Here is a 56,681-nt window from a genome sequence, read left to right as displayed (position 1 = left end):
ACAAGGGCGGCTTTTCCGAACTCGCCGAAGCGCTCAAGCGCAAGCTCGAGGCGATGGGCGTCGAGGTGCGGACCAACTCGGCGGTGACCGGCCTGACAATCGAGGACGGGGCGGTGGCCGCCGTGCGGACCGACGGCGACGCGATCCCCGCGCGCGCGGTGCTGCTGACCCAGGCCCTGCCGCTGATCGCCGACCTGCTCGAGGGCCATGCGCCGCCACCCTATGTCGCGAGCTTGCGGCGGATCGATTATCTCGCCAACATCTGCCTGGTGCTGGAGCTCGACCGCAGCCTCTCCGAAACCTATTGGCTCAACGTCAACGATCCGAGCTTTCCGTTCGTCGGCGTGATCGAGCATACCAATTTCGAGCCGCCCGAGAATTACGGCGGACGGCACATCGTCTTCCTTTCGAAATATCTGCCGGAGAGCGACACGCTGTACCGGATGAGCGATCCGGACGTGCTCGATTTCGCGATACCTCATCTTCAGCGCATGTTTCCCAACTTCGAGCGCGCGTGGGTGACCGGCTATCATGTCTGGCGCGCCCGCTTTTCGCAGCCGATCGCCGAACCCGGCTATTCAAGCCTGATCCCGCCGCAGCAGACTCCGCTCGCCAACGTCCAGGTCGCGACCATGGCGCAGATCTATCCCGAGGACAGGGGGACCAATTATGCGATCCGCGAAGGCCGGCGCGTCGCCAAGGAATTGATCGCGGACTCTGCGAAATTCCCGTCCGCGCCAGAACCGGCAAGCGCGGCGGGGAGTGCCGCGACGCGACCGTGATCAGTGGTTCAGCCGGGAAGGTCCGCGAATGAGGGACGGTCGTTGAAGCGGTTCGTGCCTGATGGACCCGCGACGAACGGGGGCCCGTCGCCCGGCGCGGCAAGCGCATACGGCGAACCTCGGTCGCGCTCGTTCGGGATGCTCCTGCTGATCGTCGTGCTCGCCGCGGCGGTCGCCTTTCGCCTCTATTTGCTCGCAGCCACCGATTTTCCGATCAACGACGGCGGCCTGTTCTTCGCTTTCGTCGAGGGCATCACGCGGACATTTCCCGCGCTCCCGGAAAGCGTGTCGTACAATGGGCTGACGATCCCCTTCGCTTACCCGCCGCTCGCCTTCTGGACCGGTGCCCTTCTGACCGAGCTCGGGCTCGCCCCGCTCGAAGTGGTTCGCGCGACGCCGATCGTGATGAACATCGTCTACATCATGTTGTTCGCGCTCCTCCTGCTGCGAAGCGGGCGATCGGCGCTGTTCACCGGCCTTGCCCTGCTGTTTCTCTGCACGATGCTGCGCTCGTTCGGGTGGCTCATCATGGGTGGGGGGCTTAGCCGCGGCCTGGGTGCGATCTTCCTCCTCCTGACCTTGTTCGCTGTTGGCATTCCAGGCCGCGAGCGCGGCCCGCCACTCCCCTCGTGGCGCCTTGCGCTGGCCGGCGCCTGCGTTGGCGGCGCGGTCCTTTCCCATTTCGAATGGGGCGTGGACGCCGCCGGCTGCGTCATTGTCAGCCGCGCGCTCGGCAGCCCGAGCGTGAAGGACTTCGTGCGCAGCAACCTCGTTGCCGGAAGCGTGGCGGCGATGGTGGTCGCGCCCTGGCTCCTCCTCGTCATCCAGGTCCACGGCCTGGCGCCGCTGCTTGCGGCCGGAGGATCAAGCTCGTGGGGCCTGCTCACTCCGATCGGGCATCTCATTTCCTTCCTGCTCTCGTCGCTCACCAACCCGCTCATCCTGATCGGCGGCGTGATCGCTCTGCGCCGCCGGGAATATTTCTGGCCGGCATTTTTCCTGCTCTGCCTGGTGCTGACACCGAGGCACGCCTTCACTCCGGCCACGCTCGCCCTGGCGGTCTTCTGCGCCCAGGCGATCATCAGCCTTTATGATCTGATGGCCCGCCGTGGCTCCTCGCCGAAGCGGGCTGCCGCGATTGCCGCCGTGGCGGCAGCGGCCGCGCTCTTGTTCCAATCCTATCGGGGCATCACCGTCGGCAGCGCCTCCTATCGGCCGCTTGACCGCGAGGTGCGGACGGCAATGGCCTGGGTCGCAGCCACCCACTCGCGTTCCGCATTCCTGGTCGTCACCGACCAGCCGTGGCCGCTGGACGCGAGCGCCGAATGGTTCCCGATACTCGCGCACGCCAGGAGCGTGAATACTGTCCAAGGGCGCGAATGGCTGCCGGACCGCGCCTTTGCGCGGTGGAACGAGATGGACTTGGCGTTGAAACAGAGCCGCTCCTGCGAGGAGGCCCTGGCCGTTCTGGCACGACACGAGCGCCCGCAATTCGTGTGGGCCGAAGCCAGGAAGGATTGTTTCGCGGCGCCCGCATTCCAGCCGGTCTATCGCAATGCGAAGGTCACGATCTTTCGGGTTGCTGCGGCGGCGCGGTCGATGCCGACGCCGGTCAGCGCGCGCCGAACCCAGTGAAGACGGTGCGGATCGTGCGGGCGACGATCAGCACGTCGACCCAGAACGAGAAATTCTTGATATAATAGAAATCGTAGTGGAGCTTCCAAAGCACGTCATCGACCTCCGCGACATGGCCTTGGCTGACCTGGGCCCAGCCGGTGATGCCGGGCCGGACGATGTGCCGATAGCGATAGAAGGGAAGTTCCTTCTCATACCATAAGGAGAGCGGCACCGCTTCCGGCCGCGGACCGATCCAGCTCATCTCGCCGCGGAGCACGTTGATGATCTGCGGCAGCTCGTCGATCCGGTAGCGGCGCAGAAATTTGCCGACCCGGGTGACGCGATGATCGTCGTCCTGGGTGACCGCTGAGAGCCGCGGATCGTGATCCGGCCCGGTTCGGTTGCGCATCGAGCGGAATTTGAACATCGTGAACGTCCTGCCGCGATAACCCATGCGCTGCTGGCGGAACAGCACCGCGCCCGATGAATCGGCGCGGATCGCGAGTGCGACGAGCAGCAGGAACGGTGCGAGCACCGGCAGGAGGATCGCCGCCGCGACCACGTCGACCACCCGTTTGACCTTGGCGTAGATGATCCCCGGGATCAGCGAGCCGAGATTGTTCTCGGACAGATGCTCGATCGCGACGCGGCCGGTGAGCGATTCCTGCATCTGCTTGACGTGCATGATCAAGGTGCCGGCCAAAGCGGAATCGGCGAGGAAGCGTTCCCATTCGTCGGGGATGTCGGCGCGCAGATCGGCAACGACGGCATCGAGACCGCGCGTGTCGGCATTAGCGTCGGACAAGGGGACCCACGTGACTTCGCGGACATCGCGCAGCGACCAGACGTCGCCGAACGGCACGACCCCGATCCGCAGGCGATGCTGCCGCTGGATCTGGAAATAGACGACATAATACCACAGGATCGAGAGCAGGAAGCTGGCGAGGAACTGGAGGCGGCTGTAGTCCAGGCGGAGGAAGAAGAAGATCGCCAGCACGATCGCGTAGGACGCCGCGAAGCTCGGCAGGATATGATAAGCGGCGCGCACGCCGGGCAAGCGCGAGAGACGTCTGAAGCTGACATAGCCGATGATCAGCGCAATCGTCGTGCCGACCACCGATATCTGCAGGCCGACGAGATCCTGCGGGCGCTGGGCGAGCTGGACCCGCACCACCCACGGCGCGATCACCGCCACGAGCAGCCCGACGCCGAGCTGCAAGCGCAAGCGGTTCCATAGCGACGAGCGCGCGGAGAGGAATTTACCGGATTCTAGCACGATAAGGCCGAACAGCTCAGGGCGGGGGCAGCACGAAAGCGCGCGTTTATCGGCAATTTCGGGCACAAGTCCAAGCAAATTACCCGGCGCGAGGCCGGTGCGAGGCGCGGACCCTGATCGCGTCAGGCTGAATCAGCCTGACGCGTGAATCAAGGTCGAACTATTTGAATAGAGCCTGCTTCACGCTCTCGGTGGAAGCGCGAAGCGCTTCCACCTCAAACGATCAGGCTCTAGTACGCAGAACGGTGCGCAGCGGCGTGCCGCCTCGAAAGGTTGATCTGCCGGGGTCGGTGAGGCAAGGCCGGGCCGTCTTTCCACAACAAGCGACGCTTCATGACGACCTTGGTGACCGGCGCCGCCGGCTTTATCGGCTTCCATGTCAGCCAAAGGCTGCTCGCGCGCGGCGAGCCGGTCATCGGCCTCGATAATTTCAACGATTATTACAGCGTGCAACTCAAGCGCGACCGGATCGCGAAGCTGGGCAAGGAGCATGGCAACGGCTTCCACATGGTCGAGGCGGATTTCGCCGACGAGGGCGTGATTCGGCAGGCCCTGGAGCGACTCGATTTCGACCGCATCGTCCACCTCGGCGCGCAGGCCGGCGTGCGCTACTCGATCGAAAACCCTTTTGCCTACGCGCGGTCCAACCTGCTCGGCCATCTCAACCTGCTCGAAATCGCGCGGGCGCGGCGTTCATCGCACCTCGTCTATGCCTCGTCCTCATCGGTCTATGGCGGCAACGAGACCTTGCCGTTCCGGGTCGAGGACAGGGTCGATCACCCGCTGTCGCTCTACGCCGCGACCAAGAAGTCGGACGAGCTGATGAGCGAGACCTACGCCCATCTCTACCGGCTTCCGCAGACCGGGCTGCGCTTCTTCACCGTCTATGGTCCGTGGGGACGGCCGGACATGGCGATGTGGCTGTTCGTCAAGGCCATCTATGCCGGCGAGCCGATCAACGTGTTCGGCGAGGGCAACATGCGGCGCGATTTCACCTATATCGACGACATCGTCACCGGCGTCGTGGCAGCGCTCGACAACCCGCCGCCCGACGACGGCGGCGCAAAGGCCGGCGGCAGCAAGGCACCGCACCGGCTGTACAATATCGGCAATCACAAGTCCGAGGAGCTCAGCCGGATGATCGAGCTGATCGAGGAGGCGTGCGGCCGCAAGGCGCAGAAGAGGCTGATGCCGATGCAGCCGGGGGACGTGCGCGAGACCTACGCCGACATCAGCGCGATCGAGCGCGACCTCGGCTTCGCGCCCGAGACCACGATCGACGTCGGCATTCCGCGGTTCGTGGACTGGTACCGCAGCTACCACGGCGTGTGATTTTTCGGCCCTCGCTCCGCTGAGAGAGGTCCGGCGCGGCGGGGCGCGCGGGATCAGTGGAGCCGGCGGTAGACGCTACAGCGTCCAGCGCTCGAATGTACCGCTGAGCTGGCGGCTGCCATAGAGGTTCTTGAGGTCGGCGAGCAGGCCGCCTTCGGCGATCATGCCGGTCACCTGCGCGTCGCCAAGTTCGCCGTAAGCGGCATGAGGCACGGCGACGAGGACGATGTCGTAACGCTGCGCGAGCGCATCCGCGGAGAGGGCGACGCCATATTCGTGCTCGGCTTGCGCGGGATCGGCCAGGGCATCGTGGACGGTGACCTCGTGGCCAAGCTCCTCGAGCCGCTCGATGACGTCGATCACCCGGCTGTTGCGCAGGTCAGGGACGTTTTCCTTGAAGGTCAGCCCCATCACCAGCACCGATCCGGGCCTGCCTCGGCGCGCGTGGAGCTGGTCGGCGACCCAGCGTCCCATCCGGTCGTTGATCGAGCGGCCGGCGAGGATGACATCCGGCTCCTGCCCGAGCTGCTGGGCGCGATAGCTCAGATAATAAGGGTCGACCCCGATGCAATGTCCGCCGACCAGCCCCGGCTGGAAGCGCAGGAAGTTCCATTTGGTGCCGGCAGCTTCGAGCACGTCCCAGATCGAAATGTCGAGCTTGGCGAAGATCTGGGTGATCTCGTTCATGAACGCGATGTTGATGTCGCGCTGGGCATTCTCGATCACCTTTGCCGCCTCGGCCGCCTTGATCGAGGCGGCGCGAAACACGCCGGCGCTGGTGACCGCGCCGTAAACCGCGGCCAGCCGCTCGGTCACGTCCGGGTTTTCGCCGGCGACGACCTTGACGATGCGATCGACCGTATGCTCGCGATCACCGGGATTGATGCGTTCGGGCGAATAGCCGAGGAAGAAATCGCGGCCCCGGGTGAGGCCCGAGACTTTCTCGATCAGCGGGCCGCATATCGTCTCGGTGACGCCGGGATAGACGGTGCTCTCGTAGACGATGACCGGGCGCCTGGCCGGATCGAGCAGGCGCGCGACGGTTTCGGTAGCCGCGACGACGGGGCCGAGATCGGGCTGGTTCGCCTCATCGACCGGTGTCGGCACCGTGACGATGTAGATGTCGGCGCCGCCGCACTGCGCGGGATCGTCGCTCAGCTTGAGCGAAGAGGCCGCGAGCAGCTCTGGTTCGACCTCGCGGGTGCGGTCCTTGCCCGCCCTGAGCTCGCCGATCCGCCCGGCGTCGATGTCGAACCCCGTCACGTCGAAGCTGCGCGCCAGTGCGACCGCCAGCGGCAGCCCGACATAGCCAAGGCCAATAACGACGATTCGGTCCTTGTCGAACAATGTCATCGAATCTCACGAGCGGGGAGGTTGCGCGGCGGGATGCCGCATGGCTGCCGACAGCCACCAAGGTTCCTATGTCAAGCGGGCTGCGCCGCGCAAGCCGGTGTTCACTCGACGATCGAGGCACCGCGTTTTTCGAGCCATCCCCGGTTCGCGCGCAACAGCGACTGAGCGTAGGCTTTCGGTTTTTTCATCAATTCCTTGGGTGTATCGGCTTTCATGCCCAGCACGGCCGCCACCTCCGCTATGAAATGCACGCAGTTGCGGCGGTTGAGGCTGTATGAAGGCTGTTCGAATTTCCGCCATTTGTCCACCGTGCCGAGCAGAATCGCATATTCCCGATCGCTGAGCACGAACGAGAAATGACGATCGCTCTTTTCAACGTAGGAGGGCGGCGCGACGAGGATCTCGCCGGCGACCGAGCCCATTAGGACGGCGGGGCTAAGCTTCTTGGCGGTAAAGCCGAAATTCGTGTCGACCGCCTCGCCGGTTGCATCGACCGTGCCCTGGAGCCGAATGAAAGCGTGCGGAAAGCTCGATCCAAAATCCTTCGTGTAGAAGGAGGCGAGCACCGCGGCGTGAGCCGGTGCGGAAGCGAGAAGGAAAAAGAGCGCCGCCAGCAGCAGTGAAACGCGCGCGCGAACCCCCCCGTCCATTCTCATGCCTGCACCGTTGATGCGTCCTCGGCGCCCTATGTCCGCAATCGTGCGGCGCTGTCCATGGCGCCAAAAAGCCACAGTGGCTGGACATATTTCGCGCCGGCGGCCGGCGCGTGAACTTTTGCACCTTGACCTCGTTCCGTTTCCGGTTTCTTAGCATCTTGGAAGCTAGTGCCGTCCATAAGGTTCGGAATAAGAGGCGAATTCGGTAGACATTCGAATCTGGCCGATTAGGATGGGGCCGAACCAAAGACTCAGTATTGAGTACGAAGGGAGAAGAAACGTGGTGTTTAAGGGAATAATTGCTGCCACTGCCTCCGTTGCCTTGATGGCAACGCCGGCGATGGCTGCCGCTTCAGCGTCGTCTCAGGCGGCGCAGGCCAGCATTCAGGCTGAAACCGTCGAGGGCATGCAGCTTGAAGGCGGCAACATGATCGTCGTCATCTTGGCGCTGATCGCTGCCGGGCTCGGCCTCTGGGTATTGCTCGACGACGGCAGCGACAAACCGGTCAGCCCGTAATTAAGCGCCCGTAGGGGAACGGAATTTGGCCGGGTGTGGATTCCACATCCGGCCGTTTCCGGTTGTGCCCTGTATAACGTGCGTTTAGCGATTTCCGTCCTGCTCGACGTACGAAAAACCTGCTCACATGCCCGCAAGCCTTTCCGGCCGGATCTCGTCGGCTGGCGCTTGCATGCGCCAAGCTGGGGATTGGCAGGGCGGCGACAAGAGCCACCTCCCAAGAATAGCCCGCCGATGAGCCTCCCGGCTGCAATTCGGCACGCAGCCTTGATCATGCTCGCGGCCTCCACATGGGGGTCCGCGAGGGCCGCGCCGCCTGCACTGGCACCGGCACCGGCCCCAGCGATCGCCCCCGCCACGACGCTGCGCGAGGCAGACCTCAGAATCGCGACTGTCGCCTATCGGCTCGGCTCAGGCGGTGCACGTTTCTGCTCCGATCGCTTTCCGCTCACCGGGCTGCTCCTTCACCATCTTCCCGAATATGACGAAGACGGCCGCCGCGCCCAGATCGCGCTTCACGCGCTGGACCGCGGCCCGGGCGTGCTTGCGACGGTCGCCGACAGTCCCGCCGCCCGCTCCGGGCTGCTCGCGGGCGACGTGCTGCTCGCGGTCAACGGGGAAAGCTTTGCCGATCCTCGCGCGATGGCCGCGGCGAGGGACGGCAAGAAAAGGCGCCGGATGATCGAGGCAAGCGAGGCTCAGCTCGAAGCTCAGCTTCGCCGCGGGCCGGCGAGGCTGCGCGTGCTGCGCGTGGGACAGGAGCATCAGGTGACACTGATCCCGGCGGCCGGTTGCCCGGTGCGGGTCCGGCTCGCCCGCTCGACGCAGTTCAACGCCTTTGCGAACGGCGCTTACGTCATTCCAACCACCCGCCTGCTCGATTTCGTGCAAAGCGACGACGAATTGGCGATCATCCTCGGCCACGAGCTCTCGCACAACTTCCTCGGCCACAAGCGCAGGCTCGAGGACGAGGGGGTTTCAGGCGGCTTGCTGCGCAGCCTCGGCAAGGGCGCGTCGCGAATCAAGGCGACCGAGGAGGAAGCCGACCGGCTTGGGCTCAAGCTCGCCTGGGCAGCCGGCTATGACATCACCGCAGCCGTCCCGTTCTGGCGGCGCTTCTACGCCGCGCAGGGCATCCAGCTGCAGTTGTTCCGCACCCATCCCGGCCTGAAGGCGCGCCAGCGTTTCGTCGAGGAAGCGGTTGCCGAACTCACTCGGCAGCCCCCGGCGCCCGCCGCTCCCGCGGATGAGCTGAACGGCGCGATGGAGGAGGCGCGGTGAAAACGTGGCGTCTGACACCGCATCGCTGTTTGCGAGAAGCCAGCACCGACCTTCTCTAGACTCAATCCCGGTTTAATTGAACCGGGGCTGCGTCAAGTTATCTTTTGTTTTCCGTGATTTCCGAGTCGTCAGGTGCTTCCACCTGACTTGAAATCACTTTAGAGCGGAATGCGCGATATCTGGATCACGCATCCCGCCTCTAATCGTTTGTTACCGCATCGTTTCTGCGCAAAACCGGTTCCCACTTTTGCGCACGATGCTCTAAACCCGCTCGGCGCTCGACACTGCATCGCTCGCCCGCAGCGCCGCGAGAATCCGCATCAGATGCTGGACGTCGTGCACCTCGATATCGAGGTGAAAGGTGTGGAAGCTGCCGTCGCGGCTGGTCTGGTCGAGGCTCACGATATTGGCGCCGTGGCTGCCCATCACCCCCGCGATGCGGGCGAGTGAGCCCGGCTCGTGCTTGATCACCACGCACAGCCGCGCGGTTCCGCCGTCCGACTCGTCGCCCCAGGCGAGGTCGACCCAGTCGGCGTCGACCCCGTCCGCGAGCCGCTCGCAGCCGATCGTGTGGACCTCGATGCCGGTGCCCTCGCGGCGCAGGCCCACGATCCGATCCCCGGGGATGGGATGGCAGCATTCGGCGAGGTCGAACGCCACGCCCGGCGTAAGCCCCTTGATCGAGATCGCCTGTCGTTGGGGAAGAGCCTTGACGCCGTCCTTGCCGGTCGAGCCGGGCAGCAGCGCCTCCATCACGGCGACATCGTCGACCCGCTTCAGCGCGATCGCTTCCATCAGCGCGTCGTCGTCGTGGAGGTTGAGCCGCTTGAGCGCTTCGGCCATCGCTTCCCAGCCGAGCGCGTTGGGCAGGCGCTGGACGATCTCGTCGAAGATCTTGCGGCCGAGCGCCACCGTCTCCTCGCGCTCCTTCGATTTGACGAAGCGGCGGATCTTGGCGCGCGCCTTGCCGGTGACGACGAAGCTCAGCCAGGCCGGCTGCGGGTGCTGCGCCTTGGAGACGAGGATCTCGACCTGGTCGCCATTCTCGAGAGGCGTGCGCAGCGGCATCACGCGGCCGTTGATCTTCGCGCCGACGGTCTGATCGCCAAGATCGGTGTGCACGGCATAAGCGAAATCGACCGGGGTCGCGCCCTTGGGTAGCTGGATCAGCTCGCCCTTGGGGGTGAAAGCGAAGATCCGGTCCTGGTACATTGCCATCCGGGTGTGCTCGAGCAGCTCCTCGGCGCTGCCGGCGTGGTCGAGGATCTCGATCAGGTCGGTGATCCACGGATGCTGGGCGGTGGCGGCGACCTCGCCCTCCTTATAGGCCCAATGGGCGGCGAGGCCGTGCTCGGCGCGGGCATGCATCTCGCGCGTGCGGATCTGAATCTCGATCCGCACCTGCTCGTCGTGGATGATCGAGGTGTGGAGCGACTGATAGCCGTTGCGCTTCGGCGTCGAGATGAAATCCTTGAAGCGGCCTGGGACCATCGGCCAGCGTTGGTGGATGAGCCCGAGCGTGCGGTAGCAATCGTCGACGCTGTCGACGACCGCGCGGAACGCCATGATGTCCGACAATTGCTCGAAGCTGACGTGCCGCTCGGCCATCTTGCGCCAGATCGAATACGGATGCTTCTCGCGGCCCTGGACCTGAGCGTCGACGCCGTTCGCCTCGAGATGGGCCTTGAGGCCCTTGCCGATCCGCTCGATCAGATCCTCGCCGCCGCTGTGGAGCTGCTCGAGCCGGCGTGAGATCGACGCATAAGCGTCGGGCTCCAGCTCGCGGAACGCCAGGGTCTGCATCTCGGTCATGAACTCGTACATGCCGATCCGCTCGGCAAGCGGCGCGTAGATATCCATCGTCTCGCGCGCGATGCGGCGGCGCTTTTCCTCCGAGCGGATAAAATGGAGCGTGCGCATATTGTGCAGCCGGTCGGCGAGCTTGACGAGCAGCACCCGGATGTCGCCGGACATGGCGAGCAGGAACTTGCGAAGATTCTCCGCTGCCCTCTGATTCTCGCTTTCAGCCTCGATCTTCGAAAGCTTGGTCACGCCGTCGACCAACCGGGCAACATTCTTGCCGAACAGCCGCTCGATCTCCTCCGGGGTGGCCACGGTATCCTCGATCGTGTCGTGCAGGATCGCGGTCGCGATCGTCTCGTCGTCGAGATGGAGGTCGGTGAGGATGCCGGCGACCTCGATGGGATGACTGTAATAGGGATCGCCCGAGGCGCGCTTCTGGCTGCCGTGCGCCTTCATCGAGAACACATAGGCGCGGTTGATCATCGCCTCGTCCGCATCCGGATCGTAGGCCTTCACCTTGTCGAGAAGCTCATATTGCCGCAGCATGTTATCAACATGGGGTGCGGCAGCGCCACGTTGCAACGCAAAAAGGCGCCAGGAGCCGCGCGGCCGCGCATTTTCCCCGCCCGAGCCGTCGCATTGTGCTGCGATGCGGCCGTCTTGCCGCGCCGCTGTCGGCACCAAAATGCTGAAGTCGATTACTTTCCGCCGAAAATGGGGTAGATTTGCGCGGCATGGCGAAGGAATGTCAGAAAGCCTGGTTGACCGAGTGCGCGCTTCCAGCCGCACTCGAAGCCGTCGGCGAGCGCTGGTCGTTCCTGATCCTGCGCGGTGTCTTCCACGGTCTTCACCATTTCGAGGAATTCCAGGCGACGCTCGGCATCGCCCGCAACATCCTCTCGAACCGGTTGGCGCGGCTGGTCGAACATGGTGTGCTCGAGCGGCAGCCCGACCCCTATGACCGGCGCAAGATCGCCTATCACTTGACCGAGAAGGGGCGCGAGCTGCTGCCGGTGCTGGTCGCGCTCCGGCAATGGGGCGAGCGCTGGGTTTCGGGCGTGCCGAGCAACCCGGTGCTGGTGGACAAGAAGAGCGGCCGCCCGGTCGCGCGCATGGCTGTGTCGACCTGCGACGGCCGGCCTCTGTCGCTCACCGAGCTCGGCTGGCTCGACCGCTCGCAGATTGCGGCGCCGGATGCGGCCCCGGCTGGTGGGAGCGCCATCGAGCAGACGCCGACGCGCCGTATCGGCTCGCGCTAGATCACGGTGGTATCGGCTGAATCAGCCTGAAGCGTGACTCAAGATCTCGATTATTTGAATAGAGCCTGTTTCACGCTTTGGTGGAGGCGCGAAGCGCTTCCACCTCAACGATCAGGCTTTAGTCGTAATCGCCGGCGAGATTGGTGTTGCGCGGCGGCGCTGCCGCGGTCAGGCGCAGTGCTTCGGCCGAGGCGCTCAGCGAGCCGACCTCGTCGGGGGCGTCGTCGTCGTCGACCTGAACCTTCTGGAGATTGGAGATCGATGCTTCCTCGAGGTGCTTCGGCTTGACGGTTTCCTCGGCGATCTCGCGCAGCGCGACCACCGGATTCTTGTCGCGGTCGCGGTCGATGGTCAGCTCGGCGCCGCCCGAGATCTGGCGCGCGCGTTGCGCGGCGAGAAGGACCAGGTCGAAACGGTTCGGAATCTTGTCGACGCAATCTTCGACGGTAACGCGCGCCATGAGAGCAGCTCCGCTGACAATAGGGCTGATGGGGAAGCGGCGCCGCTAGCAGCCGAGCTGAGAAATGTCAATGTTCTCGCGCCTTGCGCACCGCTGTCGCGGGCTCCAAATGGGAGGCCATGGCCGACGCACGACCCGCGCATCCGACGCCGCCCGCCCTCGAGGTCGAAGGCAATAGGCTGACCGTGCTCAGCGGCGGCGAAGACCGGCTTGCGGCGCTGCTCGGCCTGATCGCCGGCGCGCGCGAGCAGCTGCGCATCCTTTACTATATCTTCGAGGATGACGCGTCCGGCCGCGCTGTTCGCGATGCCTTGCTCGAGGCCTGCGGCCGCGGCGTCCAGGTCTCGATTCTCGTCGACGGCTTCGGGAGCGATGCCGCCAGCGATGCCTTGTTCCAGCCGCTGATCGACGCCGGCTGCCGCTTCTGCCGCTTCGCGCCGCGCTGGGGCCGGCGCTACTTGCTGCGCAACCATCAAAAGCTCGCGCTCGCGGACCAGGACAATGTTCTGGTCGGCGGCTTCAACGTCTCCGATGAATATTTCGCGAGCCCCGAAAGCGGCGCCTGGCGCGACCTTGGGCTTTGCGTCAGCGGGCCTGGTGTCGCGTGCCTTGCCGCTTATTTCGACGATTTGTTCGCCTGGACATCGCGGAACGGCCGAATCCGCGAGCTGCGGCGGATGCTGACCCGGCACAGCGGCGATTCCGGCCCGCTGCGCTGGCTTTTCGGCGGTCCCACACGGCGGCTCAATCCCTGGGCGCGGGCGCTGAAGAACGATATGCTGCGTGCACGCTCGCTCGACATGATTGCCGCCTATTTCGCACCAAGCCGGGCGATGCTGCGCCGCATCACCGGCATCGCCAGGCGCGGCCGGTCGCGGGTCGTGACCGCCTCGAAGTCCGACAATGGCGCGACGGTCGGTGCGGCGCGCCACACCTATAACCGGCTGCTCCGGCGCGGCGTGGAAGTCTATGAATATCAGCGCACCAAGCTCCACACCAAGCTGATCGTCGTCGATGACGTCGTCCATATCGGCTCGGCGAATTTCGACATGCGCAGCCTCTATCTCAATCTCGAGATGATGCTGCGCGTTGAGGATCCTGCCTTTGCGGCGAGGATGCGCGCCTATGTCGATGGGGAGATCGAGGACAGCCGGCGGATCACGACCGCGCTGCACCGGCGGCAGAGGAGCCTGTTCAACCGCCTCAAATGGGGACTCTGCTACTTCATCGTGGCGACGATGGACTATAATGTGTCGCGGCGGCTCAACTTCGGGGTCGATGGGAGCTGACGATCCACCCCCGGACGAGAGGGGCCCGAGCGAGGGAAGCCCTCAGCATTCCTTCCAGGCCCAGAACAAGGTAGCGGGCGGGATGTTGATCCACTCGAAGCCCTTGTCGATGCGATCGAAGTGCGGCGCGATGAACTCGCGCACCTTGGGCGAGAATTGATAGACCAGGAACGCGCCGCCGGGACGCAGCGCCGCAGCCGTCTCGGCCGCGATCTTCGGCCCGACCCCGGGCGGCAAGGTCGAGAAGGGTAGGCCCGACACGACATAGTCCGCCGATTCGAAGCCGCAGTCCGCCATGATGCTGCGCACGTCGGCGGCCGATCCGGTGACCGCCCGCAGCCGGTTGTCGGTGAACTTGCGGTCGAGATAATGGGTGAAGTCGTCGTTGGTGTCGATTGCGAGCAAAGTCGCGTCGGGCGCGATGCGATCGAGGATGTGCTGGGTGAAGGTGCCGACGCCGGGGCCGTATTCGACGAACAATTTGCACTTCTGCCAATCGACGGGAGCGAGCATCTTTTCGATCAGCACCTTCGACGAGGGGATGACCGATCCGACCATCACCGGGTGCTTCACGAAGCCGCGCAGGAACTGCCAGAGCGGGCCGCCGCCGGCGGTTCGGGCGAAACGGCGTTCGCGTTGGATATTCTCTGCGGATAAGGTCATTCTAGGCCCCGTGGCTGGTAAGCGGCTTCGTGCGTTCGCAAATCAACGCGGCAATGGCAAGGGTGAGGCGAGCCGCAACGGCGACAATCGACGTTTCGCGACAGGCCGCTTGTTTTGCGGGATGGTGGACGGATGAACATCGAAAAGGGCAGCATCGCCGTCATCTTCGTCTCGCGGCGCACCGGCGCCGATGCCGAAGGCTATGCGCGCGCCGCCGCCGAGATGGAGGCGGCGGTGGCCAGCGCGCCGGGTTATCTCGGCCACGACAGCGTCAGCAGCGCCGAGGGCGGCGGCATCACGGTCAGCTATTGGCGCGACGAGGCGTCGGTCGCGCAGTGGCGCGCGCACACGAGGCACAGCGAGGTGCGGCAGGCGGGACGCGATCATTGGTACCATCACTACCGGCTGGTTGTCGCCAGCGTGCTGCGCAGCGATGAATGGCATGGCTGAAATCGGCACCGCGGCGGCGTTCAGCCCTTCGGCCCGCGCGGCGTGAGCATGCCCGGGGTGATGAAGCCGATGCCCCCCGATCCGAACGCCTCCTGCTTGAGCCGGCCTTCGATTTCCGAATAATCGCGCTCCATCTCCTCGGTGACGGAGGCGCGGGTCTCGCCGAGCGCGCGTTCGAAATGGGCCATCGTGACCTCCTGCGCATCCATCGAATCGCGGAGCGCGAACAGTCCGGCGCGGCGCACCAGATCCTCGAGATCGGCACCGGTGAAGCGGTCGGTCCGCTCGGCAATGCGATCGAGATCGACATCCTCGGCGAGCGGCATGCGCTCGACGTGGATCGCGAGGATACGCCGCCGGCCCGCCGCGTCCGGCACCGGAACATAGATGAGCTCGTCGAACCGCCCCGGCCGCAGCAACGCCGGGTCGATCAGATTGGGGCGGTTGGTCGCGCCGATCACCACCACCGACTGCAGCTCCTCGAGGCCGTCCATCTCGGCCAGGATCGTGTTGACCACACGCTCGGTCACTTGCGGCTCGCCCAGGCCGCCGCCGCGCGCCGGAACCAGGCTGTCGAGCTCGTCGATGAAGATCACGGTCGGTGCCACCTGGCGCGCGCGCGCGAATAGCCGGGCGATCTGCTGCTCCGACTCGCCGTACCATTTCGAGAGCAGGTCCGAGGATTTGGTCGCGATGAAATTGGCCTGCGCCTCGCGGGCGGTTGCCTTGGCGAGCAGGGTCTTGCCGGTGCCCGGCGGGCCGTAGAGCAGGAAGCCCTTCGCCGGCCGGATCCCCAATCGGCGGAACGCCTCGGGGTCCTTGAGCGGCAGCTCGACGCCTTCGCGCAGCCGCTCGCGGGCGTCGTCGAGGCCGCCGATATCCTCCCAGCGTACGTTCGGCACCTGCACCATGACTTCGCGCATCGCCGACGGCTGGACCCGCTTGAGCGCCTGCTCGAAATCGTTGCGCGTGACCGACAGGCTGTCGAGCACCTCGGGCGGGATCGTCCCTTCCTCGAGGTTGATCCGGGGCATGATGCGCCGCACCGCTTCGATCGCCGCCTCGCGAGTCAGCGCGGCGATGTCGGCGCCGACGAAGCCATAGGTCTGGCGGGCGAGCTCCTGCAGATCGACCTCGCTGTCGAGCGGCATGCCGCGCGTGTGGATGCCGAGGATCTCGCGCCGTCCGGTTTCGTCCGGAACGCCAACGACGATCTCCCGGTCGAAGCGCCCGGGGCGACGAAGCGCCTCGTCGAGCGCCTCCGGCCGGTTGGTCGCGGCGATCACGACGACGTTCTGGCGGGGCTCGAGCCCGTCGAGCAAGGTCAGCAATTGCGCGACCAATCTCTTTTCGGCCTCGCCGCTCACCTGGTCGCGCTTCGGCGCGATCGAATCGATCTCGTCGATGAACAGGATCGAAGGGCCGGACTTGGCGGCCTCCTCGAACACTTGGCGCAGCCGTTTCTCGCTCTCGCCATAAGCTGAGCCCATGATCTCGGGTCCGGCGATGTGGAAGAAGGTCGCGTCGCTTTCATTGGCGACCGCGCGCGCCAGCCGCGTCTTGCCCGTGCCCGGGGGGCCGTGGAGCAGAACGCCCTTGGGCGGATCGACGCCGAGCCGCTCGAAGATCTCCGGGTAGCGCAACGGCAGCTCGACCATCTCGCGCAGCTGGTCGATGGTCGAGCCGAGGCCGCCGAGATCGTCGTACGTGACGTCGGCGCGGCGGGCATCTTTCGCTTCGGTATATTCGGGACGAAGCTCGACCTCGGTGTTGCGATCGATGTGGACGATGCCCTTCGGCATCGTCGAGACCACCGCGAGCCGGATCTCCTGCAGCGCGTAGGCCGGGGCATAGAGCATCTTGCGCAGCTCGGGAGGAATGTCGGAGCGGTCGACCTGCTGCTGGCCGGTGGTCGAGACGATGTCGCCCGCGGTCACCGGCTTCATGTCGAAGCTGCGCTTGAGCGCATTGGCGGAACCCTGGAGCCGCAGATTCTTCTGCGCCGGCGCGAACACGACCCGCTGGGCGGGCTTCGATTCGGCCTTGCCGATCGCGACGTAATCGCCCGAGCCGATCTCGGCGTTGGCGCGCTGAAGGCCGTCGAGGCGGATGATGTCGAGGCCCTCGTCCTCGGGATAGGACAAGACCGCGCGCGCCGGCGTCGATCTCTTGCCGATGATCTCGATGACGTCGCCTTCGCTGAGACCCATCTCGTTCATCAGCGCCCGCGGCAGCCGTGCAAGCCCGCGGCCGCTGTCCTCCGGACGCATCGTCGCCACCTGCAACCGCTTGGGCTTTTGTTCAACGTCCGCCATAGGATCTCCCAACTGTCCCCGGAGGGTAGATAAGAAAGCAGAACGGCGGTTACAGGCCAGGGGTCCAAAAAAAGCAAATCGAGAGGCTGCGCCGCCGGACGGCAGGCAAAAAAAAGGGCCGGTCCCGAAGGGCCGACCCTGAAAGTTGTTAGGAGAGGATGCCTGAAAGGCGACACCTTATTCGCACTTGCAACATAATTGTGCAAGTGCGAAGAGAGACGGTATGGTTGCAAAGTTTGCATCTGCCCTCTCTCGGGCATATGCTTTCATGGAACCAAGGTGCCGTTCGTGCACTGCAAAAAAATGATAAGAGTGACCGATGCGTAGATTACCCCCGCTGACGGCGATCGAGGCGTTCGTGCAAGTCGCCCGCCAAGGGTCGATAAAGGCCGCCGCCGAAGCGCTGGCATTGTCGTCGCCCGCTTTGACGCGGCGGATCCAGGCGCTCGAGCGCTTCGTCGGCCGGCCTTTGTTCGAGCGTCGCCACCAGGCCATTGCCCTCAATCCGGACGGCGAGCGGCTGCTGGCCGAGATCGGCCCCTCGCTCGACGCTCTCGCCTTGGCGATGGAGCGCGCGACCGGCGAAGCCGCGCTGATCCGGCTCCGCCTCGCTGTGCTGCCGTTGTTCGCGTCGCAGCGGCTGATGCCGCACCTCGGCGAGCTGCGCGCGCTCCATCCCGAGCTGCACATCGACATCGACACCGGCGCGCACAGCCTGGCGCGGCTCGACGAGGGGCTCGACGCGGTGATCGTTCTCGCCACCGACATCGACCCGACCCTTTATTCGCGCCGGATCGACAGCAACAAGATCCTCGCGATCGGCGCCCGCGACCTGCAGGACGGGGCGGCGCGGATGACCGATCCGGCCCAGCTTGCCGACGCGACCGTATTGCTGCACCGCGACATGGCCGAGACGTTCGACTATTGGCGTGAGGCGATCGGAATGAGCGACCTCCAGCCCGCTGCGATCGACCTGTTCGATTCGGGCCAGCTGATCCTCGACGCCGCCGCGCAGGGTCTCGGCGTCGCGTTCATGCACGAAAGCCACCTCACCGATGCGCACGACGAACGGCTGGTCCAGCTGTTCGATGTCGCGGTCGAGAGTCCCTACAGCTATTGGTTCGCCTGTCGGCGCTCGGCGCTCACGCGCCGCCCGGTGCGCCTTTTCCACGATTGGCTGTTCGACAAGCTGCTCGTCGACCCGCCGGCAGCGGTCGAGCCGGTCCGCGCCGGCGTCTGAAACCCTTCCCGAGAGGGCCGTACCAGCGCTGGCGCGGCCGTCGGGACCTCTCGCCGCGGGTGCAGGTCAGGCGCGCAGGCTGGCCTTGACGATCTTGCCGGGCTTCTGGGGCGGCTCGCCCTTGGGCAGCGCATCGACATGCTCCATGCCTTCGACGACCTGACCCCAGACGGTATATTGGCCGTCGAGAAAACGGGCGTCGTCGAAGCACAGGAAGAACTGGCTGTTGGCGCTGTTGGGGTTCTGCGCGCGCGCCATCGACGCGGTTCCGCGAACGTGCGGCTCGCGGCTGAACTCCGCCTTCAGATCGGGCTTCTTCGAGCCGCCGGTGCCGGTGCCGGTCGGATCGCCGCCCTGCGCCATGAAGCCGGGGATGACGCGGTGGAAGACGACACCGTCATAAAAGCCCTCCTCGACCAGTTCCTTGATGCGGTCGACGTGGCCGGGCGCGAGATCGGGCCGCAGGCGGATGACGACGTCGCCGCCGCTGTCGAGATTGAGAACGAGGGTGTTGAGTTCGTCGGCCATGCAAAGTCTCCTGTTGCTCGGCAGCGACTTAAGCGGGGAGGGCCGACTGCGCCACCCCCGCAGCCGGAGAAATGTCGACAGGCGCGGCGACTTTTCTATAGGAGGACCGGAAATCCTGGTCTGGTCGGTGCGAGCCGCGGCCGGGGTTGGTTCACTGACGCTGCCGGCGCAAATTGGAGAGGGCGATGAGCGAGAGCGATTCCGAAGCGCCCGACAGCGAACGCGACCGTCACGCGGACGGCGAAGCGCAGGGCACCGGCTCTCCCTACGGCCAGGCAAAAACCGGCGACGATCGGCTCGACGAGGACGATCGGCTGAAGCCCGAATTCGTCCGCGCGGTGGTCGAGAAGGTCGAAGCGGGGGACAATGAAGCCGCGCGCGCCTTGGTCGCGCCGCTCCACCCGGCGGACATCGCCGACCTGTTCGAGCTGGTCGACCGCGACGAGCGGCGCGCGCTGGCCGCCTCGCTCGCCGAGCTGCTCGACGCCGACGTCATCGCGGAGATGAACGACTGGGTCCGCGAGGAGCTGATCGACACGCTCGAGCCGCACCAGGTCGCCGACATCGCCGGCCGGTTGGAGACCGACGACGCCGTCGCGATCATCGAGGACATGGAGGAGGACGATCAGCGCGCGGTGCTGCGCGCGCTCGACCCCGACGACCGCGCGGCGATCGAGCAGGCGCTGACCTATCCCGAGGAATCGGCCGGCCGCCTGATGCAGCGCGACCTGATCGCGGTGCCCGAGCATTGGACGATCGGCCAGGTGATCGACTATCTCCGCGCCGGCAAGGAGCTGGCGACCGATTTCTGGGAAATCTACGTCGTCGATCCGCAGCATCGTCCGGTCGGCACCTGCATGCTCTCGTGGGTGCTGCGCACGCAGCGCAAGGTCCCGGTCGCCGACGTGATGAAGCGCGAGCAGACGTTGATCCCGGTCGACATGGACCAGGAGGAGGTCGCGCTCCGCTTCCAGAAATATGCCTTGATCTCGGCCGCGGTCGTCGATCAGTCCGGCCGCCTGGTCGGGATGATCACGGTCGACGACATCGTCCACATCATCCAGGAGGAAGCCGGCGAAGACGTGCTGCTGCTCTCGGGCGCGGGCGAGGGCGACATCAACGAGCCGGTCGCGGACAGCTACAAGAGCCGGGTTCGCTGGCTGATCGCCAATCTGCTCACCGCCTTGGTCGCCTCCTCGATCATCCGCATGTTCGAAGGCAGCATCGCCCGTATGGCGGTGCTCGCGGTGCTGATGCCGATCGTCGCCGGCGTCGGCGGCAATGCCGGAACCCAGACCTTGGCGGTGACGGTGCGCGCGCTGGCGACCAACCAGCTCACCAAGTCGAACACGATGCGCGCGATCGGCCGCGAGATCCGGGTTGCCCTGCTCAACGGCATCACGATCGCGGTGCTGATCGGCGTCGCGGTCTCGCTGGTTCTGCAGAGCCCGCCGCTCGGCGCCGTGATCGCGGCGGCGATGCTCGCCAACATCGTCATCGCCGGCCTCGCCGGCGTGCTCGTGCCGCTGGCGATCGAGCGCGCCAAGGCCGATCCGGCGGTCGCGTCATCGGTGTTCGTGACGATGGTGACCGATTCGATGGGCTTCCTGGTCTTCCTCGGGCTCGCGAGCGCGACCGGGATCGTTCCCTAGAGCGGAATGCGCGATATCTGGATCACGCATCCCGCTCTAATCGTTTGTTACCGCATCGTTTTCTGCGCAAAACCGGTTCCCACTTTTGCGCACGATGCTTCAGAAACGCCATCGCCGGCGCAATCACGGTCTTGCTGACTCGTGCCCGGGTGCGGCATTGACGACGCATGTCCCTCCCCGTCAGCCGCATTCATCTGAGCAAGGTCGCGGTCGGCTGCGCCAGTTATGAGGCGCTGCGGCAGCGCATCGCATCCCGCGCCGGCGACGGCATCGTGGCGATCACGACGCGCTTCCGGCCCAAGCGTGCCGATGAGTTGGTCGGCGGGTCGATCTACTGGATCGTCAAGCACCGCATCATCGCGCGCCAGACGATCCTCGGCTTTGCCGACGGCGAGGACCGCAGGACATTGATCAGGCTCGATGCGAGGCTGGTGCCGGTCAGGGCCTATCCCAAGCGCGCCCACCAGGGTTGGCGCTATCTCGATGCCGCCGACGTGCCGCAGGATTTCGACAGCGGCGATGCGGATCTCGGGGCGCTTCCGCCTGCGTTGGTCGGGGAGCTGTCGGCGCTGGCGCTGATCTGAGCCGATCCGCCTGTTGGAGCATAAAGCGAAAGGTGGGTACCGGATTTTCGCAACAAGCAATGCGGCATCAAGCCCTATCGCCCGCACTTCACCTGGCCGGCGCCGACCGCCTTGACCGTGCAGGCCGGGGTGCCGAGGATTTCAACGTCGCCCGAGCCGGTGGCGGTGATCTTCGCGGCGCGGGTCACCCGAAGCGTGATCACTCCGGCGGTGTCGGCGGCGATTTGCGCATCATCGACCGTGAGGCCCTCCGCCTCGACGCTGCCGGCGCCGTGGATTTCGGCGCGCAGTGTTTTGGCACTGCCGCCGAGCCGGATCGTGCCGGCGCCCATCTGGGTCAGAAGCAACGTATCGGCCTGGACCCGCGCGACATTGAGCCGGCCGCTGCCGGCGACGATCAGATCGAGGCGCATCGCCTTGGCACTGTCGATGTCCAGCAGGCCGGCACCGTCGACGCTCGCGGCACGCAGATCCTGGGTGGTCAGGACGATGGTCAGCGATCCGTTCTGCTCGCCGGGATAGCCGCCCCAGGCGGATTGGTTTGGCCGGACCCGCAGGGTGCGCCCCTGGACGTCGATCGAAACGCGGTCGAGCGCGCCGCGCGGGCCGCTGGCGATCGCCGAAGCCGAGCGTCCGGTGCCGAGGCGGACCTGATAGGCGCCGCTGATCTGGACCCGGTCGAAATCCGTGACGGTGAAGCGCCGCTCGGCGGCGCCGGCTGAAGCGGGGAGGGCGGCGAAGGCGGCGGCGAGGGCGAGCAGGTTCCTGTGCATCAGCGCCTTATGGTGCGATATGGTTAACGACCAATCACCGGACGGGCGGGGCGGAAGATGTTCCGGTCCTTTAGGACAAAAAAAGGCGGCCCGCATCGGGGCCGCCTTCTTCGTCGGGAACAGGCGCTTGGCCTATTTCTCCTGGACCTTGTCCTTGTTGTAGACCGCCGCCGCGACATTGAGGATGTCGAGGATCTTGTCGAGCGCCTTGGGCTCGTCGACCTGCTCCATCGCCGCAAGCTCGCGCGCGAGGCGGCTCGAAGCGGCCTCGAAGATCTGCCGCTCGGAATAGCTCTGCTCGGGCTGGTCGTCGGCGCGGAACAAGTCGCGGGTCACCTCGGCGATCGAGACGAGGTCGCCGGAATTGATCTTGGCTTCATATTCCTGCGCGCGGCGCGACCACATTGTGCGTTTGACCTTGGGCTTGCCCTTGAGCGTTGCGAGCGCTTCCTGCATCGTCTTGTCGGACGACAATTTGCGCATCCCGACGCTCTCCGCCTTGTTGGTCGGCACGCGGAGCGTCATTTTCTCCTTTTCGAAGCGCAGCACATACAGTTCGAGCTGCATGCCCGCGATGTCGGTGCTCTGCAGTTCGATGACACGCCCAACCCCGTGCTTGGGGTAAACCACGTAATCGCCAACGTCGAAGCTCAACGCCTTCGCTGCCATTTATTAGACCTTCCCATGGAAACAGCCGCAAACCGCATGATATGCCGCATCCGTCCCTGACCGATGCAGTTCAAAACCGGGTTTTGCAGCGATTCTAGATCGCCAAAATGCGGACGCAAACGCCCGCTCGGTGGCGATTATCTAACATAAACTAGGCGTAAAAGCTAGCCTTGCGGCGCGCGCGCAATATCGCCGCCTAAATATGGCCGGCTGTTTTGGCCCTGCGCCCGGGGGCGCCGCCGCTTCACCGCTCGTGGCGCCGACCGTTCGGTCGAGAGCCTGATCGTTTGAGGTGGAAGCGCTTCGCGCTTCCACCGAGAGCGTGACTCAGGCTCTATTCATATGGTCGAGGCGCGGACCCCAGGGTCAATCGCCCTGGCCAGGCTCCGGCGAGAAGTATTTCTCGAACTTGCCGGTCTCGCCCTTGTGCTCGTCGGCATCGGCGGGCGATTCCCGCTTGCGGGTGATGTTCGGCCATTCGGCCGAATATTGCGCGTTGATCTCGAGCCACTTTTCCTGGCCGAGCTCGGTATCGGGCAAGATCGCCTCGGCCGGGCATTCGGGCTCGCACACGCCGCAGTCGATGCACTCGCTCGGATTGATCACGAGCATGTTGTCGCCCTCGTAGAAGCAGTCGACCGGACACACCTCCACACAGTCCATATATTTGCAGCGGATGCAATTGTCGGTCACGACATAGGTCATTGGGCTTCTCCTGGCGCGCCCACCCCCTAATCGCCCAGCGCTTCGCTCGTCAACGTCCGTTCGGCGATCTCGCTATAAAGCGTGCGTGCCTCGGCCGGCGGGCCGCGCCGCGCCGGCAGCGCTTCGATGCGGATCACCCGCACGGTTCCGCGCGTCGCAAAGCTCAGCACGTCGCCGACGCGGACCGGCGCATGCGCGCGATCGACGACGCGGCCGGCGAGGCGGATCCGTCCTTCCTCGGCCATCGCCTGGGCAAGCGCACGCGTCTTGACGATGCGCGCGAACCACAGAAATTTATCGAGCCTGAGGCTGGCGCCCTCAGCCATTGCGGCGCAGCCCGGCAAGCGCAGCGAAAGCGTGCGACGGAGCCACCTCGCGTTCCTGCCGCCGCGGCGCGCGGCCTTTCCAAATCCAGCCGATATCATTCGCGGCGGGCCTGAAGCCGATGTCCCGCATCAAGCGCGCGATCGCCTGCGGGTGAAGCCCGAGCGATGTGACGAGCGCCGTGTTGACGACCTCCGTCTGCTTGCCCGCGCGCGCCTGATGCGCGTGGCGCGCGAGGCGCTCGACGAGATCGACCCGCAGCATTTGCGGACCGAGCATCCTGAAGCCGAGCTTGGTGAGGAAGTCGCGCTCGTCGCCTTGGGGTGCCGCAAGCACGACGCTCGCCGGCGGCGGCAGCGCCGGCATCAGCGCGCCGGCCGCGGCCGCGCGAAGCGCCGTGCGCCAGCGCAGCGCCTCGGGTTTGAGCGCGTCGGGCAGGAAGAGGTCGAGCGCACCAATCCGGACGCGCAGGCTGGTGAGCATCTTGCGCTGCCGCGGATCGAGCCCCGCGAGCGGCGCCGCGACCTCCGAACGCGCGATCACGCCGCCTTCGTCGACGATCATCGCCAGAATCGAGCGAACGCCCGCGGGCATCGCCGGATCGCGCGCCGCAGCTCCCGCCGCGCGAAGCGGGCCGAGCGCCCGCTCGACCTGGGTTCGCACCCAGATCTGGAGCCGCTCGATCACGGCGTCGCGGCCCCGCTCGGACAGCGACAGCAGGCGTTTGTCGAGCAGCAGCCGCGGCGAAAGCAGGTTCTTGCCCGGCCCGAGCCGCGCCACCTCATGGCCGCGCCAGAGGATCGCCACCGGCTGCTGCGCCTCGGTCCGCAAGGTGAAATTGAGGTCGGTGTCCGCGACCAGCGCCGCCGCGCGCTTCTCATACTCGCCGCCGAGGCGGCGCTCGGCCGTGGCGAGCAGCATCTTGCGGTCGGCGTGGCGGGCGCTGGGATCGACCTCGAAATGGAAGCCGCGCAACGATCCGATGGCATAGCTGCCGACGCTCACCTCGCCCTGCTCGTCGATGATCACCGGGAAGTCGGCCGCGGCACTGCCGCTCGCGAGATCGCGCATCAGCACCGATGTCCGCCGATCGACGAAACGCTGGGTCAACCGCTCGTGCAGCGCGTCCGACAGCCGTTCCTCGACTTCGCGGGTGCGCTCCGCCATCGCTGCCGGGTCGCTCAGCCAATCGGCGCGATGGGCGATATAGGCCCAGGTGCGGACCCCGGCGATGCGGTCGGCCAGCGTGTCGATGTCGCCCTGGACGTTGTCGAGGCGCGCGACCTGCTCGGCGCACCAACCGTTCGGGATGCGGCCGCTGCCCTCGGTGAGATAAGCGAAGATCCGAGCAACCAGCCGCGCGTGCGGATCGACCCCGGTCTTCCTGAAATCGGGCAGCCCGCAGGCCGCCCACAGGCGCTGCACGCGGGCGGGCGAATTGGCGCGCGCCGGCGTCTCGCCATCCTCGGCCAGCCGCTTGAGCACCGCGAGATCGATCGCCTCCGGCGCGGCGCGCAGTCCCGGCCGATCGGGGCGCCGCTCGAGCGAGCGGATCAGCGCGGCGACGCTGCTGAAATCGGGATCGCCCTCGCGCCAGTAGAGGAATTCGAGCGGCGCGAAGCGATGCTCCTCGATCGCCTCGATCTCCTCCGGGCGGAACTCGGCCGAAAGCTCGCCTTCGAGCGTGAGCACACCAAAGGTGCCGTCGCGCTGGTGGCGGCCGGCGCGGCCGGCGATCTGCGCCATCTCGGCGGTGCTGAGCCGCCGCCGGCGCTTGCCGTCGAATTTCGACAGGCCGGCGAAGGCGACATGGCTGACGTCCATGTTGAGGCCCATGCCGATCGCGTCGGTGGCGACCAGATAATCGACCTCGCCGGCCTGGTACATCGCGACCTGGGCATTGCGCGTGCGCGGGCTCAACGCGCCCATCACCACTGCGGCGCCGCCGCGCATCCGCCGCAGCATCTCGGCGACCGCATAGACCTGCTCCGCCGAGAAGGCGACGATCGCCGAACGCGGCGGCAAGCGCGACAGCTTGGTCGGGCCGGCGTAGCTCAACGTCGAGAAGCGGGGGCGGCCGACGATCTCCGCCTTGGGCAGCAATGTCCGCACCATCGGCGCGAGGCTTTCGGAGCCGAGAATCATCGTCTCCTCGCGGCCGCGGACATGGAGCATGCGATCGGTGAAGACATGGCCGCGCTCCGGATCGATCCCGAGCTGCGCCTCGTCCAAGGCGACAAAGGCGAAGTCGCGGTCGACCGGCATCGATTCGGCCGTGCACAGGAACCAACGAGCGTCCTTCGGCAGGATCTTCTCCTCGCCGGTGATCAGCGCGACCTGGTTCGCCCCCTTGATCTTGACGACCCGATCATAGACCTCGCGGGCGAGCAGGCGCAGCGGAAATCCGATCATTCCGCTCGAATGCGCGCACATCCGTTCGACGGCCAGATGGGTCTTGCCGGTGTTGGTCGGCCCAAGGATGGCAGCCAACGGCGCCCGGGCGAAATCGCTCATCGACGTTACATTGGCACGCTCGCGCGGAAGCGCAACGCTTTGAATAGGTTCCAGTCGCTTTGCACGGCTCACCGGGGAGTCGTGGCGGTTCACCGCAAGAATCGGCGATAGCGAAGAGGGCTTACTTTACATTAACCCATTTTACCCACAGTCCTCTTGGTCGACGCGAGAGCGGGGGCGATAAGAGTCGCGGGGGGGCCGAACACTGTTTCAATTCCATGACATAGGTGGAGGCCCTGGTGGCGGCGCTGCGGCGCTGACCCTGGATCGCCCGCTCAGTCGTGCCGCTTTCGCTCCCGCATATGCGCCCCGCTCCGCCCCCAGTTTTGGCCCGGTCAAAGGCTTCCAGCCGCACGCCCCAGCGCGGGGCCTTGCGCCGGCCAAGTCCAGGCTCAAGGCGATGCTCGCGGAGCTCGAGCTGGTCACCGATCTTGGCGCTCAGATCGGCTCGCGCGAGTGGCGGCGTGGCTTCGTCGTCTGCGTCGCGCTTTGCTATTCCGCTTATGCGTTTGCCCCGGGCATCGAGCCGCTGGTCGGCGCCTCGCCCGCTCCTCTGGCCGATGCGCAATGGGAAGAAGCCCGCGCGCTCACCATCTCGCCGCTGGCTTACGGCGCCGACACCGGCCGACGCATGGCCGCGACCGATGCCGTCGAGCCTTTGGCCGACACGCCGGAACGTCCCAGGATCGATCTGCTTGCGACCTTGAGCCGCGGCGATGCCTTTGGCCGTGTGCTGCGGCGCGCCGGCGTCGGCAAGGCCGAGGCCGACAGCGTCGCGGAAATGGTGGGCGACGCGATTCCGCTGGGCGAGCTCAGCCCCGGCACGACGATCGACGTCACGCTCGGCCGCCGTCCCTCGAAGGATGTTGCGCGCCCGCTCGATGCGCTATCGTTCCGCGCCGCGTTCGATCTCAAGCTCGAGGTTCGCAGGCTCGGCGGATCGCTGAGACTGATTCGGCATCCGATCGCCGTCGACGAGACGCCACTCAGGATCCAAGGCCGGGTCGGCTCGAGCCTCTATCGCTCGGCGCGCGCGGTCGGCGCTCCGGCGCGCGCGGTCGAAGCCTATATTCGCGCCATCGCGAGCCAGATCGAGATCGGCAGCGTCGGCGCCGACGACCGGTTCGACATCATTCTCAAGCATCGCCGCGCCGAAACCGGCGAGACCGAGACCGGCGAGCTCTTGTACGCGGGGCTCGATCGGGCGCGGGCGAAGGACCTGCAGCTGATGCAATGGGAGCAAGGCGGCAGGACGCAATGGTTCGAGGCGTCGGGCGTCGGCAGGACGAGCGGCATGCTCCAGCGCCCGGTCCCCGGCACCGTCTCTTCCAATTTCGGCATGCGCCGGCATCCGATCCTCGGTTATTCGCGGATGCACAAGGGGATGGATTTCCGCGCCGGCTACGGCACGCCGATCCTCGCCGCGACCTCCGGCAGGGTGGTGCGCGCCGGATGGGCGGGCGGTTACGGCAGGCAGGTCCGCCTCAGCCATCCCGGCGAGCTTGCCACATCCTATTCGCACATGAGCCGGATCGTCGCACAACCCGGTCAATATGTCCGGCAGGGCCAGATCATCGGCTATGTCGGCTCGACCGGCCTTTCGACCGGGCCGCACCTCCACTACGAAATGTATCGCAACGGCCGGCCGGTCAACCCGGCGTCGGTCAAGTTCACGACCCGCGCGCAGTTGAGCGGGCGGGCGCTCGCCGGCTTCAGGAGCAAGCTGCGCAACCTGCTCGGGGTGCGCGCTGCCGGCGTGCGGCCGAGCCAGACGCGGACCGCCACGGCAGAGGCGGCGAAGAAGGCCGGCCGGGCCTGATCCCGCCGCGGGGCGGATTTCCCCGTCACCCGCGCCAAGGTCTAGAGCAAGCTGCGATCGGATGGAATCGCAGCCTGCCCTATAACCATTTGATACCGCATTGCTTCTTGCGAAAAGCCGGTACCCACCTTTTTTTCGCTTCATGCTCCAACTGCGCGTCGAGCCAAAGCTTCCGTAATAGGTACCGGCTCGCTGACGGCGTGACGGGGTTCGGCAGGACCTTCGCCGCCAGCCGCACGGCCTGCCCGCCCGCGGCCTGGTGGCGCGAGGTCGTTTGGGGTTGAGCCTCAGGCCCGCCGCTTGATCAGCGTCCCTGGCTGCGCCAGCGCCGCACGACTCTCGTGACCATGCCTTCCTCATCCCCGGTCTGGCGCCACAATTCGGAGAACAAAGGGTCGGCGGAGGCGGGCTGGCGGTCGCGCTCGAGGTCGTCGAACGACACTCGGATCGGAATCGAAACACCCTCCCCGCAGACGATGCATTCGCGGTTGCGCAACGCCGGAATGGCGTCGAGGAAGCCGCGCGCGCCCTCGGGCATCGCGCTTTTGACGAACTGTTGGTCGCGATCGTTGTTGAGGCGCATGGCGATGATCGTGCCGCACTGCGAGAGCACGCCTTCGGCAAGATCGGATGGACGCTGCGTGATCAGGCCGAGCGCGACGCCGTACTTACGACCTTCCTTCGCGATCCGCTCCAGGATCTTGCGCGCCGACTGACCCGACGATGTCTTGTCGGCTGGGACGTAGCGGTGCGCCTCCTCGCAGATCAGCAGCACCGGCCGCTGAAGCTCGTTGCGCGACCAGATGGCATAATCGAACACAAGGCGCGCGAGCACCGCGACGACCACGGACGTGATGTCGGACGGAACGCCCGAGACGTCGACGATCGAGATCGGCTTGCCCTTGCTGGGGAAGCGGAAGATCTTGGCGATGAAGGCGGCCATGCTGTCGCCGACGAGCATTCCCGAGAACATGAAATTATAGCGCGGATCGGACTTCAATTCGTCGATCTTGGTCTTCAGGCGCATGAACGGCGCGGTGTCGGTCGCCTTGTTGAGCAGGCCCATCTCGTTGCTGATCGCGGTCAGCAGATCGGAGATGAGATAGGGGATCGGCGAATCGACGGTGAGCTTGGAAAGGCCTTCGGCGGCGCGATTCTTGGCGCGCGCCATCAGCAGGCATTTGGCGAGGATATCCTTGTCCTGCTGCTTCTCGGCGCCGGTCGAGGTGATGAACACCTCGCAATGCTCCTCGAAGTTCATCAGCCAATAAGGCATTGCGAGATTGTCGACGTTGAACAATTCGCCATTGCTCTTGAACGCCGCCGAATATTCGCCGTGCGGATCGATCATGACGATGTGCCCGTCGGGCGACAGATCGCAGATGCGGTGCATGATCAGCGCGGCGGAGGTCGACTTGCCGGTGCCGGTCGATCCGAGCAATGCGAAATGCTTGCCGAGCAGGGCGTCGATGTAGAGCGCGCCGCGGACGTCGCGGGTCGGATAGACGGTGCCGATCTCGATATGCGCCCGGTCATCGGCCGCGAACATCTGCTTCAGGTCGGCGCCGGTCACCGGGTAAACGAGATTGCCCGGAATCGGATAGCTGGTGATGCCGCGCTTGAAGTTGGTCAGCCTGCCGTTGCGTTCGTCCTCGTCGCCTTCGCCGAGGAAGTCGATCTCGGCGGTGACGAGATCGCCGTCGCCCTCGTTGACGCGGAGCGCGCGGACGTTGGCGAGCAGCCATTTGGCCGATGCTTCGAGCTTGATCTGGCTGCCGACCTGACCGGACAGAGCGACGCTCGGATCGGGATCGATCCCGATCTCGCGCAACCTCTTGCCCTCCATCTGGACTCTCGCCCCGCCGCCGCTGATCTCGGTCACCCGGCCGATCGGCGCGAGGCGCGTCGAGGATGTCACCTGCTGCGCGACCGGCACCGTCGATTCCTCGGGCGCGGGAGTGGCAGGGAAATTGCTATATGCCATGTCGTTCATGCGGTCGCCATCATCCCAAGCTGAGCCATTGCAGGCTGATTAACGCAATTGGGTAAACAACTGATTTGCGACACCAACGGGCTAGCCGCGGCGGAAAATCGCGCTCGCCGCCCAGCCGAGCAGCAGCGACACCGCAACCGCGAACAGGCCATAGGCCAGCGACCATTGCTGCGCCGCAATCGTCACGAACCGTTCGAAGCCGAGCTTCTGGATGTGGATCTCGCGCGGCGCGCCCGCGATCACGCGCCCGTTCTGGATCAGGAAGGTCTCGGCGGTATAGGTGCCGACCGGCACCCGCGCCGGGATCGTGATCCGCCCGCGGTAGAGGACGCCGTCGGTGATCGTCACGCCGTCCGGATCCTCGACATAGAGCTGGTTGCGCTCGCGCAGGTCGATCAGCCCCGCCTCGAACCGGCGTTGCTCCTCCGGGCCGGCGCCGGTGCCGGGGGAAAGCTGCAAATTCTGCAGCCCGAGCTCGTAGATCGCGGCGGTGCGCTCGTCGACCAGCTCGGTGAGCGGCCGCGACGAGGCGACGGCATAGAAAGCGGGGGCCGAACGGAAGCGGGCGCTGTTGGCATTCATCCAGATGCCGGCGACCTTCTGCTTCTCGCGCACGACGATCGGCTCGACTGGGCCTCGCACGACGACCGCAATGTCGGCGCGCTCCTTCGGCGTCCGCCCTCCCGGATAGATGATCGCGCCGAACAACAGCAGATCGGCGCCGGTGAACGAGTACTGGATCTGGATCGCGCTTTGCGAGACGTCGGGGACCAGCCTGGGCTTGGCGGCGCCGGCGAGGAGGGGGGCCAGCGCAAGCAGCAGGCAAAGCCGCGCGCGGCTTAGGTACGGCCAATTCACGTCTTCGGACTCACAGCCATCCTCACAGCCATGCTCACAGGGGCTCGACCGTGTAGATCTCGGCCGGCCGCCAGCCCAGGCTCAGCGCCATGCGGAACGCGACCGCCAGCACCACCACCGCCAGGATCAGGCGCAGCAGCTCGGGCTTGATGCGCTGGGCGAAGCGGGCGCCGAGCTGCGCGCCGACCACGCTGCCGAGCAGCAGCAGCACGGCGAGCACGATGTCGACCGACTTGGTCGTGATGGAGTGGATCAAAGTCGTCGCCGCCGTCACCGCCAGGATCTGCATCAGCGACGTTCCGACGACGACCTGCGCCGACATGCCGAGGAGATAGATCATCGCGGGAACGACGATGAACCCGCCGCCGACGCCGAGCAGGACGGTCAGGATGCCGGCGACGAAGCCGAGCGCGAGCGGGGCGAGCGGGGAAATGTAGAGGCCCGACTGATAGAAGCGCCAGCGCATCGGCAGCACTGCCGTGATCGGGTTGTGCCGGCGCGGAGCGCGAGCGCGCTCGGACGGCTTGAAAAGGCCGAGCGCGCTCGCCGATTCCCGCGCCATCAAGAGGCCGATGCTGCCGAGCAGGATCACGTAGAGCACGGCGATGGCGGTATCGATCTGGCCGAGCTCCTGGAGCAGGCGGAACAGGAAGCCGCCGACGACCGCCCCGACCGTACCGCCGGCGATCAGCACCGCCCCCATGCGATAATCGACACCCTTGCGGCGGCGATAGGCGAGCAGGCCCGAGACGCTCGTCCCGGTGATCTGGGTCGCCGAGGAGGCTACTGCCACCGCCGGCGGGATTCCGTAGAAGATCAGGATCGGCGTGGTGAGAAAGCCGCCGCCGACGCCGAGCATCCCGGTCAGCAGACCGACGATGCCGCCCAGGCCGATGATCATCAGGGCATTGACCGACAGGCCCGCGATCGGGAGGTAGATGTCCATGCGCGGCGCGAAACTAGCCGCTATTGACCGGCTACGAAAGGCAGCGGGACGGCCTCCCGCGAAAAAGCGGGAGCGAGACGCAGCGGCGCCGGCTCCGGCCGAGCCCGTCGCTGCCCTCTCTGCTGGCTGCTGCGCCGAGCGGCAACAAGGCCCATGCCGAGCACAGGCCGAACCGGCCGGTCGTCAGCCGACCACGCCGAGCGTCTTGAGGCGGTCGATCAGCTCGTCGACGCTCGCCAGCTTGACGCCGGCCTCGCGCTTCGACGGCTCGCGCACCTGCACCGTCGCGAGCCGCGGCGCGATGTCGACGCCAAGCTCCTCGGGCGTCTTTTGGACCAGCGGCTTGGACTTCGCCTTCATGATATTGGGCAAGGTCGCGTAGCGCGGCTCGTTGAGCCGCAGGTCGGTGGTGACGATCGCCGGAAGCTTCAGCCGCACCGTCTCCAGGCCGCCGTCGACCTCGCGGGTGACGTCGACCGAGCCGCCCTCGATCTCGACCTTCGACGCGAAGGTGCCCTGGCTCCAGCCGAGCAGCGCCGCGAGCATCTGGCCGGTCTGGTTGCTGTCGTCGTCGATCGCCTGCTTGCCGAGGATGATCATGCCGGGCTGCTCGTCGTCCGCGATCTTGCGCAGGATCTTGGCGACCGCGAGCGGCTCGACCTCCTGGTCGGTGACCACCAGGATCGCGCGGTCGGCACCCATCGCCAGCGCGGTGCGGAGCGTCTCCTGCGCCTTGGCGGGGCCGATCGACACCGCGACGATCTCGGTCGCGGCGCCCTTCTCCTTGAGCCTGATCGCCTCCTCGACCGCGATTTCGTCGAACGGGTTCATGCTCATCTTGACGTTGGCGAGATCGACGCCGCTGCCATCCGGCTTGACGCGCGGCTTCACATTATAGTCGATCACCCGTTTGACCGGCACCAGCAGCTTCATCATCGTCGCTCCTCTGATCGCGGGCTCAGGCCGCCTGCTTCACCTGCGCGACGATCTTGCGCGCGGCGTCGCCGAGGTCGTTGGCGGCGACGATCGGCAGGCCCGATTCGGCCAGGATCGCCTTGCCCTGCTCGACATTGGTCCCTTCGAGCCGGACCACCAGCGGCACCGACAGATCGACCTCGCGCGCGGCGGCGATGATGCCTTCGGCGATGATGTCGCAGCGCATGATGCCGCCGAAGATGTTGACGAGAATGCCTTTCACCGCCGGATCGCTGAGGATGATCTTGAACGCGGCAGTGACCTTTTCCTTGGTCGCGCCGCCGCCGACATCGAGGAAGTTGGCCGGGAAGGCGCCGTTCAGCTTGATGATGTCCATCGTCGCCATCGCGAGGCCAGCACCGTTGACCATGCAGCCGATGTCGCCGTCGAGCTTGATATAGGCGAGGTCGTATTTCGACGCCTCGACCTCCATCGGATCTTCCTCGGTGAGGTCGCGCAGCTCGGCCAGATCCTTGTGGCGGAACATCGCGTTCGAATCGAAGCCGACCTTGGCATCGAGCACCAGCAGCCGGCCATCGTCGGTGACGGCGAGCGGGTTGATCTCGATCTGCGAGGCGTCGGTGCCGACGAACGCGGCGTAGAGCTTGGGCAGCATCGCCTGCACCTGCTTGGCAAGATCGCCGGTCAGCTCGAGCGCCGCAGCGACCTCCCGTCCGTGATGCGGCATCAGCCCGGTCGCGGGATCGACCGTGAAGCTGTGGATCTTCTCGGGCGTGTCATGTGCGACCGCCTCGATGTCCATGCCGCCTTCGGTCGAAGCGACGATCGCGATCCGGCCGCTGCTGCGATCGACCAGCATCGCCAGATAATATTCGCGCGCGATGTCGACACCGTCGGTGATGTAAAGCCGCTGCACCTGCTTGCCTTCGGCACCGGTCTGGATCGTGACCAGGGTCTTGCCGAGCATCTCGCTGGCATGGGCGCGGACTTCGTCGACCGTGTGCGCGAGGCGGACGCCGCCCTTGGCGTCGGGCCCGAGTTCCTTGAACTTGCCTTTGCCGCGCCCGCCGGCATGGATCTGCGCCTTGACGACATAGAGCGGCCCCGGAAGCTTCTCCGCGGCGGCCACGGCCTCCTCGACGCTCATCGCCGCGTGACCGGCGGGGACAGGGACACCGAAGCGAGCAAGCAGTTCCTTGGCCTGATATTCGTGGATGTTCATGAAAAAGGGAGTCCTCGCGCCTGATTTCGGCGCCGGCTAAAGCATAATGGCAGCGCGATTGGAAGCGGCTCAGCCCGCGATCGCGCAGCCGATGCCCGCGCGCGTCACAACTTCATACACCTGCGGGTCGACCGAAGCGCGCAAATGGCGGAGCAGCTGCTCGATCGTCATCGTGCCGAGGTTGCGGTCGCGCAGGTTCGCCAGCCCCCCGAGCTCGCGCAGCTGGTCGTTCGAGAGGCGGTCGACCAGCCGCTCGGCCATGCAGCTCGCCATCGGCCGCGACAGCCCGGCCTCGATCAGCTTGCTTTCGACGCGTGATTCGACGCTGGTCGCGCAGCCGGCGACGAGTAGCGCCGCGAGCAGAGGGACAAGAATGCGCACGATCGAATCTCCTGTCAGGCGGTCTTTGCCGCAGTAACGCCAATCATCTGCGAACGGCTCCGCTTGGTAAAGTGGACGCGGCGCACATGCCTCAACATTCCGGGCCTCAACATTCCGGGCCCACCCGAATGCCGGGGTTCAGATAATCCTGGTGCAGGGAAAAGGTGGTGAAGGCTGGTCTGGATGCCGGCCTCCGCCTGCATGACGTTATTGGACGGCATGACGTTATTGGATTGTGCGCCGGCGGCGCGGCTCACCTGGCGGCGCGCGCGGCCTTGAAATTGACGCCGCTCTGGATGTGCATGCGGTCGAGCACACCCAATTGTCCGGCGTTGAAGCGGCCGATCAACGCCTGATCGAGCCGATAGAAGCTAGCCATCACCTTGTGTCTGTCCCAGGCGGGAGTCTGGAACAAGAGGCTGTTGAAGCTGCGGAAGAATTCGCGCTTGCGCCACATCTGGCCGACCTCGGCCTCGAACGCATCGTGGAGCAAGGCGCCGTCGAAATCGCGCTGCTCGGTCAGCAGGGCGGCGGTGCGGACGGCATCGGCGATCGCATGGCCGGTGACCGGATTCAAGAAGCCGCCGCGGGCCCCGAACCGGGCGACGCGGGCGCCGCCGCTACGCCACAACGGGTGGACGTCGTCCCCCAGTGCGATCGGCAAGGCGCCAGCCTGCTCGCGTTCGAGCACGCCCCCTTTCCAGCCGCGCTTGAGCAAATAGGCGTCGAGGCGGGCACCGACCGCGGCGACGTCGATGTCCGCGCTGTCGGCATAAACATTGTCTTCGACCAGCAGCCGGTCTTCGGACAGCGGCAGGCACTGCACGAAACGATAGCCGTCGAGCTGCTCGACGGTGGCGTCGGCGAGCACCGGCAGATCGACTCGATGCGGCTGCGGAAAACGATATATCCGCGCGACCGATTTGCGCCAGCCGAGGTCGAGCGTCGAGAGATTCGCCGCCCCGCGCGCATCGATTGCGCCGTCGGCCCTGATCTTCTCGCCACCCGGCAGCACCAGCTCGTTGTCGCGAATCGCGACGACCTTGGTGTTGAGGCGATATTGATCGGGCTTGAGCGCGGCGCGTACCGCCTGGTCGATCCGTTCCGACGCGAAGCTGCCGATTTCCGCCTTCAGCTTGCGGCTCTGCTCGGGAAAGGCGACGTAATAGCCGGGCCAATGATGCGTGACGAGCGGGTCGACCAGCCAGCGCTGCGCCTCGTCGATCTCGGCGGCGAAGAAGGATGTGACGTGATCGCCGCCGAAGCGATCGCTTTCCTCGACGAGCAGGATCGGCACCTCGGGCCGTTTCTTCGCCATGGCGATGGCCGCAAGGCTGCCTGCAAGGCCACCGCCCGCGATCAGCAGTCCGTCCCTCTTGCCGATAGCCATCGGCCATTGCTTACAGCAATCGCTCGGGATTTCGCTACGGCTTGTTCGTCATTGTCCGGCGCAGCGTCAATTTGGGACTGAACGCGGACTTGCGCCGGACCTCGTGCGAGGCCCCTCGAGCGAAGGATCAGGCGGCCTCGGCCCGCGCTACGGCCTCGGTTCCGGGCATTGGCTCGGCGGCAATTGTCGCTTCGATCCAGCCTCCGCCGACGATTCGGTCGCCATCGTAGAGCACCGCCGCCTGGCCCGGAGCGACCCCATATTCGGGCGCGACGAAGTGGATCGCGCTGCCGTCGAAGCGCACCGCCGCCGGCCGTGCCATCGAGCGGACCTTGGCGGTCAGCCCATCGCGCTCGCCGCCAGGCACCCTCCCCCCGTCAGGCTGGCCATCACCAAGCCAGTTGATCGCACCGAGACGCGCGCTGCGTACCGCCAGCGCGCGCTTCGGGCCGACCACGACCCGCCGCTGCTCGGGATCGAGCGCGACGACGTACAGCGGCTCGGCCTGGCCGCCGACTTCGAGCCCGCGGCGCTGCCCGATCGTGAAATGGATGATGCCGTGGTGCCGGCCGAGGACTCTGCCGGCCAGGTCGACGATCTCGCCTTCCTCGCCCGCCTCGGGACGCACCTTTCGGACGACGGATGCATAATCGCCGTCCGGCACGAAACAGATGTCCTGGCTGTCGGGCTTGTTGGCGACGTCGAGCTGCAATGCGCGGGCGATCTCGCGCACCTCCGCCTTGGGCATGTCGCCGAGCGGGAAGCGCAGGAAATCGAGCTGGTCGGAGGTGGTCGCGAACAGGAAATAGCTCTGATCGCGCGCGGGGTCCGCGGCGCGGTGCAGCTCCGCCCCATTGGCGCCGATCACCCGCCGCACATAATGGCCGGTGGCGAGACAGTCGGCGCCGAGATCGCGGGCAAGCCCGAGCAGATCGGTGAACTTCACCCCCTGGTTGCAGGCGATACAGGGGATCGGCGTCCGCCCGCGCGCATATTCGTCGGCGAAGCGCTCGATCACGCTGTCGTGGAAGCGGCTTGCATAGTCGAACACATAATGGGCGATGCCGAGGCGCTCCGCGACCGCGCGCGCGTCATAAATGTCCTGGCCCGCGCAACAGCTTCCGGTCCGCTTCACCGCCGCGCCATGATCGTAGAGCTGAAGCGTCACGCCGATCACCTCGGCGCCGGTGCGCGCGGCGAGCGCTGCGACGACCGACGAATCGACGCCGCCCGACATGGCGACGACGATCCGCGCCTCGGCGGCCGGGCGGGCAAGCTGGAAATCTGGCTGCATGGTGGGCCACATAAGCATTGACGGAGCTTTTGTCGAAACCCGGCGCTCCCGGATCCGCTTTTTCCTGCAATCGGCACTCGAAAACATGCTGAGCCGGGCTTTTACCCCGTCTTTAGCCTTGTCGATTACAAGAATGCGCATGGATCTGGGTTTCTTCCGCCGCGCAAACGCATTGCAGGCCGACCATTTGGCGGCCGGGCTCGACTATGAGCTGCTCGTTGCGGGGCTGCGGGCGCTGCAGGCGACGAGCGTCACGGCGCGGCTGCAGGCGCGCAACGCGCTCGGCACCGGCCAACGGGCACTGGTCGAGCTGCTGCTCGCAGGACCCGGCTGGCGCGATGCGATCGGCCAACAGCGCGGCTCGTTCAACCTTGCCGCCGCGCGCGGATCGAGCACCGGCGATTAACCGAAATGACCACAAAATTTACCTTCGCATTTTAGCCTTCCTTCAATGCCCTTCGGATAAATGCGGAGGATCGAAGGATGGAGCACCCGCCGATTTGCGGCGAACTTTGAGGTAGGAATGATCGAGAATCAGAAGATACGTCCCGCTCAGGTCATCGGCCCGCTTGGCGAGCCGCTGACGCTCGAGACGCTTCCGCCGAGATCGACGAGCCGCTGGGTCGTTCGCCGCAAGGCGGAGGTCGTGGCTGCGGTGAGCGGCGGCCTTCTCTCGGTCGACGAGGCCTGCGAGCGCTATGGCCTGACCCTCGAGGAGTTCGCTACCTGGCAGCGGGCGGTCGACCGCTCGGGCATGCCCGGCCTGCGGGTGACGCGCATCCAGCATTACAAATCGCTTTACGAGCGCCAGCAGAAATTCTGACGACGACCGGGCGGCATGCCTGCACGCCGTGATTCAGCCGGTCGATACTTTCACGAAACAATCACCAATTCGAAACGCCGTCTTGCCCACCCCCCCGCCGCAACGGAGCGGAACAACACCCCAGCTTGCGCGTCTTGATCACGAACCGCCGCGATAATCGACCGGTTCGTCGGCAGCGCAACAGGAGGGAAGCATCATGGGTTTCATCATCTGGATTATCATCGGCGGCATCGTCGGCTGGCTTGCAAGCCTCATAATGCGCACCGATGCTCAGCAAGGCGTGCTGCTCAACATCGTGGTCGGAATCGTTGGTGCGTTCATCGCCAATCTGCTGTTCAGCCGAGGCTCGATCAATCAGGACCCGCTCAACGTCTCTGCGTTCATCGTTTCGCTGATCGGCGCGATCATCCTGCTCGCGATCGTGAATCTCGTTCGTCGCGGCCGAGTCCGCTAGGCGAGACAACACCGCACAAATAATCGCCGGAAAGGCCGCTCCGATCGTTCGGGGCGGCCTTTTTGTCTGACGACCATTTTCCTACGCTATTGTCGTTTGATGCCGCATTGCTTCTTGCGAAAAGCCGGTGCCACCTTTTCGCTTTATGCTTCAATTCAGCTCGAAGCTGACCGACAGGCTCACCGACACGGCCTGCTCGCCCGGGTCGATCTTGGTCGATGCGGCATCGCGTGCCATCGCCTGCATCATCGGCTGCGGCGGCGCATGGAAGCCGCCGGCTTCGCTGATCGAGAGGATCCTTCCCACCCTTTTGCCGAGCTGCCGCGCGTAGAGCTCGGCCCGGGCGCGGGCGCTCGTCAGCGCCGCAGTGCGCGCTTCGTTCATCGCCTCCTCCGGCTTGTCGAGGCTCAGCATCGGGCCGTTGATCTGGTTCGCCCCTTGCGCGACGAGCGCGTCGAGGATCCGGCCGGTGTCGGCGATATCCCTGAAGCGGACGCTCACCTCGTTGATCGCGCGGTAACCGGTCAGCACCGGGCTTTGATTCTCGACGTAGCGATATTCGGGCTGCAGGCTGATCGTGCTCGTCTGGATGTCGCGGTCGGCGATGCCTGCCGCCCTCAGCGCTGCGCGCATCGACGCCATCTGGCGTGCATTCTGGGCGATCGCCGCGGTCGCGGTCGGCGCCTGTGTCACCACCCCGGCGCCGATCCGCGCGATATCGGGGACGCGCATCACCTCGCCGGTCGCGACGACGTCAAGGCGTGTCCCGCTGATCGCGCCCCACGGCATAGGCGTCGGCGCCTGAGCCTGGGCCTGCGCGGCCGCGGGCACCGCAGCGGCCGACATCACGAGCGTCGGTGCGAGCAAGGCGGCGAGGGTAAGGCTTCGGATCATGATCGGGCTCCTGTGGGCATGGTCTGGTCGACCTTTCCGCCGACTAATCCGATCCTGCCTGCATCGTTGCTGAACCGGATCAAATCCCCCATTCTGCAACAGCTTACGATGGTCAAGCCGCGGCATGCGGTGTACAGGCGATGCACGAGCGCGGGGGAAACGCCGACAATGTGGTTGAGGCAGGTGACTTATTGATATAATACAGTCACGGCTGAGCGGCACCGCCATGGCGGATTTGGACAATGAAAATGAATGTCGAAACGGCGGATTGGGAAGGCCATTCGATTGACGCAATGATGGTCGACGAGGAGGGCATCGCGATGCGCCGCCGCCGGATCATCATCGCCGCCGTCGCCGCCGCCGCTTTGGCCGTGCTCGTTGCCCTCGCGTTGCTGCTGACGGGTGGCGACGAAGCCGCCACGCCGAAGGCAGGAGCAGCACCCCATGTCACGGTGATCGTGCCGGGCCGGCAGCAGGTCGCCCGGGTGATCAGCGCGACCGGATCGCTGGCCGCGCGGCGCGAAATGCCGGTCGGGGTCGCGGGCGAGGGCGGCATGGTTGCACGCGTGCTGGTCGACGCCGGCGACTGGGTGGGAGCAGGCCAGACCCTCGCGGTCATCGAGCGCTCGGTGCAGGCCGAGGAATCGCGCCAGCTTGCCGCCTCGATCGACGTGGCGCGCGCCGATGCCGCGCTCGCCCAGCAGGAGCTCGAGCGCGCGCAGGCGCTGGTCAGCCGCGGCTTCGTCTCCAAGGCCGATGTCGATCGCCGCACGGCGGCCAGGGACGCCGCAAATGCACGAGTCCGGGTGGCCCAGGCGCAGCTTGGCCAGTCGCGCGCGCGGATCGGCAGGCTCGACATTCGCGCGCCCGCCTCGGGGCTCGTGCTCGAGCGCAAGCTCGAGGCCGGGCAGGTGGTGGGGCCTGGCTCGGGCGCGTTGTTCCGCATCGCGCAGAACGGCCAGATGGAGCTGCGTGCGCGCCTGTCGCAGGAGGATCTCGCACGAGTCACCATCGGCACGCCGGCGATCGTCACCCCGGTCGGGTCGACCGAGACATTCGCAGGCCCGGTCTGGCAGGTCGCGCCGGCCATCGATCCGCAGACCCGCCAGGGTGATGCGCGCATTGCCTTGCCTTACGCCAAGGCGCTGCGGCCGGGCGGCTTCGCGAGCGTCGAGATGCGGGTCGGCATGGTCACCGCGCCGCTGCTCCCCGAATCGGCCGTGCAGAGCGACGATCGCGGCAATTACGTCTATGTGGTGGACGGCGCGAACAAGGTGGCGAGGCGCGGCGTCACGGTCGGCGACGTCTCCGATGCTGGCGTCGCGATCACCCAGGGGCTGCAAGGCAATGAGCGGATCGTGCTTTCCGCCGGGCCCTTCCTCAATCCGGGGGACAGCGTCCAGCCGGTCCGCGCGCGGACCGCGCGCTGAGCGGAGCAGAGGATGAATTTCCGCAACATTTCGGCATGGTCGATCCGCAACCCGGTTCCGCCGATCGTGCTGTTCGTCGCCCTGACCTTGGCCGGCATCATCGCGTTCATGGGCATGGACGTGAACGACAATCCCGATGTCGAGGCGCCGTTCGTCAACGTCGTGGTGTTCCAGCCGGGCGCCGCGCCGCCCGAACTCGAGACGCAGGTCACGCAAAGGGTCGAGGCCGCGATCCGCTCGGTCAACGGCGTGGACGAGATCACCTCCTACGTCAGCGAAGGATCGTCGCGCACCAGCGTCCAGTTCGACCTCGGCATTCCGGTCGACCGCGCGCTCAACGACGTCCGCAACGCGGTGGCGCAGATCCGCAGCGATCTGCCCGAGGGCATATTGGAGCCCCAGGTCCAGCGCATCGACATCGCGAGCGGCGGCCCGATCGCTTATTATTCGGCGGAAGCGGTCGACATGACGCTCGAGCAATTGAGCTGGTACGTCGACAACAACATCGCCAAACGGCTGCTCCAGATCGAAGGCCTGTCGGCGGTCGAGCGCGGCGGCGGCGTCAGCCGCGAGATCCGCGTCATCCTCGATCCGGCCAAGCTGCAGGCGCAGGGGATCACCGCCGCGCAGGTCAATCAGCAGCTCAGGCAGGTTAACGTCAACGCCTCTGGCGGGCGCGCGGAGATCGCCGGTTCGGAGCAGGCGGTGCGCGTGCTCGGCAACGCCCGCGACGCGCGCACGCTCGGCGAGACGCAAATCAACGTCGGCACCGGGCGCACCGTCAAGCTCTCTGATATCGCGGACGTGCGCGACCTCTACGCCGAGCAGCGCATCACCTCGACGATGGACGGCCGCCAGGTGCTGAGCTTCGGCATCGCGAAATCGAAGGGCGCGTCGGACGTCACCGTGTTCGACAATGCTGCCGCCGAGCTCGAGAAGATCAGGCAGGAAAATCCCAAGATCCAGTTCCGCTTGCTCTACACCAGCGTCGATTACACCAAGCAGCAATATCATTCGGCGATGGAGGCGATGATCGAAGGCGCGGTGCTCGCCGTGCTGGTCGTTTTCCTGTTCCTGCGCGACTGGCGCGCGACGGCGATTTCCGCGCTGGCGATCCCGCTCGCGGCGATCCCGACCTTCTGGTTCATGGACATGATGGGCTTCACCTTGAACGGGCTCAGCCTGCTCGGGCTCAGCCTCGTCGCGGGCGTGCTGGTCGACGATGCGATCGTCGAGATCGAGAACATCGTCCGCCATATGCGAATGGGCAAGACCGCCTATCAGGCGTCGATCGACGCGGCCGACGAGATCGGCCTTGCCGTCGTCGCGACGACGATGTCGATCGTCGCGGTGTTCCTGCCGGTCGGCTTGATGCCCGGGATCGCCGGCCAGTTCTTCAAGCATTTCGGTTTCACGGTGGTGATCGCGGTGCTGATCAGCCTGCTCGTCGCGCGGATGATCACGCCGATGATCGCGGCCTATTTCCTGCGCGCCAGCGGTCCGGCGCGGCATGGCGAGGGGTGGCTGATGGACCGCTATATGGCGCTGCTGCGCTGGTCGCTCGCCCATCGCTGGCGGACGATGATGATCGGGCTCGTCGCGTTTGCGCTGACAATCGTCTCCTTCTGGGCGCTGCCGATCACCTTCCAGCCGACGGTCAACACCGATTACAGCACGGTCGCGATCGAAATGGCGCCCGGCACGACCCACGAGCAGACCAAGGCGGTGACCGAGCAGGTGGCGAGCGTCCTGCGCACCGCGCCGGAGGTCACCGCCGCCTTCGCCGATATCGAGGTCGGCACGGCCAAAATCTATTTGACGCTCAACAAGGACCGCGACCGGACCAGCGTCGAGTTCGAGCGCGCCTTCGCGCCGAAGCTCAACCAGATCGCCGACGCGCGCGTCCATTTCCAGTCGCAGCAGGGCGCCATCGGTGGCCGCGACATCGCGATCATGCTGGGCAGCGACGATCCAGTGCTGCTCAACGCGACCGCCCGCAAGGTCGTCGCGGAGATGGAGACGCTGCCCGAGTTGGTCGCGCCGCGCATCAACGGCGAGATGCAGCGCCCCGAGATCACGATCACGCCGCGGATGGACCTTGCCGCCGATCTCGGCGTCACCACCGCCGCGCTCAGCCAGACGATCCGCATCGCGACATTGGGCGACATCGATCAGAACAGCGCCAAATTCTCGCTGGCGGACCGCCAGATCCCGATCCGCGTCGCGCTCAACGAGGACGCGCGGCGCAACACCGCAACCCTCGAGAATTTGCCGGTGCCGACGGTCCGCGGCACTTCGGTGCCGCTCAAGGTCGTCGCCGACATCAGCTTCGGGGCGGGCCCGACCGAGATCCGCCGCTTCGACCAGACGCGCCGCGTCGTGATCGGCGCCGATCTCGCGCCGAACAAGGTCACCGGCGATGCGATGCCGAAGATCTACAAATTGCCGACGATGGAAAATCTGCCGCTCGGCGTGCGGCTGATCAATTCGGGGCCGAACAAGTGGCAGGTCGAGATGCTGCAGAGCTTCATCGTCGCCGTCATCTCGGGGGTGCTGCTCGTGTTCGCGGTGCTGGTCTTGCTCTACAAGCGCGTGCTGCCGCCGCTGGTCAACATGGGCTCGCTGCTGCTCGCGCCGCTCGGCAGCGCGCTGGCGTTGCTGGCCACCGGCAACGTGCTGTCGATGCCGGTGTTCATCGGGTTGCTGATGCTGCTCGGGATCGTCGCCAAGAACTCGATCCTGCTGGTCGACTTCGCGCTCGACGAGATGGACAAGGGCGTCGACAAGGCGGCTGCGATCCTCGACGCGGGCCACAAGCGCGCCCAGCCGATCGTCATGACAACGGTCGCGATGGTCGCCGGCATGATCCCGACCGCTTTGTCGCTGTCGGGCGATTCGGCCTGGCGGGCGCCGATGGGCATCACCGTGATCGGCGGCCTGATCCTCTCGACGGTCCTGACTTTGGTGATCGTGCCGGCGGGATTCAGCCTCGCGGTCGGCTTCGAGCAGAAGATCGGACCGAAGCTGCGCCGCCGCCTGACCACCGGCGGTGCCGAGGCGAGCGCACCGGCCGCGCAGCCTGCAGAGTGAACTAAACCCGCGCTCAAGCTATTCAGCCGGCATGAGCCTGCTCGATAGCCCGTCACTAAGCCGCTCGACCGCCGCGCAGCGCGGCGTGCGCGGAATGCGCATCATCGCGACCGGCATGCTGGTCGCGATGGCCGCCTTGTTCCTGCTCGCCGACCATCTCCAGCCGGTCCATCCCGCGTGGGGGTTCGTCAGGGCGTTCGCCGAGGCGGCGATGGTCGGCGGTCTCGCCGACTGGTTCGCGGTGACCGCCTTGTTCCGCCATCCGCTCGGCCTGCCGATTCCGCACACCGCGATCATCCCGCGCAACAAGGATCGGATCGGGGAGACGCTCGCCCAATTCCTGCGCGACAATTTCCTCACCCCCTCGGTTGTGGCGCGGCGGATGCGCGGCATCGACGTCGCCGGCACGATCGGCCGGCTGCTGGTCAGCCCGCCTGCCGAAGGACGGATGCGCGAGGGCGCCTCGCGGCTGATCGGCGACGTGCTGCAATCGCTCGACCAGGAGCGGCTCGGCGGGATGATCAAGAGCGCGTTCGCCTCGCGGCTGCGGGCGCTCGAAGTCTCGCCGTTGCTCGGGCAGACGCTCGGGGCCGCGATCGACGACGAGCGCCACATCCCGATCCTCGACAGCTTCGTCACCTGGGCGGGTCGGACGCTCGACGCCAATGAGGATATGATCCGCGCGATGGTCCACCAGCGCGCGGGCTGGATCATGCGGCTCGCCGGTCTCGACGACAAGCTCGCCGATGCGATCATCGACGGCCTGCGCAAGCTGACCATCGACATGGCGGCGGATCCGCACCATCCGCTACGCGCCAAGGCCGAGGAGGGGTTGGCCAAGCTTGCGCACGATCTGGTGAGCGATCCCGAGACCCGCGCGAAGGTCGAGGAGGTCAAGAACGAGATCATCGCCAACAAGGCGGTCACCGCCTGGATCGACAGCCTGTGGGAGCGCAGCCGCGCCAGCCTGCTCAAATCGGTCCAGCATCCCGAGGCGGCGCTGACTGGCCGGTTCGGGGAAGCGCTGCGCCAGCTCGGCGCGACGTTGCAGGAGGATGCGCACCTCAAAAGGACGATCAACCAGTTCGCGCGGCGCGCGGTGGTCGGCGTGGTGGCGAGCTATGGCAGCGGCATCGTCACCCTCGTCTCGGACACGATCCGCGGCTGGGACGCGCGCACCGTCACCGGCCGCCTCGAAGGCGCGGTCGGCCGCGACCTTCAATATATCAGGATCAACGGCACCTTGGTGGGTGGCCTGGTCGGACTGGCGATCCACGTGGCCGAGGTGGTGCGCTAAGTGATTTCAAGTCAGGTGGAATCACCTGACGACTCGGAAATCACGGGAAACAAAAGAAAACTAGACTCGATTCCGGTTCAATCAAACGGGGTTGAGTCTAGAATATCGCGCGATGCTTCAGCCGTCCGAGGCGCGCTCGATGTCGGCGCCCACCGCCTGGAGCTTCTCCTCGAGCCGCTCGTAGCCGCGGTCGAGGTGGTAGACTCTCGCGACCTGGGTCTCGCCTTGGGCGGCAAGGCCGGCGAGCACGAGGCTCATCGACGCGCGCAGATCGGTGGCCATCACCGGCGCGCCGGTCAGCGCCTTGACGCCACGCACCACCGCCGAGCGTCCGCGCACCTCGATGTCGGCACCCATCCGGTTGAGCTCGGGGACGTGCATGTAGCGGTTCTCGAAGATGCTTTCGGTCAGCAGGCTGGTGCCGTTGGCGAGCGCGAGCATCGCCATGAACTGGGCCTGCATGTCGGTCGGGAAGGCCGGATAAGGCGCCGTCGACAAGGTCAGCGGCTTGATCTCGCCATTGGCGCTGATCCTGATCCCGCCCGGCTCGTCGGCGACATGGACGCCGGCGTCGGTGAGGCCGGAGAGGATCGCCGGCATCGTCTCGCGCCGCGCCCCGCCGAGCAGCACCGAGCCGCCGGTGATCGCGGCGGCGCAGGCGTAGCTGCCCGCCTCGATCCGGTCCGGCATCACCGCATAGGTTGCGCCGTGCAATTTGTCCTTGCCGCGGATCGTCAGCGTATCGGTGCGCAGCCCCTCGATATCGGCGCCCATCGCGACCAGGCATTTGGCGAGATCGGTGATCTCGGGCTCGCGCGCGGCATTCTCGATCACCGTCGTTCCCTTGGCGAGCACCGCCGCCATCAACGCGTTTTCGGTCGCGCCGACCGACACGATCGGAAAGGTGATCCGCCCGCCGACCAGCCCGCCCTTGGGCGCGGTGGCGCGGACATAGCCCGCGGTCAGCTCGATCTCGGCGCCGAGCTCCTCGAGCGCCTTGAGATGGAGGTCGATCGGACGGTTGCCGATCGCGCAGCCGCCCGGCAGCGATACCGTCGCCTCGCCGGCGCGCGCGAGCAGGGGACCAAGCACGAGGATCGAAGCGCGCATCTTGCGGACGATGTCATAGGGCGCGACGGTCGAGGCGACGTTCGACGCGCGCAACGTCATCACCCGGCCGAAATCCTTGGGCTTCGAGCCTTCGACGGTGATCGAGACGCCGAGCTGGTTGAGCAAATGGCCGAAGCTGTCGACGTCGGCGAGCCGCGGCAGGTTGCGCAACGTCAGCGGCTCGTCGGTCAGAAGCGCGCAGGGGAGCAGGGTCAGCGCGGCATTCTTGGCGCCGGAGATCGGAATTTCTCCCTCGAGGCGCCGCCCGCCCCTGATGATGATCCTGTCCATCGGCCGCTCTTAGGACATTGGCGTAAGGGTGCAAGCCGGCTAAAATACGTGCTGGCGCAAGTTCTTGATTTCGATCAGGGCGCTGATCTCGTTCCCACCCTAGAAGCGGGTGGGGTTGCGTTGGAAAGTGGGGTTGGTGTTTTGGGGGGTAGCTGCCTAGCCGAGCGCTTGGGCCATTATGTCACGCTCAGCGCGGGCGAGACGCAGACGCTTGCCGCGCTCGAACAGCAGGAGCGCAGCTTCAAGCGCGGGAGCGTCATCAGGCGCGAACAGGATGATGCCCGGGACCTGTTCATCGTCCGCAAGGGCTGGCTCTACAGCAGCGTGCTGCTCGGCAACGGCAGCCGGCAGATCATGCGGCTGCATTTCCCGGGCGACCTGCTCGGCGTCTCGAGCCTCGCGTTCGGCGATTCGGCCGATTCGATCATCGCGGTCACCGATGTCTCGATCTGTCCGTTCGACCGCGAACTGCTCGCCGCCTTGTTTCAAGACCATCCCCGGCTCGCGGCGCTGGTCTTCACCCTGGCGGTCGCCGAGCGGGTGGCGCTCGCTGACCGGCTCGCTTCGATCGGCCGGACCTCGGCGCGCGCGCGGGTTGCGTCGCTGATCTGCGAGGTGTTCGCGCGGCTGCGGATCATGGAGGGCGCGCACTTGAGCGAGCTGATTCTGCCGATCACCCAGGAAGATATCGGCGATGCGACCGGCCTGACCGCGGTCCACGTCAACCGCATGATGCGCGGGCTGGTCGAGGACGGGCTGATCGAGCGCAGCGGCAGCGCCATCCGGTTGATCGATGAACACCGGCTCGCGCAGGAAGCCAATTTCATCAACCGCTTCGCGAAGATCGACACCAGCTGGTTGCCCGCCGCGGCGTAATCGCTCTTTCGCGTTGAAGGCCGCACCGGCCCACTCCCCCACCCGGCCCCCCAACAACGTATCATGGATTGGGAGGCCGGGTGGGGGAGTGGGCCGGTGCGGGTCCCGCGCAGCGGGACAAGAACAAAGCGGGCCGGTGCGGGTCCCGCGTAGCGGGACAAAACAAGAGAAGCGCCCCTAGGCGCGGGCCTTCACGCCTTCTCGAGCGTGCATTGCAGCGGGTGCTGGTTCTCGCGTGCGAAGTCGATCACCTGGCTGACCTTGGTCTCGGCGACTTCGTAGCTGAAGATCCCGCACACCCCGACGCCGCGCTGGTGGACGTGGAGCATGACGCGGGTGGCATCCTCGATGCTCATCCTGAAGATGCGCTGCAGCACCAGCACGACGAATTCCATCGGCGTGTAATCGTCGTTGAGCATCAGCACCTTGTAGGGAGATGGCGTCTTGGTGCGGGTACGCGTCCGCGTCGCGACGCCGAGACCGGTGCCTTCGTCGTCGCCCTTTCGCTCACTGGCGACAATCTTCATTGATTCTTCCATAGCCATAGGTGCGCATAAATATGGCAAGCGGGGCCTGCGCGGCAAGGCTTTGGCGTGCCCTGCGGGCGATAAAGCTGCACTGGACGTCGCGCTGTGGCGATGAAGACGCGGCTTTGCACGGCTCAAGACCCAGGGCGGCGGATTCCCGGCACCCGAATTGCGGGCAGCAAAAAGGGCGGCCGGTTGCCCGGCCGCCCTTCATGATCCCCCGCTCGAATGCCTTAAGCGGCGACGACGTTCTTCACGCGCTCGGCCGCAACCGCATAACGGTTGGAGAGCGGCTCGAACACTTCGCCGGCGAGCTTGATCACCGCTTCGCTCACCTTCGAGCTTTCGGCGACCATGCTGTCGAACTGGCTCTTGGCGAACTCGCTCTGCAGGCGGAAGAAATCGATCGGCGACTTCACCTCGGCGAAGCTGCGCAGCGCGTTCGAGGCTTCCTCGAAGCTCTTGCGGCCATATTCGGACACTTCCTGGCCGAGCGCCTCGACGCCGCGCGCGGCGGCTTCGGACGAGGCGACGACGGCTTCGACGTTGCCGCGGGTGAGGTCGGTCAGTTCCGCGACGACCTTGGTGTTCTTCTCGATCGCGGTCTTGGCACGCGTGTTGACGTCGCCGAAGAGCGACTGGACGCGGTCGACGACCGTCTGGTTGGCTTCGCTCATATTGGTCTTCCCTTCCTGGATGATTTGGGTCGCACGGGCGGTCTTGACCGCCGGCTTGGCTTTCACAGCCCTGGCCGCAACCTTCGATTTCGCTTTGCCGTCAGCCATGACTTTTTGTTCCTATGTTGCAGTGCACATAAGAAGGTGAAGCTCAAAACGCAAGTGAATTTTTTGCAGTGCAACATGAAGGGTTGCAGCACTGTCGCGCTCGTGAATCCCTCGGCCGAGCATCTTCACCAGTCGGGCAGGCGCCGGCTGGTGGTCAGCGCATCACGGGCTGGCGGGCTTGTTGCCGCCGAGCTGCGTCGCGAGCACGGTCAGCACCCCGGCGCCGAGGATCGCACCGAGCATCAGCCAAAGGTCCGAGCCGAACATGCCGCGCGCCTCGGGATCCTCGAAGGTCCGCGATCCGGTCGGCGTGGTGTCTCCGGTCTGCGCGACCGACGGCGTCGTCGCAACGACCAGCGAAAGGGCGGTCAGGATCGCCAGCTTACGTGAGAACATTCGGCTTTTTCCTCATCATCGATCGTGCCGTTTAAAACGAGCCGGCGCGCGTGTCGAGTAGGCGAAGGCGAGCGGCACGACGTGGGGTTCTCGTTGGAGTCTTCCATTCCTCCCCTGCATTTGCAGGGGAGGGGGACCACCCGGAGGGTGGTGGAGGGGCGGTTCGTGAAGGGCCCCTCCACCGCTACGCGGTCCCCCTCCCCCGGAAAGCCGGGGGAGGAATATGGACCGGAATAGGGGTCAGCGCGCGCGAACGTAGGAGCCGGGGGCGTCCTCGAGGGCCTTGAGCTTGCCCTTGCCCGGGATGCGCGCGCCTTTGGCCGGGATCATCTCGTCGGACTTGCGGTCGATCCAGCCGAGCCAGTCGGGCCACCAGCTGCCCTTGGTCTCGGTCGCGCCGGCGATGAACTCGTCGAGCGTCTCGACCTTCTCCTCGTTGGTCCAATATTGATATTTGCCGGCCGCCGGCGGGTTGACCACGCCGGCGACATGGCCGGAGCCGGCGAGCACGAAGCGCAGCGGGCCCTGGAAGTGATGGGTGATCTTCCAGACGCTCGCGGCCGGGGCGATATGGTCCTCGCGCCCGGCCTGGACGTAGGTGGGGGTCCTGACCTTGGCGATGTTGATCGGCGTGCCGTCGACGGTGATCGCGCCCGGCTGGACCAATTTGTTGTCGCGGTAGAGGTCCTTGAGATACGCCTGGTGCCACTTGGTCGGCAGATTGGTCGTGTCGCCGTTCCAGAACAACAGGTCGTAGGGCGGGTAATCCTGGCCGAGCAGATAATTGTTGGTGACGTAGTTCCAGATGAGATCGCGGCCGCGCAGCAGGTTGAACGTCGCGGCCATGTAGCGGCCATCGAGATAGCCGTCGTTCGAAAGCTGATCGATCAGCTTCATCTGCCCGTCGTTGGTGAACAATTTGAGGTCGCCGGCTTCGGAGAAATCGACCTGCGCGGTGAAGAAGGTGCCGCTCGCGACCTTGTCCGCCTCGTCGCGCGCCTCGAGCAAGGCCAAGGTCGTCGCCAGGGTGGTGCCGGCGACGCAATAGCCGATGGTATGGACGTCCTCGACGCCAAGCAGGTCGCGCACGCTGTCGATCGCCTCGATCTGCGCGCGGACATAATCATCGAGCACGGTCTCGGCCAAGCTGGCGTCGGCCGACTTCCACGAGACGATGAACATGGTGAGGCCGCTGTCGACCGCCCATTTGATGAAGCTCTTCTCCGCGTTGAGGTCGAGGATGTAAAAGCGGTTGATCCACGGCGGGAAGACGATGACCGGCGTCTCGTAAACCTCGTCGGTCGTCGGGCTATATTGGATCAGCTCGTAGAGCGGGGTGCGCTTGACGACCTTGCCGGGCGTGGAGGCGATGTTGCGGCCGACCTCGAACACGTCGGGAGCGGTGTGGGTGAGCTGGCCCTTGCCAAGATCCGCGAGCATATGCTCGAGGCCCTTCAAGAGATTGTCGCCGCGGCTCGCGATCGTCCGCTCGATCACCTGGGGATTGGTCAGCGCGAAGTTCGACGGGCTCATCGCATCGACGAACAGCCGGGTGGCGAAGCGTAGCTGCTCGCGCTGCTCCTCGCCGATGCCCTCCAGCGCATCGACGCTGCCGAGCAACCGGTCCGAGACCAAGAGATAGCTCTGGCGGATCATGTCGAACACGGGATTGTCGCGCCATTCGGGCGAGGCGAAGCGCCGGTCCTTGTCGGCGCGCGCCTTGAGCGCGCTCTCGCCCTGGTCGAGGCCGAGCGCGCGCTGCCAGATCGAGAGGCCCTGGGTCCACAGCTCGGTCTGCGCCTCGACCAGCTTTCCCGCCTCCCCGAATCCTGGGCCGAATCCTGGGCCGAATGCCGGGAAGCCGGGCAAAGCGGGCGAACCCCACGGCCCCAGCGCCGCCTTGGGCTCGGCCGCGGCGAGCTTGGCCGGCGCCTCGGCCACCTGCAGCGCGACATGCTCCATCATCAGCTGCTGCGCGCGGCCCATCACCCAGGTCCAATGCTGCAGATCCTCGAGGGTGGGGACGGGCACGCCCGGCATGAGCGGGTTGGAAGCGGGGCTGTCGCCGGTCTCGGCCATAAAAGGTCCTTTCGCCCTGATGTAGTCCGCTCCGGCGCCGGTTGGAAGACCACCGCATTTTCGGGCGTATTATTCGGCTGAAACTGGCCGAAGATGCCGCTATGGCACGCTGATGAACGACGATTTCTACCGCATCCGCCGCCTGCCTCCCTATGTCTTCGCCGAAGTCAACGCGATGAAGGCGGCTGCGCGCGCGCGGGGCGAGGACATCATCGATCTCGGCATGGGCAATCCCGACGGCGCCCCGCCCCAGCATGTCATCGACAAGCTCGCCGAGGTGGCGCGCAGCCCGCGCGCGCACGGTTATTCGGCGTCGAAGGGGATCGTCGGCCTGAGGCGCGCGCAAGCTGCTTATTATTCCCGCCGCTTCGGGGTCGATGTCGATCCGGACAGCGAGATCGTCGTCACGCTCGGATCGAAGGAGGGCTTGGCCAACCTCGCGCAGGCGATCACCGCGCCCGGCGACGTCGTGCTCGCGCCCAACCCGAGCTACCCGATCCACCAGTTCGGCTTCATCATCGCCGGCGCTGCGATCCGATCGATCCCGGCCGCGCCCGGGCCAGATTTCTTCACCCGGCTCGAATATGCGATCAGCTACACCGTGCCCAAGCCGACCGTGCTGGTGATCGGCTATCCGAGCAACCCGACCGCCTATGTCGCCGATCTCGCTTTCTACGAGCAGGTCGTCGCGTTCGCGCGCGCCCACAAATTGTGGGTGATCAGCGATCTCGCTTATGCCGAAATCTATTTCGGCGACACGCCGACGCCCTCGATCCTGCAGGTGCCCGACGCCAGGGACGTCGCGATCGAGTTCACCTCGATGTCCAAAACCTATTCGATGGCCGGCTGGCGGATCGGCTTCGCGGTCGGCAACAAATCTTTGATCAACGCGCTCACCCGGGTCAAATCCTACCTCGATTACGGTGCCTTCACGCCGATCCAGGCGGCGGCGGTGGCGGCGCTCAACGGCCCGCAGGACATCGTCGAGGCGAACCGCAAGCTCTACAAGGCGCGCCGCGACTGCCTGGTGCAGAGCTTCACCCGCGCCGGCTGGGAGATACCCGCGCCCGAGGCGAGCATGTTCGCCTGGGCGCCGATCCCTGAACAATATCGCGCTTTGGGCGCGCTCGAATTCTCCAAGCGCCTGCTCGCCGAGGCGCGGGTCGCGGTCAGCCCCGGCGTCGGCTTCGGCGACGAAGGCGAAGGCTATGTCCGCATCGCTTTGGTCGAGAACGAGCAGCGCATCCGCCAGGCCGCGCGCGGGGTGAAGAAGTTCCTCGAGCGGCCGAACCGCTAACCTCCACAGCGGGCTGCCCCGTTTAGTCGGGAGTAGCCAAGGCTGCGGCCGACCTGAGCACGAACAAAGCCGCGCCGAGCAGGGGGAGCCCACCGCCGCAATTCTGGTTGGGGCCGACTGTCGAGCAGAGCTCGCGGTTGCCAGCGGCGGCGACCGTGGTCGGCGGCTCGCCCGCGCTGCGTTCGCCTGGCACCGGATCGAGCGGCAGCGGCAGCCGTTGATCGGGCAGGTCGCGCCTGCCGCAGACGACGATCTCATTGCCCGCCACATGGTTGTTGGACGCGCGGGCGCAATCGTGCGCCTCGCGCGCCTCGGGCGGCTTGAAGGTCAGGCGGTAGTTTTCCATCGCCTGCTCGGCCGTCTGCGGCGCCGCGCCGGCCGTGGCGCTCCAAAAAGCGAGCAAAGCCAGTGCTATCATTCTCGACATTGTCATAGGCGTCGCCTAATCGCCTCGGAACACAGGCGAGGATGACAGGAATAATGGTGACTGCAAGCCACACGCTCGATCGGGTGCTCGTGCTGGAGATGGTGCGAGTCACCGAAGCGGCCGCGGTGGCGGCCTCGAAGCTGATCGGGCGGGGCGACGAGCGCGCGGCGGACCAGGCCGCGGTCGAGGCGATGCGCGATGCGCTCAACCAGCTCGAGTTCGATGGCACGATCGTGATCGGCGAAGGCGAGCGCGACGAGGCGCCGATGCTGTTCATCGGCGAGAAGGTCGGCGCGGCGCAGGGCACCGGCCCGCGCATCGACATCGCGCTCGATCCGCTCGAAGGCACGACGATCACCGCCAAGGCCGGCCCCAATGCGATGGCGGTGCTTGCGATCGGCGAGCAGGGCTGCCTGCTCAACGCGCCCGACGTCTATATGGAGAAACTGGCGATCGGGCCCGGCTATCCGCAAGGAACCATCGACCTCGCGAAGAGCCCGGCGGACAACGTCCGCTCGGTCGCCGCCGCCAAGGGCGTGCAGCCCTCCGACATCATCGTCTGCGTGCTCGACCGGCCGCGCCACGAGAAATTGATCGCCGAGCTTCGCGGGCTCGGCTGCGGCATCATGCTGATCCCCGACGGCGATGTCGCCGGCGTGATCGCGGTCTCCGATCCCGATACCACGATCGACATCTACATGGGCCAGGGCGGCGCCCCCGAAGGCGTGCTCGCGGCGGCGGCGCTGCGCTGCATCGGTGGCCAATTCCAGGGCCGGCTGATCTTCCGCAACGCCGACGAGCGCGCGCGCGCCGCCAAATGGGGCGTCGAGGACCTCGATCGCATCTATCAGCTCGAGGAGCTCGCCAAGGGCGACGTGATCTTCGCCGCGACCGGCGTGACCGACGGCTCGCTGCTCGAGGGGGTCCGCCGCCGCAAGGGCTGCATCACCACCGAAAGCGTCGTGATGCGCGCCAGCACCGGCACCGTCCGTCGGGTCCGCGGCGAGCACCGCCGCGATTTCTCCACGCGCGGCTGAGGCCGGCGCGGAGGTCCACCGCACTCCGTCGCATTTGCAGCGGCGCGGGATTCACGCTGCCTCGCTTATGGGGTAGGACCGGGGGATGCTGATGTCTCCCGACCATGTCTGCGGCGTGTCGCGCTCGATCCTCGGCCGCGCCTGGCGCTGGCGGGGCCTGGCGGCCGACGTCGCCGACGCCAATTTCGTGCCCGACGACCTGGTCGCGCAGCTCCTGCTCGCGCGCGGTGTCGCGCGGGCCGACATCGAGCGGCATCGGGCGCCGACGATCCGCAGCTTCATGCCCGATCCCTCGATCTTCCGCGACATGGACCGCGCCGCCGCGCGCCTCGCCGATGCCGTGGCGGCGCGCGAGCCGGTGACGATCTTCGGCGATTACGACGTCGACGGCGCCACCTCGGCGGCATTGCTGATCCGCCTGCTGCGCGGCCTCGGCTGCGACCCGCAGGCCTATATCCCCGACCGGCTGATGGAGGGCTATGGCCCGTCCGGCGAGGCCTTGGTGCGGATCGCCGCGGGCGGGGCGAAACTGATCGTCACCGTCGATTGCGGCGCGCAGGCCTATGAGGCGCTCGACATGGCGCGCGTGGCCGGGGTCGATGTAATCGTCGTCGACCATCACAAATGCGCGAGCGCGCTTCCGGTCGCGCTTGCTTTGGTCAACCCAAACCGGCTCGACGAGGCGGAGGATGCCGCGAGCCACGGCCATCTCGCCGCCGTCGGCGTCGCCTTCCTGCTCGGCGCGGCGCTGCTCCGCCTGCTGCGCGGCCGCGGCTTCTTCGCCGACCGGCCCGAGCCGCGGCTGGTCGATCTGCTCGATCTGGTCGCTTTGGGGACGGTGGCCGACGTGGCGTCGCTGCGCGGCCTCAACCGCGCGTTCGTGACCCAGGGCCTCAAGGTGATGGCGCAGGGGCGCAACATCGGGCTTGTCGCGCTGATGGACGCCGCCCGGCTGACGCGGGCGCCGACCGCGACCGATCTCGGCTTCGCGCTCGGCCCGCGGATCAACGCCGGCGGGCGGGTCGGCAAGTCCGATCTCGGCGTCCGGCTGCTGACCAGCGAGGATGAGGAGGAGGTGCGCGGCATCGCCGCCGAGCTCGAGCGGCTGAACGAGGAGCGCCGCGCGATCGAGGCGATCGTCAGCGAGGCGGCCGAGGCTTTGTGCAAGGCGCAGGGCAATCGCGCGGTCGCGCTGGTCGCGAGCCGCGGCTGGCACGCCGGCGTGATCGGCATCGTCGCGAGCCGCCTCAAGGAGAAGCTTGGGCGGCCGGCGATCGTCGTCGCGCTGGACGAGGACGGGCTCGGCAAGGGCTCGGGCCGCTCGATCGGCGGCGTCGATCTCGGCGCGGCGGTGCTTGCGGCGAAGGACAGCGGCCTGCTCGTCGCCGGCGGCGGCCATGCGATGGCGGCGGGCCTTACGGTCGCGGGCGACAAGATCGATGCGCTGCGCGACTTTCTCGATGCGCGGCTGGGGGCGGCGATCGCGACCGCGCAGGAGGATCGCGCCCTGCTGCTCGACGCGGTGCTCGCGCCGGGCGGGGTCTGCCCCGACTTCTGCGACGCGCTCGATGCCGGCGGCCCCTATGGCGCCGGCTGGCCCGGGCCGAGGGTCGCGGCTGGGCCGGTGCGGATCGTCAAGGCCGACGTGGTCGGCAGCAACCACCTCCGGCTGGTCGTCGCCGGCGACGACGGCCGCCGCATCAAGGCGATCGCCTTCCGCATGGCCGAGAGCGAGCTCGGCCAGGCGATGCTCGCCGCGCCGAGCCACCGCAAACTCTGGATCGCCGGCCGCATCAAGCGCGACGACTGGGGCAGCCGCCCGTCGGCCGAGATCCACCTCGAGGACGCCGCCTGGGCGGATTGACGGCACGTCCCCCAGCCGCGTGGGCGAAGCGGAGCGTCGCGTGCGCGCCGCGACCGGGTTGACCGCCAAGCGGCGCTCCCTTAAGTCCCGCCCCGCTTACTCGTCCCGCCGGCATCGCCGCGGCGGGATCGGTTCGGCCCCTTCGTCTAGCGGTTAGGACGCGGCCCTTTCACGGCTGAAACACGGGTTCGATTCCCGTAGGGGTCACCAATTTCTAAATTATTGGAATGGGCGATAATAATCCTAAACCAAGGGTAAACGGGGTTAAACCGGCCCCCAGAGGCGCTTCAATGCTGTTGGTCCATTTACGATGGGCCGTTTACGATCGCAGAAAACTTCGACTTTTAGTCCCTTTCTCCTGACACTGATAACTAACTCGGCCTCTCGAGGGATGTCATCGAACTCCGTCGCGCAGCTGCAAGCTTGCGTGCTGCGCTGGGTATGAGCATCATGCGCATCAGGAGGGCTGCATGCACGCGGACATTCAGAACGTCTTCACCCCAGCGCTCGCGATTGGAGATCCCGCTCGCTTTGCGGGGCGCCAAGAGCAGCTTGACCACGTAGCGTCCGCGCTATTCTCAGAGGGCACGCAGATTGTTATCTTCGGCAATCGGGGAGTGGGGAAATCGTCTCTCGCGAGGCAGCTGGAGGGTCTGGCCAAGGGTGACATTTCGGTCATCGACCGGCTGGGGCTAAAGCCGAGCGCAATTCCAGACTACCTAGTCGTCAGTATCGAATGCGACGACACCATTGAAGATGTGCGCGCTCTCGTGGTTCGCCTCCTCACCGACGACACCGCTCTCGCGCCCTGGATCCCATTTAAGGTAGAGAAAAAAACGAGCAGTTCCGACGCGTCGGCTGGACTAAACGTGAAGGTGATCACGCTAGGAGGGAAAGTGTCAGACACCGACACCCTAGAGCGTGAAGCCATTGAGACTGATGTGTTTTCCGCTTTCGGGAACGCGCTAAACCACATTCTGACTAGCGGCGTCGTCAAAGGCGTGTTGTTCATCATCGACGAAGTTGACCGGATAAGAAACCGGAGCGATTTAGCATCAGTGATCCGCTCCCGCGGTGCGGATCCACGTGTGAAGTTCGCACTAATCGGCGTTGGCACGACTCC

General features: G+C 66.1%; 51 protein-coding genes and 1 tRNA gene (1 of these 52 running past the window's edge). 24 read left to right on the top strand and 28 right to left on the bottom strand.

What is annotated here, in order from left to right:
• Both V6M48_RS01325 and V6M48_RS01320 read left to right on the top strand, forming a co-directional pair.
• Positions 1-782, top strand: partial view of an NAD(P)/FAD-dependent oxidoreductase gene (locus V6M48_RS01325; protein ID WP_332810712.1) — the 3' portion only. Its footprint begins 646 nt before the window's first position; 782 of the gene's 1,428 nt are visible here — the last part of the coding sequence; its start codon lies beyond the left edge, outside the window; the stop codon is at positions 780-782.
• A gap of 54 nt (positions 783-836) precedes the next feature.
• Complete coding sequence (locus tag V6M48_RS01320; protein ID WP_332810711.1) at positions 837-2,417, top strand: hypothetical protein; 1,581 nt, start codon at positions 837-839, stop codon at positions 2,415-2,417.
• Here V6M48_RS01320 and V6M48_RS01315 read toward each other — a convergent pair.
• Positions 2,395-3,624, bottom strand: a complete 1,230-nt coding sequence (locus V6M48_RS01315; RefSeq protein ID WP_332810710.1) for a sugar transferase — start codon at positions 3,622-3,624, stop codon at positions 2,395-2,397. The genes V6M48_RS01320 and V6M48_RS01315 overlap by 23 nt on opposite strands.
• 384 nt (positions 3,625-4,008) lie before the next feature.
• Here V6M48_RS01315 and V6M48_RS01310 point away from each other — a divergent pair, with 384 nt between their 5' ends.
• Positions 4,009-5,007, top strand: a complete 999-nt coding sequence (locus V6M48_RS01310) for a GDP-mannose 4,6-dehydratase (RefSeq protein WP_332810709.1) — start codon at positions 4,009-4,011, stop codon at positions 5,005-5,007.
• A gap of 75 nt (positions 5,008-5,082) precedes the next feature.
• Here V6M48_RS01310 and V6M48_RS01305 read toward each other — a convergent pair whose 3' ends face one another.
• Together V6M48_RS01305 and V6M48_RS01300 are read right to left on the bottom strand one after the other, a co-directional pair.
• On the bottom strand, positions 5,083-6,360 hold the full coding sequence (locus V6M48_RS01305) for a nucleotide sugar dehydrogenase (RefSeq protein WP_332810708.1): 1,278 nt from the start codon (positions 6,358-6,360) through the stop codon (positions 5,083-5,085).
• Between the two features lie 101 nt (positions 6,361-6,461).
• On the bottom strand, positions 6,462-7,091 hold the full coding sequence (locus V6M48_RS01300) for a hypothetical protein (protein WP_332810707.1): 630 nt from the start codon (positions 7,089-7,091) through the stop codon (positions 6,462-6,464).
• A gap of 157 nt (positions 7,092-7,248) precedes the next feature.
• On the opposite strand from V6M48_RS01300, the gene V6M48_RS01295 reads away from it, so the two are divergent.
• A complete protein-coding gene (locus tag V6M48_RS01295; RefSeq protein ID WP_332810706.1) occupies positions 7,249-7,533 on the top strand; it encodes a hypothetical protein in 285 nt (94 codons plus the stop codon).
• A 273-nt stretch (positions 7,534-7,806) separates the two neighbouring features.
• Entirely contained in the window at positions 7,807-8,814 is a 1,008-nt protein-coding gene (locus V6M48_RS01290) for a M48 family metallopeptidase (protein ID WP_332810705.1), read from the top strand.
• 261 nt (positions 8,815-9,075) lie between these two features.
• Here the strand turns inward: V6M48_RS01290 and V6M48_RS01285 are convergent, their stop codons facing one another.
• A complete protein-coding gene (locus tag V6M48_RS01285) occupies positions 9,076-11,163 on the bottom strand; it encodes a RelA/SpoT family protein (protein WP_332810704.1) in 2,088 nt (695 codons plus the stop codon).
• Between the two features lie 188 nt (positions 11,164-11,351).
• On the opposite strand from V6M48_RS01285, the gene V6M48_RS01280 reads away from it, so the two are divergent.
• Entirely contained in the window at positions 11,352-11,876 is a 525-nt protein-coding gene (locus V6M48_RS01280) for a winged helix-turn-helix transcriptional regulator (RefSeq protein ID WP_332810703.1), read from the top strand.
• 118 nt (positions 11,877-11,994) lie between these two features.
• On the opposite strand, the gene rpoZ is transcribed toward V6M48_RS01280, so the two are convergent.
• Positions 11,995-12,336, bottom strand: coding sequence for a DNA-directed RNA polymerase subunit omega (gene rpoZ, locus V6M48_RS01275; protein ID WP_332810702.1), 342 nt, complete (start codon positions 12,334-12,336; stop codon positions 11,995-11,997).
• Between the two features lie 119 nt (positions 12,337-12,455).
• Here rpoZ and V6M48_RS01270 point away from each other — a divergent pair, with 119 nt between their 5' ends.
• The gene (locus tag V6M48_RS01270) at positions 12,456-13,625 is read left to right on the top strand and encodes a phospholipase D-like domain-containing protein (protein ID WP_332810701.1); all 1,170 of its coding nucleotides are present in this window, start codon (positions 12,456-12,458) and stop codon (positions 13,623-13,625) included.
• Between the two features lie 42 nt (positions 13,626-13,667).
• On the opposite strand, the gene V6M48_RS01265 is transcribed toward V6M48_RS01270, so the two are convergent.
• Positions 13,668-14,288, bottom strand: coding sequence for a class I SAM-dependent methyltransferase (locus V6M48_RS01265; protein ID WP_443019025.1), 621 nt, complete (start codon positions 14,286-14,288; stop codon positions 13,668-13,670).
• 132 nt (positions 14,289-14,420) lie between these two features.
• Here V6M48_RS01265 and V6M48_RS01260 point away from each other — a divergent pair, with 132 nt between their 5' ends.
• Complete coding sequence (locus V6M48_RS01260) at positions 14,421-14,738, top strand: antibiotic biosynthesis monooxygenase family protein (RefSeq protein ID WP_332810700.1); 318 nt, start codon at positions 14,421-14,423, stop codon at positions 14,736-14,738.
• A 20-nt stretch (positions 14,739-14,758) separates the two neighbouring features.
• Here the strand turns inward: V6M48_RS01260 and V6M48_RS01255 are convergent, their stop codons facing one another.
• Positions 14,759-17,053, bottom strand: a complete 2,295-nt coding sequence (locus V6M48_RS01255) for a CDC48 family AAA ATPase (RefSeq protein WP_332810699.1) — start codon at positions 17,051-17,053, stop codon at positions 14,759-14,761.
• A gap of 319 nt (positions 17,054-17,372) precedes the next feature.
• On the opposite strand from V6M48_RS01255, the gene V6M48_RS01250 reads away from it, so the two are divergent.
• A complete protein-coding gene (locus V6M48_RS01250) occupies positions 17,373-18,293 on the top strand; it encodes a LysR substrate-binding domain-containing protein (RefSeq protein ID WP_332810698.1) in 921 nt (306 codons plus the stop codon).
• 66 nt (positions 18,294-18,359) lie between these two features.
• Here the strand turns inward: V6M48_RS01250 and V6M48_RS01245 are convergent, their stop codons facing one another.
• A complete protein-coding gene (locus tag V6M48_RS01245) occupies positions 18,360-18,821 on the bottom strand; it encodes a peptidylprolyl isomerase (RefSeq protein ID WP_332810697.1) in 462 nt (153 codons plus the stop codon).
• A gap of 185 nt (positions 18,822-19,006) precedes the next feature.
• On the opposite strand from V6M48_RS01245, the gene mgtE reads away from it, so the two are divergent.
• On the top strand, positions 19,007-20,473 hold the full coding sequence (gene mgtE, locus V6M48_RS01240) for a magnesium transporter (protein ID WP_332810696.1): 1,467 nt from the start codon (positions 19,007-19,009) through the stop codon (positions 20,471-20,473).
• Positions 20,474-20,640: 167 nt separating this feature from the next.
• Complete coding sequence (locus V6M48_RS01235; protein ID WP_332810695.1) at positions 20,641-21,057, top strand: DUF1489 family protein; 417 nt, start codon at positions 20,641-20,643, stop codon at positions 21,055-21,057.
• Between the two features lie 74 nt (positions 21,058-21,131).
• Here V6M48_RS01235 and V6M48_RS01230 read toward each other — a convergent pair whose 3' ends face one another.
• From V6M48_RS01230 to V6M48_RS01210, 5 genes are all read right to left on the bottom strand, one after another.
• Positions 21,132-21,830: a head GIN domain-containing protein gene (locus tag V6M48_RS01230; RefSeq protein WP_332810694.1), complete on the bottom strand. Its 699-nt coding sequence runs from the start codon at positions 21,828-21,830 to the stop codon at positions 21,132-21,134.
• A 132-nt stretch (positions 21,831-21,962) separates the two neighbouring features.
• The gene (locus V6M48_RS01225; RefSeq protein WP_332810693.1) at positions 21,963-22,499 is read right to left on the bottom strand and encodes a CarD family transcriptional regulator; all 537 of its coding nucleotides are present in this window, start codon (positions 22,497-22,499) and stop codon (positions 21,963-21,965) included.
• A 366-nt stretch (positions 22,500-22,865) separates the two neighbouring features.
• Positions 22,866-23,204, bottom strand: a complete 339-nt coding sequence (gene fdxA, locus V6M48_RS01220; protein ID WP_332810692.1) for a ferredoxin FdxA — start codon at positions 23,202-23,204, stop codon at positions 22,866-22,868.
• A 26-nt stretch (positions 23,205-23,230) separates the two neighbouring features.
• Positions 23,231-23,530, bottom strand: a complete 300-nt coding sequence (locus tag V6M48_RS01215; RefSeq protein WP_332810691.1) for an RNA-binding S4 domain-containing protein — start codon at positions 23,528-23,530, stop codon at positions 23,231-23,233.
• The gene (locus tag V6M48_RS01210; protein ID WP_332810690.1) at positions 23,523-26,042 is read right to left on the bottom strand and encodes a helicase-related protein; all 2,520 of its coding nucleotides are present in this window, start codon (positions 26,040-26,042) and stop codon (positions 23,523-23,525) included. Before V6M48_RS01210 ends, V6M48_RS01215 begins: the two co-directional genes overlap by 8 nt.
• Positions 26,043-26,442: 400 nt before the next feature.
• Between V6M48_RS01210 and V6M48_RS01205 the strand changes: the two genes are divergently transcribed.
• Entirely contained in the window at positions 26,443-27,861 is a 1,419-nt protein-coding gene (locus V6M48_RS01205; RefSeq protein ID WP_332810689.1) for a M23 family metallopeptidase, read from the top strand.
• Between the two features lie 304 nt (positions 27,862-28,165).
• On the opposite strand, the gene V6M48_RS01200 is transcribed toward V6M48_RS01205, so the two are convergent.
• The 8 genes from V6M48_RS01200 to mnmA form a co-directional block, all read right to left on the bottom strand.
• A complete protein-coding gene (locus tag V6M48_RS01200; protein ID WP_332810688.1) occupies positions 28,166-29,854 on the bottom strand; it encodes an ATP-binding protein in 1,689 nt (562 codons plus the stop codon).
• An 81-nt stretch (positions 29,855-29,935) separates the two neighbouring features.
• Positions 29,936-30,712, bottom strand: a complete 777-nt coding sequence (locus tag V6M48_RS01195; protein ID WP_332810687.1) for a TIGR02186 family protein — start codon at positions 30,710-30,712, stop codon at positions 29,936-29,938.
• Positions 30,713-30,746: 34 nt separating this feature from the next.
• Positions 30,747-31,658, bottom strand: a complete 912-nt coding sequence (locus V6M48_RS01190) for a sulfite exporter TauE/SafE family protein (protein ID WP_332810686.1) — start codon at positions 31,656-31,658, stop codon at positions 30,747-30,749.
• 183 nt (positions 31,659-31,841) lie between these two features.
• Positions 31,842-32,591 (bottom strand): electron transfer flavoprotein subunit beta/FixA family protein, encoded by a 750-nt coding sequence (locus V6M48_RS01185; protein WP_332810799.1) that lies wholly within the window; start codon positions 32,589-32,591, stop codon positions 31,842-31,844.
• Positions 32,592-32,616: 25 nt separating this feature from the next.
• Positions 32,617-33,816, bottom strand: a complete 1,200-nt coding sequence (gene sucC, locus V6M48_RS01180) for an ADP-forming succinate--CoA ligase subunit beta (protein WP_332810685.1) — start codon at positions 33,814-33,816, stop codon at positions 32,617-32,619.
• A gap of 69 nt (positions 33,817-33,885) precedes the next feature.
• The gene (locus tag V6M48_RS01175) at positions 33,886-34,197 is read right to left on the bottom strand and encodes a hypothetical protein (protein ID WP_332810684.1); all 312 of its coding nucleotides are present in this window, start codon (positions 34,195-34,197) and stop codon (positions 33,886-33,888) included.
• Between the two features lie 253 nt (positions 34,198-34,450).
• A complete protein-coding gene (gene crtY / locus V6M48_RS01170) occupies positions 34,451-35,587 on the bottom strand; it encodes a lycopene beta-cyclase CrtY (protein WP_332810683.1) in 1,137 nt (378 codons plus the stop codon).
• 127 nt (positions 35,588-35,714) lie between these two features.
• Complete coding sequence (gene mnmA, locus V6M48_RS01165; RefSeq protein WP_332810798.1) at positions 35,715-36,881, bottom strand: tRNA 2-thiouridine(34) synthase MnmA; 1,167 nt, start codon at positions 36,879-36,881, stop codon at positions 35,715-35,717.
• 139 nt (positions 36,882-37,020) lie between these two features.
• On the opposite strand from mnmA, the gene V6M48_RS01160 reads away from it, so the two are divergent.
• The 3 genes from V6M48_RS01160 (at position 37,021) to V6M48_RS01150 (ending at position 38,158) form a co-directional block, all read left to right on the top strand.
• Positions 37,021-37,287 (top strand): hypothetical protein, encoded by a 267-nt coding sequence (locus V6M48_RS01160; protein WP_332810682.1) that lies wholly within the window; start codon positions 37,021-37,023, stop codon positions 37,285-37,287.
• A 117-nt stretch (positions 37,288-37,404) separates the two neighbouring features.
• Positions 37,405-37,704, top strand: coding sequence for a CtrA inhibitor SciP (gene sciP / locus V6M48_RS01155; RefSeq protein ID WP_332810681.1), 300 nt, complete (start codon positions 37,405-37,407; stop codon positions 37,702-37,704).
• A gap of 196 nt (positions 37,705-37,900) precedes the next feature.
• On the top strand, positions 37,901-38,158 hold the full coding sequence (locus tag V6M48_RS01150; protein ID WP_332810680.1) for a GlsB/YeaQ/YmgE family stress response membrane protein: 258 nt from the start codon (positions 37,901-37,903) through the stop codon (positions 38,156-38,158).
• Positions 38,159-38,308: 150 nt separating this feature from the next.
• On the opposite strand, the gene V6M48_RS01145 is transcribed toward V6M48_RS01150, so the two are convergent.
• Positions 38,309-39,052: an SIMPL domain-containing protein gene (locus V6M48_RS01145; RefSeq protein ID WP_332810679.1), complete on the bottom strand. Its 744-nt coding sequence runs from the start codon at positions 39,050-39,052 to the stop codon at positions 38,309-38,311.
• 248 nt (positions 39,053-39,300) lie between these two features.
• Here V6M48_RS01145 and V6M48_RS01140 point away from each other — a divergent pair, with 248 nt between their 5' ends.
• From V6M48_RS01140 to V6M48_RS01130, 3 genes are read left to right on the top strand one after another with little or no spacing between them, the layout of a single operon-like run.
• The gene (locus tag V6M48_RS01140) at positions 39,301-40,482 is read left to right on the top strand and encodes an efflux RND transporter periplasmic adaptor subunit (RefSeq protein ID WP_332810797.1); all 1,182 of its coding nucleotides are present in this window, start codon (positions 39,301-39,303) and stop codon (positions 40,480-40,482) included.
• A gap of 12 nt (positions 40,483-40,494) precedes the next feature.
• Positions 40,495-43,572, top strand: a complete 3,078-nt coding sequence (locus V6M48_RS01135; protein WP_332810678.1) for an efflux RND transporter permease subunit — start codon at positions 40,495-40,497, stop codon at positions 43,570-43,572.
• Between the two features lie 31 nt (positions 43,573-43,603).
• A complete protein-coding gene (locus tag V6M48_RS01130) occupies positions 43,604-44,869 on the top strand; it encodes a DUF445 domain-containing protein (RefSeq protein ID WP_332810677.1) in 1,266 nt (421 codons plus the stop codon).
• Between the two features lie 117 nt (positions 44,870-44,986).
• Here V6M48_RS01130 and murA read toward each other — a convergent pair whose 3' ends face one another.
• The gene (murA, locus tag V6M48_RS01125; RefSeq protein ID WP_332810676.1) at positions 44,987-46,270 is read right to left on the bottom strand and encodes a UDP-N-acetylglucosamine 1-carboxyvinyltransferase; all 1,284 of its coding nucleotides are present in this window, start codon (positions 46,268-46,270) and stop codon (positions 44,987-44,989) included.
• A gap of 168 nt (positions 46,271-46,438) precedes the next feature.
• On the opposite strand from murA, the gene V6M48_RS01120 reads away from it, so the two are divergent.
• Positions 46,439-47,146: a Crp/Fnr family transcriptional regulator gene (locus tag V6M48_RS01120; protein WP_332810675.1), complete on the top strand. Its 708-nt coding sequence runs from the start codon at positions 46,439-46,441 to the stop codon at positions 47,144-47,146.
• Between the two features lie 191 nt (positions 47,147-47,337).
• On the opposite strand, the gene clpS is transcribed toward V6M48_RS01120, so the two are convergent.
• From clpS to V6M48_RS01100, 4 genes are all read right to left on the bottom strand, one after another.
• Positions 47,338-47,673, bottom strand: a complete 336-nt coding sequence (gene clpS, locus V6M48_RS01115) for an ATP-dependent Clp protease adapter ClpS (protein WP_332810674.1) — start codon at positions 47,671-47,673, stop codon at positions 47,338-47,340.
• A 233-nt stretch (positions 47,674-47,906) separates the two neighbouring features.
• On the bottom strand, positions 47,907-48,458 hold the full coding sequence (locus V6M48_RS01110; RefSeq protein WP_332810673.1) for a phasin family protein: 552 nt from the start codon (positions 48,456-48,458) through the stop codon (positions 47,907-47,909).
• Positions 48,459-48,620: 162 nt separating this feature from the next.
• On the bottom strand, positions 48,621-48,854 hold the full coding sequence (locus tag V6M48_RS01105; RefSeq protein WP_332810672.1) for a hypothetical protein: 234 nt from the start codon (positions 48,852-48,854) through the stop codon (positions 48,621-48,623).
• 240 nt (positions 48,855-49,094) lie between these two features.
• Entirely contained in the window at positions 49,095-50,933 is a 1,839-nt protein-coding gene (locus tag V6M48_RS01100) for a PHA/PHB synthase family protein (protein ID WP_332810671.1), read from the bottom strand.
• 112 nt (positions 50,934-51,045) lie between these two features.
• Here V6M48_RS01100 and V6M48_RS01095 point away from each other — a divergent pair, with 112 nt between their 5' ends.
• Complete coding sequence (locus V6M48_RS01095) at positions 51,046-52,230, top strand: LL-diaminopimelate aminotransferase (protein WP_332810670.1); 1,185 nt, start codon at positions 51,046-51,048, stop codon at positions 52,228-52,230.
• A 22-nt stretch (positions 52,231-52,252) separates the two neighbouring features.
• Here V6M48_RS01095 and V6M48_RS01090 read toward each other — a convergent pair whose 3' ends face one another.
• Positions 52,253-52,657, bottom strand: coding sequence for a hypothetical protein (locus tag V6M48_RS01090; protein ID WP_332810669.1), 405 nt, complete (start codon positions 52,655-52,657; stop codon positions 52,253-52,255).
• Positions 52,658-52,710: 53 nt separating this feature from the next.
• On the opposite strand from V6M48_RS01090, the gene glpX reads away from it, so the two are divergent.
• The 4 genes from glpX to V6M48_RS01070 all read left to right on the top strand — a co-directional run.
• On the top strand, positions 52,711-53,694 hold the full coding sequence (gene glpX, locus V6M48_RS01085; RefSeq protein WP_332810668.1) for a class II fructose-bisphosphatase: 984 nt from the start codon (positions 52,711-52,713) through the stop codon (positions 53,692-53,694).
• A gap of 91 nt (positions 53,695-53,785) precedes the next feature.
• A complete protein-coding gene (recJ, locus tag V6M48_RS01080; RefSeq protein WP_332810796.1) occupies positions 53,786-55,558 on the top strand; it encodes a single-stranded-DNA-specific exonuclease RecJ in 1,773 nt (590 codons plus the stop codon).
• 135 nt (positions 55,559-55,693) lie between these two features.
• Positions 55,694-55,768: transfer RNA gene (locus tag V6M48_RS01075), tRNA-Glu, on the top strand.
• 260 nt (positions 55,769-56,028) lie between these two features.
• On the top strand, positions 56,029-56,681 hold a 653-nt coding region (locus V6M48_RS01070; RefSeq protein ID WP_332810667.1), incomplete at its 3' end, for an AAA family ATPase.

Source organism: Sphingomonas sp. (genome assembly GCF_036677245.1).
In the GTDB taxonomy this organism is placed as follows: domain Bacteria; phylum Pseudomonadota; class Alphaproteobacteria; order Sphingomonadales; family Sphingomonadaceae; genus Allosphingosinicella.
The sequence above is the reverse complement of the archived record's forward strand: the minus strand, read 5'-3'. Positions and strand labels throughout refer to the sequence as shown.

Bases quoted from the DNA above. Each gene is read 5' to 3' on its own strand.
- V6M48_RS01230 (WP_332810694.1), bottom strand. From the start codon at position 21,830: ATGCACAGGAACCTGCTCGCCCTCGCCGCCGCCTTCGCCGCCCTCCCC.
- V6M48_RS01255 (WP_332810699.1), bottom strand. From the start codon at position 17,053: ATGGCGGACGTTGAACAAAAGCCCAAGCGGTTGCAGGTGGCGACGATG.
- V6M48_RS01305 (WP_332810708.1), bottom strand. From the start codon at position 6,360: ATGACATTGTTCGACAAGGACCGAATCGTCGTTATTGGCCTTGGCTAT.
- V6M48_RS01245 (WP_332810697.1), bottom strand. From the start codon at position 18,821: ATGGCCGACGAACTCAACACCCTCGTTCTCAATCTCGACAGCGGCGGC.
- V6M48_RS01185 (WP_332810799.1), bottom strand. From the start codon at position 32,591: ATGAAGCTGCTGGTGCCGGTCAAACGGGTGATCGACTATAATGTGAAG.
- sucC (WP_332810685.1), bottom strand. From the start codon at position 33,816: ATGAACATCCACGAATATCAGGCCAAGGAACTGCTTGCTCGCTTCGGT.
- V6M48_RS01190 (WP_332810686.1), bottom strand. From the start codon at position 31,658: ATGGACATCTACCTCCCGATCGCGGGCCTGTCGGTCAATGCCCTGATG.
- V6M48_RS01285 (WP_332810704.1), bottom strand. From the start codon at position 11,163: ATGCTGCGGCAATATGAGCTTCTCGACAAGGTGAAGGCCTACGATCCG.
- V6M48_RS01265 (WP_443019025.1), bottom strand. From the start codon at position 14,288: ATGACCTTATCCGCAGAGAATATCCAACGCGAACGCCGTTTCGCCCGA.
- murA (WP_332810676.1), bottom strand. From the start codon at position 46,270: ATGGACAGGATCATCATCAGGGGCGGGCGGCGCCTCGAGGGAGAAATT.
- V6M48_RS01290 (WP_332810705.1), top strand. From the start codon at position 7,807: ATGCTCGCGGCCTCCACATGGGGGTCCGCGAGGGCCGCGCCGCCTGCA.
- crtY (WP_332810683.1), bottom strand. From the start codon at position 35,587: ATGGCTATCGGCAAGAGGGACGGACTGCTGATCGCGGGCGGTGGCCTT.
- V6M48_RS01225 (WP_332810693.1), bottom strand. From the start codon at position 22,499: ATGGCAGCGAAGGCGTTGAGCTTCGACGTTGGCGATTACGTGGTTTAC.
- mnmA (WP_332810798.1), bottom strand. From the start codon at position 36,881: ATGCAGCCAGATTTCCAGCTTGCCCGCCCGGCCGCCGAGGCGCGGATC.
- V6M48_RS01130 (WP_332810677.1), top strand. From the start codon at position 43,604: ATGAGCCTGCTCGATAGCCCGTCACTAAGCCGCTCGACCGCCGCGCAG.
- V6M48_RS01140 (WP_332810797.1), top strand. From the start codon at position 39,301: ATGAATGTCGAAACGGCGGATTGGGAAGGCCATTCGATTGACGCAATG.
- fdxA (WP_332810692.1), bottom strand. From the start codon at position 23,204: ATGACCTATGTCGTGACCGACAATTGCATCCGCTGCAAATATATGGAC.
- V6M48_RS01205 (WP_332810689.1), top strand. From the start codon at position 26,443: ATGCTCGCGGAGCTCGAGCTGGTCACCGATCTTGGCGCTCAGATCGGC.
- V6M48_RS01295 (WP_332810706.1), top strand. From the start codon at position 7,249: ATGGGGCCGAACCAAAGACTCAGTATTGAGTACGAAGGGAGAAGAAAC.
- V6M48_RS01235 (WP_332810695.1), top strand. From the start codon at position 20,641: ATGTCCCTCCCCGTCAGCCGCATTCATCTGAGCAAGGTCGCGGTCGGC.
- V6M48_RS01095 (WP_332810670.1), top strand. From the start codon at position 51,046: ATGAACGACGATTTCTACCGCATCCGCCGCCTGCCTCCCTATGTCTTC.
- V6M48_RS01270 (WP_332810701.1), top strand. From the start codon at position 12,456: ATGGCCGACGCACGACCCGCGCATCCGACGCCGCCCGCCCTCGAGGTC.
- V6M48_RS01200 (WP_332810688.1), bottom strand. From the start codon at position 29,854: ATGAACGACATGGCATATAGCAATTTCCCTGCCACTCCCGCGCCCGAG.
- glpX (WP_332810668.1), top strand. From the start codon at position 52,711: ATGGTGACTGCAAGCCACACGCTCGATCGGGTGCTCGTGCTGGAGATG.
- V6M48_RS01110 (WP_332810673.1), bottom strand. From the start codon at position 48,458: ATGGCTGACGGCAAAGCGAAATCGAAGGTTGCGGCCAGGGCTGTGAAA.
- V6M48_RS01260 (WP_332810700.1), top strand. From the start codon at position 14,421: ATGAACATCGAAAAGGGCAGCATCGCCGTCATCTTCGTCTCGCGGCGC.
- rpoZ (WP_332810702.1), bottom strand. From the start codon at position 12,336: ATGGCGCGCGTTACCGTCGAAGATTGCGTCGACAAGATTCCGAACCGT.
- V6M48_RS01100 (WP_332810671.1), bottom strand. From the start codon at position 50,933: ATGGCCGAGACCGGCGACAGCCCCGCTTCCAACCCGCTCATGCCGGGC.
- mgtE (WP_332810696.1), top strand. From the start codon at position 19,007: ATGAGCGAGAGCGATTCCGAAGCGCCCGACAGCGAACGCGACCGTCAC.
- V6M48_RS01215 (WP_332810691.1), bottom strand. From the start codon at position 23,530: ATGGCTGAGGGCGCCAGCCTCAGGCTCGATAAATTTCTGTGGTTCGCG.
- V6M48_RS01090 (WP_332810669.1), bottom strand. From the start codon at position 52,657: ATGTCGAGAATGATAGCACTGGCTTTGCTCGCTTTTTGGAGCGCCACG.
- V6M48_RS01105 (WP_332810672.1), bottom strand. From the start codon at position 48,854: ATGTTCTCACGTAAGCTGGCGATCCTGACCGCCCTTTCGCTGGTCGTT.
- V6M48_RS01250 (WP_332810698.1), top strand. From the start codon at position 17,373: ATGCGTAGATTACCCCCGCTGACGGCGATCGAGGCGTTCGTGCAAGTC.
- V6M48_RS01280 (WP_332810703.1), top strand. From the start codon at position 11,352: ATGGCGAAGGAATGTCAGAAAGCCTGGTTGACCGAGTGCGCGCTTCCA.
- V6M48_RS01160 (WP_332810682.1), top strand. From the start codon at position 37,021: ATGGATCTGGGTTTCTTCCGCCGCGCAAACGCATTGCAGGCCGACCAT.
- clpS (WP_332810674.1), bottom strand. From the start codon at position 47,673: ATGAAGATTGTCGCCAGTGAGCGAAAGGGCGACGACGAAGGCACCGGT.
- sciP (WP_332810681.1), top strand. From the start codon at position 37,405: ATGATCGAGAATCAGAAGATACGTCCCGCTCAGGTCATCGGCCCGCTT.
- V6M48_RS01310 (WP_332810709.1), top strand. From the start codon at position 4,009: ATGACGACCTTGGTGACCGGCGCCGCCGGCTTTATCGGCTTCCATGTC.
- recJ (WP_332810796.1), top strand. From the start codon at position 53,786: ATGTCTCCCGACCATGTCTGCGGCGTGTCGCGCTCGATCCTCGGCCGC.
- V6M48_RS01145 (WP_332810679.1), bottom strand. From the start codon at position 39,052: ATGATCCGAAGCCTTACCCTCGCCGCCTTGCTCGCACCGACGCTCGTG.
- V6M48_RS01210 (WP_332810690.1), bottom strand. From the start codon at position 26,042: ATGAGCGATTTCGCCCGGGCGCCGTTGGCTGCCATCCTTGGGCCGACC.
- V6M48_RS01150 (WP_332810680.1), top strand. From the start codon at position 37,901: ATGGGTTTCATCATCTGGATTATCATCGGCGGCATCGTCGGCTGGCTT.
- V6M48_RS01135 (WP_332810678.1), top strand. From the start codon at position 40,495: ATGAATTTCCGCAACATTTCGGCATGGTCGATCCGCAACCCGGTTCCG.